This is a genomic window from Spirillospora sp. NPDC047418 (assembly GCF_040643275.1).
GTDB lineage: Bacteria > Actinomycetota > Actinomycetes > Streptosporangiales > Streptosporangiaceae > Spirillospora.
Map to the genome: position 1 here is coordinate 1 of NZ_JBEYTW010000029.1, position 57027 is coordinate 57027.

General features: G+C 71.0%; 50 protein-coding genes, 5 tRNA genes and 1 riboswitch (1 of these 56 only partly in view). Of the genes, 40 read left to right on the plus strand and 15 right to left on the minus strand.

Annotated features, from left to right (window positions below):
• Positions 1 to 103 precede the first annotated feature (103 nt).
• The 3 genes from ABZ806_RS19650 to ABZ806_RS19660 form a co-directional block, all read right to left on the minus strand.
• A tRNA-Val gene (locus tag ABZ806_RS19650) sits at positions 104 to 175 on the minus strand.
• Between the two features lie 33 nt (positions 176 to 208).
• Positions 209 to 279: transfer RNA gene (locus ABZ806_RS19655), tRNA-Cys, on the minus strand.
• A gap of 41 nt (positions 280 to 320) precedes the next feature.
• Positions 321 to 392: transfer RNA gene (locus ABZ806_RS19660), tRNA-Gly, on the minus strand.
• A gap of 125 nt (positions 393 to 517) precedes the next feature.
• Between ABZ806_RS19660 and ABZ806_RS19665 the strand changes: the two genes are divergently transcribed.
• From ABZ806_RS19665 to ABZ806_RS19680, 4 genes are all read left to right on the plus strand, one after another.
• On the plus strand, positions 518 to 1222 hold the full coding sequence (locus ABZ806_RS19665; protein WP_500218750.1) for an ArsR/SmtB family transcription factor: 705 nt from the start codon (positions 518 to 520) through the stop codon (positions 1220 to 1222).
• A 187-nt stretch (positions 1223 to 1409) separates the two neighbouring features.
• Positions 1410 to 2246, plus strand: a complete 837-nt coding sequence (locus ABZ806_RS19670) for an aminotransferase class IV (protein WP_500218751.1) — start codon at positions 1410 to 1412, stop codon at positions 2244 to 2246.
• Between the two features lie 128 nt (positions 2247 to 2374).
• The gene (locus ABZ806_RS19675; protein ID WP_500218752.1) at positions 2375 to 3571 is read left to right on the plus strand and encodes a CehA/McbA family metallohydrolase; all 1197 of its coding nucleotides are present in this window, start codon (positions 2375 to 2377) and stop codon (positions 3569 to 3571) included.
• The gene (locus ABZ806_RS19680) at positions 3562 to 6291 is read left to right on the plus strand and encodes a glycoside hydrolase family 38 N-terminal domain-containing protein (RefSeq protein ID WP_500218753.1); all 2730 of its coding nucleotides are present in this window, start codon (positions 3562 to 3564) and stop codon (positions 6289 to 6291) included. The genes ABZ806_RS19675 and ABZ806_RS19680 overlap by 10 nt, the downstream gene beginning before the upstream one ends.
• Positions 6292 to 6357: 66 nt before the next feature.
• On the opposite strand, the gene ppgK is transcribed toward ABZ806_RS19680, so the two are convergent.
• The 3 genes from ppgK to ABZ806_RS19695 are packed head-to-tail and all read right to left on the minus strand — an operon-like array spanning position 6358 to position 8293.
• Complete coding sequence (ppgK, locus tag ABZ806_RS19685) at positions 6358 to 7200, minus strand: polyphosphate--glucose phosphotransferase (protein ID WP_500218754.1); 843 nt, start codon at positions 7198 to 7200, stop codon at positions 6358 to 6360.
• A gap of 29 nt (positions 7201 to 7229) precedes the next feature.
• Positions 7230 to 7550, minus strand: coding sequence for a DMT family transporter (locus ABZ806_RS19690; protein WP_500218755.1), 321 nt, complete (start codon positions 7548 to 7550; stop codon positions 7230 to 7232).
• A complete protein-coding gene (locus ABZ806_RS19695) occupies positions 7550 to 8293 on the minus strand; it encodes an SDR family oxidoreductase (RefSeq protein WP_500218756.1) in 744 nt (247 codons plus the stop codon). Before ABZ806_RS19695 ends, ABZ806_RS19690 begins: the two co-directional genes overlap by 1 nt.
• A 90-nt stretch (positions 8294 to 8383) precedes the next feature.
• Here ABZ806_RS19695 and ABZ806_RS19700 point away from each other — a divergent pair, with 90 nt between their 5' ends.
• Positions 8384 to 9037, plus strand: coding sequence for a TetR/AcrR family transcriptional regulator (locus ABZ806_RS19700; protein WP_500218757.1), 654 nt, complete (start codon positions 8384 to 8386; stop codon positions 9035 to 9037).
• 31 nt (positions 9038 to 9068) lie between these two features.
• Complete coding sequence (sthA, locus tag ABZ806_RS19705; RefSeq protein WP_500218758.1) at positions 9069 to 10472, plus strand: Si-specific NAD(P)(+) transhydrogenase; 1404 nt, start codon at positions 9069 to 9071, stop codon at positions 10470 to 10472.
• Here the strand turns inward: sthA and ABZ806_RS19710 are convergent.
• Positions 10469 to 10882 (minus strand): SsgA family sporulation/cell division regulator, encoded by a 414-nt coding sequence (locus ABZ806_RS19710; protein ID WP_500218759.1) that lies wholly within the window; start codon positions 10880 to 10882, stop codon positions 10469 to 10471. The genes sthA and ABZ806_RS19710 overlap by 4 nt on opposite strands.
• Before the next feature lie 267 nt (positions 10883 to 11149).
• Here ABZ806_RS19710 and ABZ806_RS19715 point away from each other — a divergent pair, with 267 nt between their 5' ends.
• The 3 genes from ABZ806_RS19715 (at position 11150) to ABZ806_RS19725 (ending at position 12701) form a co-directional block, all read left to right on the plus strand.
• Complete coding sequence (locus tag ABZ806_RS19715; protein ID WP_500218760.1) at positions 11150 to 11578, plus strand: TIGR02611 family protein; 429 nt, start codon at positions 11150 to 11152, stop codon at positions 11576 to 11578.
• A 26-nt stretch (positions 11579 to 11604) separates the two neighbouring features.
• Positions 11605 to 12639: an ABC-2 transporter permease gene (locus tag ABZ806_RS19720; protein WP_500218761.1), complete on the plus strand. Its 1035-nt coding sequence runs from the start codon at positions 11605 to 11607 to the stop codon at positions 12637 to 12639.
• A tRNA-Val gene (locus ABZ806_RS19725) sits at positions 12630 to 12701 on the plus strand. Before ABZ806_RS19720 ends, ABZ806_RS19725 begins: the two co-directional genes overlap by 10 nt.
• Positions 12702 to 12889: 188 nt before the next feature.
• Here ABZ806_RS19725 and ABZ806_RS19730 read toward each other — a convergent pair.
• Positions 12890 to 14161 carry a tyrosine-type recombinase/integrase gene (locus tag ABZ806_RS19730; protein ID WP_500218762.1) on the minus strand — a complete coding sequence of 424 codons (1272 nt, stop codon included), beginning with the start codon at positions 14159 to 14161 and terminating at the stop codon, positions 12890 to 12892.
• A 185-nt stretch (positions 14162 to 14346) separates the two neighbouring features.
• Positions 14347 to 14562, minus strand: a complete 216-nt coding sequence (locus ABZ806_RS19735) for a helix-turn-helix domain-containing protein (protein ID WP_500218763.1) — start codon at positions 14560 to 14562, stop codon at positions 14347 to 14349.
• Positions 14563 to 15309: 747 nt separating this feature from the next.
• On the opposite strand from ABZ806_RS19735, the gene ABZ806_RS19740 reads away from it, so the two are divergent.
• Positions 15310 to 15552: a hypothetical protein gene (locus ABZ806_RS19740; RefSeq protein ID WP_500218764.1), complete on the plus strand. Its 243-nt coding sequence runs from the start codon at positions 15310 to 15312 to the stop codon at positions 15550 to 15552.
• A 407-nt stretch (positions 15553 to 15959) separates the two neighbouring features.
• Here the strand turns inward: ABZ806_RS19740 and ABZ806_RS19745 are convergent, their stop codons facing one another.
• Entirely contained in the window at positions 15960 to 17132 is a 1173-nt protein-coding gene (locus tag ABZ806_RS19745; RefSeq protein ID WP_500218765.1) for a CaiB/BaiF CoA transferase family protein, read from the minus strand.
• Between the two features lie 200 nt (positions 17133 to 17332).
• Here ABZ806_RS19745 and ABZ806_RS19750 point away from each other — a divergent pair, with 200 nt between their 5' ends.
• From ABZ806_RS19750 to ABZ806_RS19810, 13 genes are all read left to right on the plus strand, one after another.
• A complete protein-coding gene (locus ABZ806_RS19750) occupies positions 17333 to 18256 on the plus strand; it encodes a fumarylacetoacetate hydrolase family protein (RefSeq protein WP_500218766.1) in 924 nt (307 codons plus the stop codon).
• Positions 18253 to 19005, plus strand: a complete 753-nt coding sequence (locus tag ABZ806_RS19755; RefSeq protein WP_500218767.1) for a GntR family transcriptional regulator — start codon at positions 18253 to 18255, stop codon at positions 19003 to 19005. The genes ABZ806_RS19750 and ABZ806_RS19755 overlap by 4 nt, the downstream gene beginning before the upstream one ends.
• Before the next feature lie 33 nt (positions 19006 to 19038).
• The gene (locus ABZ806_RS19760; RefSeq protein WP_500218768.1) at positions 19039 to 20037 is read left to right on the plus strand and encodes a VOC family protein; all 999 of its coding nucleotides are present in this window, start codon (positions 19039 to 19041) and stop codon (positions 20035 to 20037) included.
• 81 nt (positions 20038 to 20118) lie between these two features.
• A complete protein-coding gene (locus tag ABZ806_RS19765; protein ID WP_500218769.1) occupies positions 20119 to 21327 on the plus strand; it encodes an ABC transporter substrate-binding protein in 1209 nt (402 codons plus the stop codon).
• Positions 21324 to 22190, plus strand: coding sequence for a branched-chain amino acid ABC transporter permease (locus tag ABZ806_RS19770; protein WP_500218770.1), 867 nt, complete (start codon positions 21324 to 21326; stop codon positions 22188 to 22190). The genes ABZ806_RS19765 and ABZ806_RS19770 overlap by 4 nt, the downstream gene beginning before the upstream one ends.
• Positions 22183 to 24033, plus strand: a complete 1851-nt coding sequence (locus ABZ806_RS19775) for a branched-chain amino acid ABC transporter ATP-binding protein/permease (RefSeq protein ID WP_500218771.1) — start codon at positions 22183 to 22185, stop codon at positions 24031 to 24033. The genes ABZ806_RS19770 and ABZ806_RS19775 overlap by 8 nt, the downstream gene beginning before the upstream one ends.
• On the plus strand, positions 24026 to 24751 hold the full coding sequence (locus ABZ806_RS19780; protein ID WP_500218772.1) for an ABC transporter ATP-binding protein: 726 nt from the start codon (positions 24026 to 24028) through the stop codon (positions 24749 to 24751). Before ABZ806_RS19775 ends, ABZ806_RS19780 begins: the two co-directional genes overlap by 8 nt.
• A gap of 6 nt (positions 24752 to 24757) precedes the next feature.
• Positions 24758 to 25654, plus strand: coding sequence for an alpha/beta fold hydrolase (locus ABZ806_RS19785; protein ID WP_500218773.1), 897 nt, complete (start codon positions 24758 to 24760; stop codon positions 25652 to 25654).
• Positions 25651 to 26061 (plus strand): RidA family protein, encoded by a 411-nt coding sequence (locus tag ABZ806_RS19790; protein ID WP_500218774.1) that lies wholly within the window; start codon positions 25651 to 25653, stop codon positions 26059 to 26061. The genes ABZ806_RS19785 and ABZ806_RS19790 overlap by 4 nt, the downstream gene beginning before the upstream one ends.
• 49 nt (positions 26062 to 26110) lie before the next feature.
• Entirely contained in the window at positions 26111 to 26680 is a 570-nt protein-coding gene (locus tag ABZ806_RS19795) for a flavin reductase family protein (protein WP_500218775.1), read from the plus strand.
• A 26-nt stretch (positions 26681 to 26706) separates the two neighbouring features.
• Positions 26707 to 28263: a 4-hydroxyphenylacetate 3-hydroxylase family protein gene (locus ABZ806_RS19800; protein ID WP_500218776.1), complete on the plus strand. Its 1557-nt coding sequence runs from the start codon at positions 26707 to 26709 to the stop codon at positions 28261 to 28263.
• A 40-nt stretch (positions 28264 to 28303) separates the two neighbouring features.
• Entirely contained in the window at positions 28304 to 29851 is a 1548-nt protein-coding gene (locus tag ABZ806_RS19805; RefSeq protein ID WP_500218777.1) for a long-chain-fatty-acid--CoA ligase, read from the plus strand.
• Positions 29852 to 30036: 185 nt separating this feature from the next.
• Entirely contained in the window at positions 30037 to 31209 is a 1173-nt protein-coding gene (locus tag ABZ806_RS19810) for an acyl-CoA dehydrogenase family protein (RefSeq protein WP_500218778.1), read from the plus strand.
• Positions 31210 to 31761: 552 nt separating this feature from the next.
• Here ABZ806_RS19810 and ABZ806_RS19815 read toward each other — a convergent pair.
• Positions 31762 to 31835, minus strand: a tRNA-Pro gene (locus ABZ806_RS19815).
• 171 nt (positions 31836 to 32006) lie between these two features.
• Between ABZ806_RS19815 and ABZ806_RS19820 the strand changes: the two genes are divergently transcribed.
• The 14 genes from ABZ806_RS19820 (at position 32007) to ABZ806_RS19885 (ending at position 49858) form a co-directional block, all read left to right on the plus strand.
• Positions 32007 to 32813: a hypothetical protein gene (locus ABZ806_RS19820; protein ID WP_500218779.1), complete on the plus strand. Its 807-nt coding sequence runs from the start codon at positions 32007 to 32009 to the stop codon at positions 32811 to 32813.
• Between the two features lie 214 nt (positions 32814 to 33027).
• A complete protein-coding gene (locus ABZ806_RS19825; protein ID WP_500218780.1) occupies positions 33028 to 34887 on the plus strand; it encodes a PP2C family protein-serine/threonine phosphatase in 1860 nt (619 codons plus the stop codon).
• Between the two features lie 454 nt (positions 34888 to 35341).
• A riboswitch (cyclic di-AMP (ydaO/yuaA leader) is annotated at positions 35342 to 35497 on the plus strand.
• 11 nt (positions 35498 to 35508) lie between these two features.
• On the plus strand, positions 35509 to 36261 hold the full coding sequence (locus tag ABZ806_RS19830) for a CHAP domain-containing protein (protein ID WP_500218781.1): 753 nt from the start codon (positions 35509 to 35511) through the stop codon (positions 36259 to 36261).
• A gap of 256 nt (positions 36262 to 36517) precedes the next feature.
• Positions 36518 to 39421, plus strand: a complete 2904-nt coding sequence (locus ABZ806_RS19835; protein ID WP_500218782.1) for a bifunctional glycosyltransferase/CDP-glycerol:glycerophosphate glycerophosphotransferase — start codon at positions 36518 to 36520, stop codon at positions 39419 to 39421.
• Positions 39405 to 40637 (plus strand): glycosyltransferase, encoded by a 1233-nt coding sequence (locus tag ABZ806_RS19840; protein ID WP_500218783.1) that lies wholly within the window; start codon positions 39405 to 39407, stop codon positions 40635 to 40637. Before ABZ806_RS19835 ends, ABZ806_RS19840 begins: the two co-directional genes overlap by 17 nt.
• 24 nt (positions 40638 to 40661) lie before the next feature.
• The gene (locus ABZ806_RS19845; protein ID WP_500218784.1) at positions 40662 to 41918 is read left to right on the plus strand and encodes an acyl-CoA dehydrogenase family protein; all 1257 of its coding nucleotides are present in this window, start codon (positions 40662 to 40664) and stop codon (positions 41916 to 41918) included.
• Entirely contained in the window at positions 41915 to 42694 is a 780-nt protein-coding gene (locus ABZ806_RS19850; RefSeq protein WP_500218785.1) for an SDR family oxidoreductase, read from the plus strand. Before ABZ806_RS19845 ends, ABZ806_RS19850 begins: the two co-directional genes overlap by 4 nt.
• A gap of 7 nt (positions 42695 to 42701) precedes the next feature.
• Positions 42702 to 43319, plus strand: coding sequence for a TetR-type transcription factor C-terminal domain-containing protein (locus tag ABZ806_RS19855; protein ID WP_500218786.1), 618 nt, complete (start codon positions 42702 to 42704; stop codon positions 43317 to 43319).
• Positions 43320 to 43356: 37 nt separating this feature from the next.
• Positions 43357 to 44511, plus strand: coding sequence for an acetyl-CoA C-acetyltransferase (locus tag ABZ806_RS19860; RefSeq protein ID WP_500218787.1), 1155 nt, complete (start codon positions 43357 to 43359; stop codon positions 44509 to 44511).
• A gap of 52 nt (positions 44512 to 44563) precedes the next feature.
• Positions 44564 to 45724: an NADH:flavin oxidoreductase gene (locus ABZ806_RS19865; protein ID WP_500218788.1), complete on the plus strand. Its 1161-nt coding sequence runs from the start codon at positions 44564 to 44566 to the stop codon at positions 45722 to 45724.
• 119 nt (positions 45725 to 45843) lie between these two features.
• Positions 45844 to 46620 (plus strand): enoyl-CoA hydratase/isomerase family protein, encoded by a 777-nt coding sequence (locus tag ABZ806_RS19870; RefSeq protein WP_500218789.1) that lies wholly within the window; start codon positions 45844 to 45846, stop codon positions 46618 to 46620.
• Positions 46621 to 46631: 11 nt separating this feature from the next.
• Positions 46632 to 47807, plus strand: coding sequence for an acyl-CoA dehydrogenase family protein (locus tag ABZ806_RS19875; RefSeq protein ID WP_500218790.1), 1176 nt, complete (start codon positions 46632 to 46634; stop codon positions 47805 to 47807).
• Between the two features lie 86 nt (positions 47808 to 47893).
• On the plus strand, positions 47894 to 48745 hold the full coding sequence (locus tag ABZ806_RS19880) for a helix-turn-helix transcriptional regulator (protein WP_500218791.1): 852 nt from the start codon (positions 47894 to 47896) through the stop codon (positions 48743 to 48745).
• A 105-nt stretch (positions 48746 to 48850) separates the two neighbouring features.
• Positions 48851 to 49858, plus strand: a complete 1008-nt coding sequence (locus ABZ806_RS19885; protein ID WP_500218792.1) for an aldo/keto reductase — start codon at positions 48851 to 48853, stop codon at positions 49856 to 49858.
• A 94-nt stretch (positions 49859 to 49952) separates the two neighbouring features.
• Here the strand turns inward: ABZ806_RS19885 and ABZ806_RS19890 are convergent, their stop codons facing one another.
• Genes ABZ806_RS19890 through ABZ806_RS19905 form a run of 4 tightly spaced genes read right to left on the minus strand, consistent with a single transcriptional unit; the run spans position 49953 to position 53375 of the window.
• Entirely contained in the window at positions 49953 to 51044 is a 1092-nt protein-coding gene (locus tag ABZ806_RS19890) for an NAD(P)H-dependent flavin oxidoreductase (protein ID WP_500218793.1), read from the minus strand.
• Positions 51041 to 51772: a CoA-transferase subunit beta gene (locus ABZ806_RS19895; protein WP_500218794.1), complete on the minus strand. Its 732-nt coding sequence runs from the start codon at positions 51770 to 51772 to the stop codon at positions 51041 to 51043. The genes ABZ806_RS19890 and ABZ806_RS19895 overlap by 4 nt, the downstream gene beginning before the upstream one ends.
• The gene (locus tag ABZ806_RS19900; RefSeq protein WP_500218795.1) at positions 51769 to 52632 is read right to left on the minus strand and encodes a CoA transferase subunit A; all 864 of its coding nucleotides are present in this window, start codon (positions 52630 to 52632) and stop codon (positions 51769 to 51771) included. Before ABZ806_RS19900 ends, ABZ806_RS19895 begins: the two co-directional genes overlap by 4 nt.
• Positions 52629 to 53375, minus strand: coding sequence for an enoyl-CoA hydratase family protein (locus ABZ806_RS19905; protein ID WP_500218796.1), 747 nt, complete (start codon positions 53373 to 53375; stop codon positions 52629 to 52631). The genes ABZ806_RS19900 and ABZ806_RS19905 overlap by 4 nt, the downstream gene beginning before the upstream one ends.
• A 54-nt stretch (positions 53376 to 53429) precedes the next feature.
• Here ABZ806_RS19905 and ABZ806_RS19910 point away from each other — a divergent pair, with 54 nt between their 5' ends.
• From ABZ806_RS19910 to hrpA, 3 genes are all read left to right on the plus strand, one after another.
• On the plus strand, positions 53430 to 54203 hold the full coding sequence (locus ABZ806_RS19910; protein WP_500218797.1) for an SDR family oxidoreductase: 774 nt from the start codon (positions 53430 to 53432) through the stop codon (positions 54201 to 54203).
• Entirely contained in the window at positions 54200 to 55108 is a 909-nt protein-coding gene (locus tag ABZ806_RS19915; RefSeq protein WP_500218798.1) for an SDR family oxidoreductase, read from the plus strand. Before ABZ806_RS19910 ends, ABZ806_RS19915 begins: the two co-directional genes overlap by 4 nt.
• Before the next feature lie 186 nt (positions 55109 to 55294).
• Positions 55295 to 57027, plus strand: the beginning of a protein-coding gene (hrpA, locus tag ABZ806_RS19920; RefSeq protein WP_500218799.1) for an ATP-dependent RNA helicase HrpA. 2200 nt of this gene lie beyond the right edge of the window; only the first 1733 of its 3933 coding nucleotides appear in the window; it begins with the start codon at positions 55295 to 55297; its stop codon lies beyond the right edge, outside the window.

The following is a 57027-nucleotide window of genomic DNA, read 5'->3' on the forward strand; positions in this document are numbered from 1 at the left end:
GGGCGGAGCCCCCCACATCGGGGGTCCGGGGGTCGCCCCCGGGTCAACATGACGAGGAGTCCCGGTCCGCGCTCTCCGCGGACACAGGACCCCCAACTCCGAGTGGGCGATACTGGGATTGAACCAGTGGCCTCTACCGTGTCAAGGTAGCGCTCTCCCACTGAGCTAATCGCCCGTTTCCGTTGCCTCCGGGGGAGGTACGGCGTTGAGGTGGAGACGGGATTTGAACCCGTGTACACGGCTTTGCAGGCCGTTGCCTCGCCTCTCGGCCACTCCACCAGAATGAGACCTTCTGGTTCACAGCCTGAAAGGCCCCTCAGAGCGGAAGACGGGATTTGAACCCGCGACCCTCACCTTGGCAAGGTGATGCTCTACCCCTGAGCCACTTCCGCGTGCGCCTTGCGGCGATGAGGAAGACTTTAGCGTGTCGGGGGCCGTTCCCCAAACCGGGTTTCGGGGCGGGTCGGGCCGGGATGGTTCGGCGGGCGTCGAAGGGTCGGGCGCCTAGGGTCGTCCCATGGGCTCGGAACATGGCGTGAGCGCGGACTTCGCGCCGGTGGCGGCGCTGCTGGCGGATCGGGCGCGGGCGGCGATGCTGACGGCGCTGCTGGACGGGCGGCCGCTCGCGGCGGGGGAGCTGGCGCGGGCGGCGGGGGTGAGCGCGCAGACGGCGAGCGCGCATCTAGGGCGGCTGCTGGACGGCGGGTTCGTGACGGTGGTGCAGCAGGGCCGGCACCGGTACTACCGGCTGCGGGGCCGGGAGGTCGCGCACGTCATCGAGGCGCTGTCGCGGATCAGCCCGGCGGCGCAGGTGCGGAGCCTGCGGCAGTCGCGGGACGCGCGGCGGCTGCACGAGGCGCGGACGTGCTACGACCATCTGGCGGGGGCGGCGGGCGTGGCGCTGTTCGCGGCGCTGGTGGACGGCGGCCTGATCGAGCCGGCCGGCGATGCCGCGTTCGAGGTGACGGAGAAGGGCGGGGAGCGGCTGGCCGCGCTGGGCCTGGACGTCGCGGCGCTGCGCCGGGCGCGGCGGAGGTTCGCCTGGCAGTGCCTGGACTGGACGGAGCGGCGCCCGCATCTGAACGGGGCGCTGGGGGCGGCGCTGACCGCCCGGATGATCGAGCTGGGCTGGTTCGAGCGGGGGACGACCCGGCGGGCGCTGGTGGTGACGGAGGCGGGGCTGGCGGGGCTCGCGGATTCGTTCGGCTGCGTCCTGGCCTGACCGTCGCGGCGTTTCGCCCCGGTTCGGCGGGGGTGAGCGCGCGGGGATGCCAGAAGAACTCGAACACCGCGCCCGGTGCGCCGTACTGTGGAGGACCGGGCGGGGGTGGACGCGGGACTCCCGCCGCCCCGCGAACGGCGCGGGACCGGGCCGACGCCGGCTCGGGCTGAGGGGAAGGTGGCTTCCGGTGACGGCGCAGGCCAGGATCTGGCTGAACGGGCAACTGGTGGACCCGGACCGGGCGACGGTGTCGGTCTTCGACCACGGCATGCTGGTCGGGGACGGGATCTTCGAGACGGTGAAGGCGACGAACGGGGTGCCGTTCGCGCTGACCCGCCATCTGCGCCGGCTGGCCCGTTCGGCGGCCGGGCTCGGCCTGCCCGAGCCCGACCACGACGTCCTCGCGCAGGGCGCCCTGGAGGTGCTGGCGGCGGCGCCGAAGTGGCCGCTGGCCCGCATCCGCATCACCTACACGAGCGGCCCGGGCCCGCTGGGGTCGGCGCGCGGCGACGCGGGGCCGACCGTGTCGATCATCGTCGGGCCGCAGGACCCGTTCCCGCCGGCCGCGGACGTGACGGTGGTGCCGTGGCCGCGCAACGAGCGCGGCGCCCTGTCGGGCCTCAAGACGACGTCCTACGCGGAGAACGCCCTGGCCCTCGCCTACGCCAAGGAGCGCGGCGGCGGCGAGGCGATCTTCGCCAACACCGCCGGGAACCTGTGCGAGGGGACGGGCAGCAACGTCTTCGTCGTGCTCGGCGGCCGGCTCGTCACGCCGCCGCTGTCGTCCGGCTGCCTGGCGGGGGTGACGCGCGCGCTGGCGCTGGAGTGGTTCGGCGGCGAGGAGGAGGACCTCGCGCTGGACGACCTGTACCGCGCGGACGAGGCGTTCCTGACGTCCACGACGCGGGACGTCCAGCCGATCCGGGCCGTCGACGGGACGGTCCTGCCGGCCGCCCCCGGCCCCGTCACGGCGAAGGCCATGGAGGCGTTCGCGGCCCGCGCCGCCGAACTCATGGACCCCTGACCGGGGGACGGTTCCCCGAGGCCTTCCGGCCCCGCAGGGCGAGGCATCCCCGGGCGCTCGGCGGGCAGGTCTCCGTGGGCGGAGGGCGGCCGGCCGCCGGCTCGGCCGGTCGAGGACGGGAGGCACGGATGACGGTGCACCGGGGCCGCTGGAGCCTGGAGGACCGGCTCGAACAGGGGCTCCGCGAACTCCCGTTCGACGTGCCGCCGGGCACGGCATCGATCACGGTCGGGCTGTCCCATGAGGGAGGCGTCATCGACCTGGGCTGCCATGGCCCGGGCGGGTTCCGCGGCTGGTCCGGCGGAGCGCGCAGCCGGTACACGGTGAGCGCGGACTGGGCGACCCCCGGGTACCTGCCGGGGGAACTGGAGCCCGGTACCTGGCACGTCTGGCTCGGACTCCACCGCATACCGCCCGATGGTGTTCCGTACGAGGTCACGGTGACCACGTCGACATCGATCCCACCGCGACCGGAGGAGACCCCGCCGCCACGGCCGGAACGTCCTCCTCGTCGTGAACTCCCCGCCCCGGACGGCATGCGCTGGCTCGCCGGTGACCTGCACTCCCACACGGTCCACAGCGACGGAACGCTCACCGTCCACGAACTGGCGTGCCTGGCCGCGTCGCAAGGGCTGGACTACCTCGCGGTGACCGACCACAACACCGTCAGCCACCACCGCGAGCTGCCCGCCGCCGGTGCGCACGCCGGCGTCCTGCTGCTGCCCGGCCAGGAGGTCACCACCGACCTCGGGCACGCGAACGTGTTCGGCGCCACCGGCTGGGTCGACTTCCGCGGGCCGAGCGCCGACTGGGCCTCGTTCGCCGTCGCCCGCGGCGGGCTGATGTCGATCAACCATCCGCTGAGCGGCGACGGCGCCTGGCGCCGCCCGCTGCCGCCGCAGTGGCGGCCGCGGTTCGCCGAGCTCTGGCATGCGTCCTGGTGGGACCGGCGCTGGGGCGCCCCGCTGGCCTGGGCGGAGCTGTGGCGGCCCGGCGGGATCGTCCCGCTCGGCGGCAGCGACTTCCACGACCCGGCCCAGGCCAAGACGCTCGGCGAGCCCTGCACCTGGGTGCTCGCGGAGGGCGGCGACGTGCTCGGCGGCCTGGTCGCCGGGCGGACGGCCGTGTCCGCCGGGCGGGACGCGCCCGTCCTGCTGCGCGTCGAGGACGACCTGGTCGCCGTCGGCGGCGACGGGACCGTGCTCGTCCGGCCGGACGGGCGGCGCGCCGCCGTCCGCGGCGACCGGGTCCGGATACCGGCGGAGCACCGGGGCATGCATCGCCTGGAGAGCCACGAGAACGAGGTGATCGCACTGTGCGGGTAGACAACGCCGAGCGGGCGGCGAGCGCCGAGATCGTCGTCGTGCCGCACACCCACTGGGACCGCGAGTGGTACCTGCCGTTCCAGCGCTTCCGGCTGCGGCTGGTGTCGCTGCTCGACGCCGTCATCGACCGGATGGAGGCCGATCCGCGCTGGCACTTCACGCTGGACGGGCAGATGGCGGCGGTCGACGACTACCTGGAGGTCCGCCCGGAACGGCGCGACCGGGTGGCCGCCCTCGTCCGGGAGGGGCGGCTCGCCGTCGGGCCCTGGCAGATCCTGCACGACGAGTTCCTGTGCTCGGGGGAGAACATCGTCCGGAACCTGGAGCTCGGGATGCGCAGCGCCCAGGAGCTCGGCGCCGCGATGATGGTCGGCTACCTGCCCGACCAGTTCGGGCACTGCGCGCAGATGCCGCAGATCCTGCGGCTCGCCGGCATCGAGCACGCGTGCGTGTGGCGGGGCGTCCCGGACCGGGTCCGGTCCTGCGCGTTCGCGTGGGAGGCGCCGGACGGGACGGCGATCCGCACCCGGTACCTGCCCGAGGGCGGCTACGGCAACGCCGCGTCGATGTTCGAGGAGGCCGGCGGCGCGCCGCCGCCGGCAGCCGGCCGCGTCGCGGGGTTCGCCGAGGCGATGGGCCGCTGGTCCCCGCACGGCGGCCCGCTGCTGGCCATGTACGGCGCCGACCACACCGCGCCCGCGGCCGACCTCGCCGACCGGATCGCCGCCGCCGGGCCCGGCATGCGGCTGGACACCCTCGCCGGCTTCTTCGCGGGGGAGAAGACCGCCATCGACGGGCTGCCGCGCGTCCGCGGCGAGCTGCGCTCGCACGCCCGCGCCAACATCCTGCCCGGCGTGATCTCCGCCCGCGTCCGGCTCAAGCAGCTGATGGGGCGCGCCGAGCGGCGCGTCGAGCGGTACGCCGAGCCGCTCACCGCGCTCTGGTACGCGGGCGACGCGCAGACGTTCCTCGACCTGGCGTGGCGGCGGCTCATCGAGGCGGGCTGCCACGACTCGGTCACCGGCTGCGGCTGCGACGAGACCGCCGAGCAGGTCGCGGCGCACATGGCCGAGGCGGACCAGCTCGGCCGCGCCGTCTGCGACCTCGTCACCGCCGAGCGGGCCGCGTCCGTCCCGCTCGGCTCGCACCTGGTGTTCAACCCGACCCCGGCCCGCCGCACCGGCCTGGTCACCCTGGACGTCCCGTGCGAGGGGGAGCCGGGGCTGGTGACGGGGGACGGGCGGCCGGTGCCCGTGCAGACGATCGACATCGCACCGACGGTGCTGGACGACGCCGTCCACCCGGCCTCCCAGCTGCCGGTCCTGCTGGAGCGGGTGTACGGGCGGGTGCTGTACGGGCAGGAGATCCGCGCCTGGTCGGTGTCGCGGGACGACCGCACGCTGACCTTCCACGTGACCTACCGCGCGGACGTCCCGTTCGACCTCGGCGAGGTGCGGGAGGAACTGCGCGACGCGGAGGGGGAGTGGCGCGTCCGGATCCTGGCGGACCCGCGCCGCACCGTCGCCGCGCTCGTCGATGTGCCGCCGCTCGGGCTGACCACCGTGCGGCCGGTGCCGGCCTCGCGGCCCGAGGAGGGCCCGGTGGCGCTGGAGGGCGGCGTCCTCGACAACGGGCTGCTGCGCGCCGAGGTGCACGCCGACGGCACGCTCGGCCTGCGCACCCCGTCCGGCCACGTCATCGAGGGCGTCGGGCGGATCGTGGACGGCGGTGACCTGGGCGACTCCTACAACTACGCGCCGCCCGCCGACGACCGGATCGTCGGCGATCCGCTCACGGTGCATGTGGAACGCGTGTCGGACGGGCCGCTCGTCGCCGCTTTCGACATCGTCCGGACCTACCGGTGGCCCCGCGGCGGCGACCTGGAGCGCGACGCCCGCTCCGAGGCCGAGGAGGACGTGGCGGTCACCGTCCGCGCCGAGCTGCGCGCCGGCGAGCCGTTCCTGCGGCTGCGCGTCGCGTTCGACAACCGCTGCGACGACCACCGCGTCCGGCTGCACCTGTCGCTGCCGCGCCGGGCGGACTCGTCGTTCGCCGAGGGCCAGTTCGCGATCACCGAGCGGGGGCTGACGGCCGAGGGCGGCTTCGGGGAGCGCCCCGTGCCGACGTACCCGGCGTCCGGGTTCGCCGCCGCGGGCGGCATCGCCGTCCTGCTGGAGCACGCGACCGAGTACGAGATCACCGGCGCCGGCCGGGAGATGGCCCTCACCCTGCTGCGCGCCGTCGGCCACCTGTCCCGGGACCGCAACGCCTACCGGGACCAGCCCGCCGGGCCGCAGCTCCGCACCCCGGGCGCGCAGTGCCGCGGCGAGCGGGCGACCGGGATGGCGGTCCTGCCCTACGACGGCGAACGGCCCGGCGGCGACGTCCTCAAGGCGGCCGAGGCGTACCGGCACGACCTTCTCACCGCCGCCGGTTACGGGCACGCCTCCGCGGCCCCGCCGGCGTCCCGGGAGGGCATCGCGATCTCGGGGGACGGCGTGGTCATGACGTCGCTGCGGGCCCGCGACGGCTGGACCGAGACCCGGATGGCCGCCCAGTGCGCCGAGCCGACCACGGCCGTCCTGCGCGGGGACTTCACCGAGGCCGTCCGCGCCGACCTGCGCGGACGCCCCGGCATCCCGCTCGACGTCCACGCCGGGACGGCCGCGCTGGCGCTGCGCCCCTGGGAGATCGCGACCGTGCGGCTCAGAACGTCCTGACGGCGCCGGGCGTCGTCCCGGGCGTCGTCTCCGGCGTCGTCCGGGGCGGCGTTCCGGCGGTGCGCCTCAGCGGGCGGCCTCGGCGGTGCCGCGCTCGCCCTGCGCCCCGCCGGTCGCCCCGGACGTCCGGACCCGGTGCGGCGCGGGCCCGGCGGTCTCCGCCGGATGCGCGGCGGCCGCCGCCATCGCCGCCCCGACGATCCCCGCGTTGTTCACCAGCCGCGCCGGGACGATCTCCGCGCGCACCCCCTCGATCAGCGGCAGGAAGTGCGCGGACTTGCGGCTCACCCCGCCGCCCACGATGATCAGCGACGGGGAGATCAGCGCCTCCAGGTGCGCCATGTACGCGCCGAGCCGCCGCGCCCACGCGTGCCAGCCGAGGTCCTCCTCGGTGCGCGCCTTCGCGGAAGCGCGCAGCTCGGCGTCCCGCCCGTCGATCTGGAGGTGCCCGAACTCGGTGTTCGGGACGAGCACGCCGTCGGTGAACAGCGCGCTCCCGATGCCGGTGCCGAGCGTGAGCACGACGACGGTGCCGCGCCGGTCGCGTCCCGCGCCGAGGCGCATCTCCGCGACCCCGGCCGCGTCCGCGTCGTTGAGCAGCGTGACCTCCCGGCCGGTGGCGTCCGCGAACAGCGACGCCGCGTCCACCCCGAGCCAGCGCTTGGACACGTTCGCCGCCGACATCGCCACACCGCCGATCACCACGCCGGGGTAGGTGACGCCCACCGGGCCGTCCCAGCCGAAGTGGTCGACGATCCGGGCGATGACCTTCGCGACCGGCTTCGGCCGGGCCGGATGCGGCGTGTCGATCCGGAACCGCTCCCGCGCGAACGCGCCGTCGGACAGATCGACCGGCGCCCCCTTGATCCCCGACCCGCCCATGTCGATCCCGAGCATCTCCCTCGCCATGCCCCCACTCTGCCCGATCTCCGCCCGGACTAAGAGTTCTCGGCGAACTGCAGGCCCACCACACCGATGATGATCAGCCCCAGGAACCCGACGCGGGTCGGGGACGCGCTCTCGCCGAACGCGACCATGCCGACCGCGGCCACGCCGAGCGCCCCGAGGCCGGTGAAGACCGCGTAGGCGGTGCCGACCGGCAGCGTGCGCAGCGACAGCGACAGCACGACCACGCTGAGCAGCGCGACCGCGAGGCCGATGGCGGTCGGCCACGGCTTGGTCAGGCCGTCCGACTCCTTCAGCGCCGTCGCCCACACCAGCTCCATCAGCGACGCGATCAGCAGGAAGACCCACGCCATCAGGCCGCGTACCCCCCGTCGACCGCGATCGCCGTGCCCGTGATGAAGTCGCCTCCCGGGCCCGCCAGATGCGCGACCATCGCCGCGATCTCCTCGGCCCGCGCGTACCGGCCGAGCGCGGTGAAACCCCGCTCGAACTCGGCGTCCGGGGAGTCGGCCGGGTTCATCTCGGTGTCGGTCGAGCCGGGCTGCACGACGTTCGCGGTGATCCCGCGCGGCCCGAGGTCGCGGGCCAGGCCCCGGGTGAGGCCGGTCAGCGCGGACTTGCTCATCGCGTACAGCGTCCACCCCGGGTACGGGACGCGCTCGGCCAGGCTGCTGCCGATGTTGACGATCCGCCCGCCGGGCCCGAGGTGGCGGGCGGCGGCCTGCGCCGTCACGAACGCCGCCCGGACGTGCACGCCGATCGTCAGGTCCAGCTCCTCGGCCGAGACGTCCTCCAGCGGGCCGTTCGGCGCGATCCCGGCGTTGTTGACCAGGATGTCGAGCCGTCCGAACTCGGCGGCGACCCGGTCCACGGCGGCCGCCGCGGCGGCGGGGTCGGCCGCGTCCGCGGCGATCGCCAGCCCGCGCCGGCCCGCCGCCTCGATCTCGCGGACGACCTCGGCGGCCCGCTCCGGGGCCCGCAGGTAGGTCACGGCGACATCCGCGCCGTCCCGCGCGAGGCGCAGCGCGATCGCGGCGCCGATGCCGCGCCCGCCGCCCGTGACCAGGGCCGTCCGTCCCTCAAGCTGTGCGGTCATCCCGTCCTCCAGGTCTAATCGGAAAAGTTTCCGTTTAGGAGAGCATAACTGGAGTATTCTCCGGATACAACGACCGATACGCTGCCGTCTGTGCCGAGAGGGGATCTCATGCGGGAGTTGCGCGTCGTCGGAGGCCCGCCTCCCGAGCGCGCCGACGCCGCGCAGAACCGGCGCCGGATCGTGCGCGCCGCCGCCGAACTGATCGCCCGGCACGGCCCCGAGGCCGTCTCCATGGACGAGGTCGCCCGCGCCGCGGGCGTCGGCGTCGGCACCGTCTACCGGCGCTTCGGCGACCGCGCCCGGCTCGTCTACGCGGTGATCGACGACCGCGAGCGCGGCTTCCAGGACGCGTTCATCCACGGCCCGCCGCCCCTCGGGCCCGGCGCGCCCGCGGCCGAGCGCCTGCGCGCCTTCCTGCACGCGCTCGCCGACCGCACCGAGGCGCAGGCCGACCTGCTGGTCATGGCCGAATCCGGGCCGCCGGACGCCCGCTTCCGGGACGGCTCGTACGCGCTGTACCACCGGCACCTGGCCATGCTCCTCGGCCGGATCCGCCCCGGCGCCGACGCCGCCTACCTCGCCGACGCGCTCCTCGCGCCGCTCGCCGCGAACCTGTTCCTGTACCAGCGGCGGACGCGGGGCATGCCGCTCGGCCGCGTCAAGGCCGGCCTGGACGCCCTGATCGCGGGCCTGATCCCCGGCCTGAACCGGACGGATCATGATCCATCCGGCGAAGGCCTTTAACGGGACCGGGGCCTACCGCCAGACTGGAGGCGTGAACGACTTCGATCTCCTCGTGCTCGGATCCGGCCCCGGCGGGCAGCGCGCGGCCATCGCCGCCGCCAAGCTCGGCCGCAAGGTCGCCATCGTCGACCGTCGCGACATGATCGGCGGCGTCTGCATCAACACCGGGACGATCCCGTCCAAGACCATGCGCGAGGCCGTCCTGTACCTGACCGGCCTCAACCAGCGCGAGCTCTACGGGCAGAGCTACCGGGTCAAGGACGACATCACCGTCGCCGACCTCGGGATGCGGACCCAGCACGTCATCGGCCGGGAGACCGACGTCATCCGCAGCCAGCTCGCCCGCAACCGCGTCACCCTGTTGGCGGGCACCGGGCGGTTCCTGGAGCCCAACACGGTCGGGATCACCGGCACCGGCGACCGGGAGCGGAAGGTCACCGCCGACCGCGTCGTGATCGCCACCGGCACCCGTCCGGCCCGGCCCGACACCGTCGCCTTCGACGACCGGACGATCATCGACTCCGACGGCATCATCAACATGGACCGCATCCCGGAGACCATGGTCGTCGTCGGCGCGGGCGTCATCGGCATCGAGTACGCCTCGATGTTCGCCGCGCTCGGCACCAAGGTCACCGTCGTCGAGCGCCGCGAGCGCATGCTGGACTTCTGCGACCTGGAGATCGTCGAGGCGCTCAAGTACCACCTGCGCGACCTCGCCGTCACGTTCCGGTTCCGGGAGGCGGTCGCGTCCGTCGAGCGGATGCCGAACGGCGCGATCACCGTCCTGGAGAGCGGCAAGCGCATCCCCGCCGACACCGTCATGTACTCGGCCGGGCGGCAGGGCATGACCGACGACCTGTGCCTGGACGCCGCCGGACTCGCCGCCGACCACCGCGGCCGGATCAAGGTCGACGCCGACTACCGCACCGAGGTCCCGCACATCTACGCGGTCGGGGACGTGATCGGCTTCCCGTCCCTCGCCGCCACCTCGATGGAGCAGGGGCGCCTCGCCGCGCACCACGCCTGCGGCGAGCCCGTCTCGGAGATCAACGAGACCCAGCCCATCGGCATCTACACGATCCCCGAGATCAGCTTCGTCGGCCGCACCGAGGACGCCCTCACCGAGGCCAAGGTCCCCTTCGAGGTGGGCGTCTCCCGCTACCGCGAACTGGCCCGCGGCCAGATCATCGGCGACTCCTACGGGATGCTGAAGCTCCTGGTCTCCTCAGAGGACCGGCGGCTCCTGGGCGTCCACGTCTTCGGCACCGGGGCCACCGAGCTCGTCCACATCGGGCAGACGGTCATGGGCTGCGGCGGCACCGTCGACTACCTGGTCAACGCGGTGTTCAACTACCCGACGCTCGCCGAGTCCTACAAGGTCGCCGCCCTGGACGCGATGAACAAGATGCGCCACATCGCCCGCCTGTCCGGCTAGGACGGCCAGAGCAGGTTCTCCAGCTCGGCGTCGATGTCGATGAACTCGGTCTCCTCACCCGCCGGCACCGCCTGGTACGTCCGGTGCAGGAAGTCCGCGAGCGGTGACAGCGGCACCTCGAACAACGCGTCCCCGAACGGGGACGACAGCGCGATGTTGAGCGAGCCGTCGTCGTCGGCGGGCCAGACCTCGACGTCCCCGTCCCCGACCCTGCGCACGATGCCGACCGTGAGGAGCTCCCTGGCGAAGATCCACTCCACCGGCTCGTCGTCGCCCACATAGAAGGCCATCCGGATCGCGTACGGGTCGTCGGCCGCGTACTCGAGCCCGGCGAGCAGGGGGACGGTCGTGCGGTCGGGGACGACGAGACGAAGGCCCAGCTGCGCTGAGACGGTGGAACTGCTGTTCATGGCCATTCCCTCTTACGTCGGTCCCGCTGGCTCGCGGGGTGCTCCGGTCGGGCGGTTACTCCCTCTCACGGACATCCCCGCGATCTATGACGCCTAACTGCCTTATCCCGGCCGAACATTCCGCCGCCCCCGGCACCTGTGACCCATCTCACGGTAGCAAAACCTATGTCTGACCTGCGCAAAGGCCGATCTTGTGGGGGTCTGTCCGGGGTGCCGGGCGCCCTCCCGGCGTCGCCGTAACCATGACATCTGGCTTAAGGTAAATCCGTGGCAATCAATGATGAAAAGGTCGCCCCGCCTCCGGAGGAACCCGGCCTGTTCCACCGCTTCCGCGACCGGGTACGGCGCAACCCGCTGCTGAACACCGCCTGGCGCGCGGGCGTCTTCGCCGTCGGCGCGACCGTCCTCATCGGCGGCCTCGTCATGATGATCACCCCCGGGCCTGGCCTGCTCGGCATCGTCATCGGCCTCGCGATCCTCGCCACGGAGTTCGCCTGGGCCCAGCGCGCCCTGCACCGCGCCAAGACCGCCGCGGACCGCGCCAAGGAGAAGGCCCTCGACCCCCGCAAGCGCCGCCGCAACACCATCCTCGGCGGGGCCACAGCCGTCCTCCTGGCCGCCGCCCTGGCCGGCTACCTGGCCGTCTACGGCCTGACCTTCCCCTGGAAGATCGAAGACCCCACGTTCTGGACCTGACCCCCACGGTCACCTAGCGTAACTATGTGAACAGCATCCGTGACCGGTGGGCGGCCTTCCGCGCGTCCCCGTTCCTCCCGGCCACCATCCTGCTGTTCATCCTCAGCATCGCCGCGAGCCTGTTCGCCGGCTCCTACAGCTACAGCATGGCCAACCCGGAGCCCCGCCACCTGCCCCTGGCCGTGACCGGCCAGGGCAACTCGGCCGCCTTCGTGGACGCCCTCGACCAGCGCCTGAAATCGTCCCTGGTCGTCCACCAGTACCGGACCTACGCCAAGGCCGGTGAAGCCGTCGAAGAACAGCGGGCCTTCGCGATCATCACCCTCACCGGCCCGAACGTCACCCTCGACATCGCCGCCGCGTCCGGCGCCTCCGTCGCCCGCCTCCTGGCCCAGGCGGCCCCCGCCGCGGGCGCCGCCGCCGGCGTCTCCGTCCAGGTCCGCGACATCAAGCCCCTGCAGCCCACCGACCCGCAGGGCCTCGCCATCTTCTACATCTCCCTCGCCGCCGTCATCGTCGGCTTCGTCGGCGCCATCCAGCTCAACGTCCACGCCGCGGCCCTGACCCCCGCCGCCCGCGTCGCCTTCACCGCCGCCTATGCCGTCCTGGGCGGCCTCGCCATCTGCGCCGCCGTAGACACGCTGCTAGGCGTCCTGCACCTCCCCTTCCGGGAGTCCTGGGCCATCTCCTCGCTCACCATGTTCACCAGCGGCATGGTCTTCACGATGTTCAACACCCTCATCGGCCGTTGGGCCATCGCCCCCACCTGGGGCCTCATGGTCCTGCTCGGCAACCCGTCCTCGGGCGGCGCCGTCTCCTGGCCCCTCCTTCCGTCCCTGCTCGGCGCCATCGGCCGCTGGCTCCCGCCCGGCGCCTCCGTGAACGCCCAGCACACCGCCATCTACTTCTACGACCACCAGCGGGCCGAGCCCTTCATCACCCTGGCGGCCTGGGCCCTGGCCTGCACCACCGTCTACCTCATCTGGGAGCACCGCACTCGACGCGCGACCACCTCCCAAGATGCGCTAGAGTTTCCGAAGTCGGAACACCGGGGCGATTAGCTCAGTGGGAGAGCGCTTCGTTCACACCGAAGAGGTCACTGGTTCGAACCCAGTATCGCCCACCCCTTACCCCACAGGCCCTCCCGCACGTAAGCGGCAGGGCCTTCGTGCTTCACTGGGGCAGATCTGGGGCATGATCTTGCCCCACTCCGAATGTGTTCACGAGACCCCCCGCCCCGTCGGTCACTCTCCGTAACAGAAGGCGCGGTGGCCCACCGGTCGGACCACCGCGCGTGTTGTGCCTCCCGAATCAGGCACTTCTCAGGGAGACGACCGATCCGCGTTTCTCCCGCCTTGCGGAGAGCAGGCCCTCCAGCACCGGCAGAGACGAGCCCGGAGCCATATCGGCGCGCTCATCGAGAGCGTCTTCCCAGCGACGCTGAAGTTTCGTCTTCAGTTCGTCGCGCATCGCGTCCGAGACGTGCGTGTACACACCGCGGATGCCCGGCACGATATGCCCTAGCCGGTCGGCCTGGAGAACCTCTGGAACCCCGTCCTCTGCCATCCAGGTTTTGTGGCCATGCCGCAGGCCGTGCGGTGTGAGGTTCTCCAGCAGCGGAAGCCAGCACGCCAACGGTGTTCCGGGCGGAATCGGCTTGCGCCCGCGCCCTTGCGGTGGCTGGAATGGGTGATCCGGCCGGGCGGCCGGCCAGGGTGGCAGCGGCGTTCCCGGCCACTCCGTAGCGTCCACCAGAACCGGACGTCCGTCGCTTTGCCGCTGCCCGGGAAAACGCCCCTGAGCCGCAGGCTGGAACACCCGCCGTGCGTAGTTGCTGCGCCGGTGATGGCCGGTGTCGGATCCGAGGAACAAGAATTCGCCTTTGCTTCCGCACACAGGCCGCCGTCCCGCGCAGGCACATCGACTGGCGCGCTGTACCTGCCGGGAGACGAGACCCGCGAGGAACGGAGGCAGATCGACGGCTCGGTAGGAGTCGTCCTTGGGCGGCGCCATCTCAAGCCGCCCGGAGTACTCCCGCAGTTGCCAGTCGACCTGGACGTGGTCGAGTCGGCAGAACGGCCGCTGCAGCCCCATCACCTCACCCCACCGCATCCCGGTGTAAGCGGTGAGCACGATCAGGACGAAGTCGTCCTCGCGCCCCGACAGCAGCCCGCACCGCTCCGCCAGAAGCAGAACCTGCAGTGGCGTCGCCCATGCCTTCTCCGGACCCCGAGCGCCGTGTGCCCGCCTGGCACGCTTGCGCCCACGCCCCTTGCGCTTCTCGGCGATGTTGACCGGCAGCAGCCCCCCGTCCTTCGCGTCACCCAGGATCGTGCCCAGCATGGATCGCGCATCAGAGGCCGTCCGATGCGAGAACCCTCGCCCGCGAGTCCGCTTCTCCCAAGCCACGATCTCCTCCGGGCTGGTGAAGGTGTTCACGGGCCGACTGCCGAACGCGGGCAGGATGTGGTGGTCGATCAGATACCGGTACTTGAGCTCAGTTGTGGGCTCGATGTCCTGACCGGCCCACCAGAGCTCGATCCAGTCGGCCAGTAACGCGGCCCCCTCGCGGGGTCGTGCCACCTATCTCGTCTTATCTGGGCTTCCTGGTCGTTACCCCAGTTGAGCGCAGCTTGCTTGGTCTCGAAACCTCCCTCCGAGGCCCGTGTCCCATCCGGCCGCTGGTACCTCACCCGCCAGGCCTTGCCGCGCTTCTCTGCGTTCGCCATGGTTCCTCCTTCGTTTTGAGCCCTGGGAGTTGGCGGAACCTAATGCCGGCCCCGCCGGTTTTGATTGACCGGCTGCTTCGCGCCGGCCGTGATGATCGCGGTGATGTCCTGATCGCTGAATCGCAGATGCTTGCCGATGAAGGTGCACGGGATGGCCCGCGCACTGGCCTTCTTGCGCAGCCATGACTCCCGCACCTGCAACAGCGCCGCCGCCTCGGCGGGCGTGTACAACCGGGGATTGACGACCTTGGTCACAACTTTACACGGACTGTAGTCAGCCATGTACAGTCTGGGTAGGCGTGTGTCGCGAGTCGAGGGGTGACGCACCCTGCTTCGGCCTGCGTTCTCGAACCCAATAGCCCAACAAGCCCATGCGTGGGCCAGGTGCGTCCATCTGAATTCGTTTTCCCAAGCTGACAGCGCGGGTTCGATTCCCGTCACCCGCTCCACCGTTTCCCCAGGTCAGAGGCTTGACGACCTCTTAGTGATCTTGTTTCAAGATCACGTGTCAACCAGATGTCAATGAGACCCGATGTGATCATGTGGCATGCGATGCCATGTACGCGGCCTCGGCGGACCACCTGAACCCACCAAAGTGGACATCCGCGTCGCACGGCTCCCCGCTGCTGGGTTTCAGACTCCGAGGCCTGTCGGCTTCGGCGCGCTTGATGCTGGATGGCGTGCGGCTCAGGCGATCAGGAGGCCTGCGCGTCTGGCCAGGCGCCACACGGCACGCCCGCAACCGGCACCACGCGCCAACAGCGTCGGCCTGCCAAGAGCCGGTCGAGCAGACTCCTTCTTCTCGGCTTCGAACTCTTCGCTGGTGACGACACCGGCGTTCACGGAGCTCACTGAGCCGCTTGAGCAATGCCATGACCTTCTCAGACATGGCGCGGCCTGAACCGAGGGTGTCGCCTGCGGGGTGTTTGACTCGGGCACCGCCGGTGGAAAGGAGTATCCGTCGGTGTCGAAGCCGGCGGCCGATTGCGGTAGAGGCCTGGTGTGCTCGAACCGGTGCGTACCGAGATCCCGCTGCTCGTCGAGCCGCCGCTGATGCAAAGCCGCCCGCAGATGGCGCACTACCTGGTTGATCAGCCCGCAGACCTGCACACAATGGAGTCGAACACCGCGGTCTCGCGTGGGCCACCCGCTAAACAAAATCAGTTCCCCTGCAAAGTAATCCGCATCGGCATCTGCTATCGCGTCCCCACAGCCGCACTCCTGGCCGTGCTTGACATCGAGTAGCTATGAAGTAGCGCTACGCCGCCGCTCGGAAATATATGAAGAGGTATGCGTACAGGAGGAGCAGCACGGTCTGACTCGCCCAGGGAACTGGCTGCCGCCCGCGGGCCTCCCGCCGCGTCCTCCGGCTCACTGGCCCGTGCCAGCGTCAGCCGCAGCAGGTCCGGCTCAGCGGCGCCGCCATCCAGCGTCGGGGCGGCCTCGGCGATCGCGTCCTGCAAGAAGCCATCGGGGCGCGCTGCCGCCCCTCCGGTCGAGTTTCTCGATGGTCGGTGGCGGCCAGGCCCTCAGGGCCGTCGGTCCGCATGTCGCGGACCGTCCGTGGAGCGCCGGAACGCGGCAACCGGCCGGGCCTGTTGGCACCATGAATCGCCCTCCAATGACCGGGCGCGGGTAAACGTCCGCAGCCGTCAGTGGTGACCGTTGACCTGGGGCCGAGCGCAATCGGACGAACAAGAACCGGCCGGGGGAGTGGGCCGCCGGCCAGCCATGAAAGCGGGTGGAGGTGAGACGTACCGGGGTGGCGTTCGGCTCAGGCCGATCGGGTTGGCGACTTGCCGCGATCTCGTTTCCCCGCTGATCAAGTCGAGAACAGGTGCGAGCCCGAGACATTCGGCGAGTTCGAATGCCTCGGCAATGCTGTTGACCTGGCCGGCGGGGACACCGGCATTGCTCAGCTTGGTGATCCAGACGGCCTTCGGGGCGGTCGTCAGCAGCCTGTTGAGGAGCTTCACCAAGTCTTGCCGGTTTTCCACGCGCTTCGCATTGGTCGCGTAGCGAGGGTCTTCAGCGAGGTCGGGACGTCCCAGGATTTGCATGAGCGAACTGAACTGTCGGTCGTTTCCCACTGCCAGGACCATGGCGCCGTCACTGGTCTCGAAGACACCGTAGGGGACGATCGACGGATGATCATTGCCGGTGGCAGTCGGTGTTATGCCGCCTTCCACGTAGGCGCTTGCCTGATTCGTCAGCGCCGAGAGGGCGGATGAGAGCAGATTCGCCTCCACACGCTGTCCCTCTCCAGTGCGGCTGCGGTGGCGGAGGGCTGCGAGGATTCCGATGGTGGCGTGCAGACCGGTCACGACATCGATGAGTGCGACGCCGACCTTTGTTGGTGCGGCAGCTTCGCCGGTTATCGACATGAGACCGCTTGTCGCCTGGATCAGCAGGTCGTAGCCGGGCAGCTGGCGACCTCCCTTGGTGCCGAACCCCGTGATGGAGCAGTACACGATCCCGGGGTTCAACTTCCGTGCCGCGTCGTAGCCGAGGCCATGGCGATCCATCGTGCCTGGTCGGAAGTTTTCCACCAGAACGTCACTGGTTCTGACGAGGTCCCGCGCGCGGGCGGCGTCGTCGGCGTCGCGCAGATCGAGTACCACGGACACCTTGTTGCGATTCACGGCTCGAAAGTACGTCGACTCGCCGTCTCGCCACGGCGGGCCCCAGTGCCTGGTGTCATCACCCTGCGGGCTCTCGATCTTGAGCACCTCGGCCCCGAGGTCGGCGAGCAACATGGTCGCGTACGGGGCGGCGAGCACCCTTCCGAAGTCGAGTACGCGGACTCCCTCGAGCGCGGACGTCATCTGTCTTCCTCCCGAGTACGTGGACGGGCCGATCTGTGCACAGGTAGCGAGCAGAGTGTATGCATGTAGGACGTCGCTGCGCGAGAACGGTTTTCGTTGGGCGCGCACAACCGTGAACTTCCTCGGACGTCTTGACGGCCTCCATGCAGGTCTGAGACTGTCCTCACACAAACCTGTATACAGACTGGAGCGTCAAAGCGATGAGGTTGGTCACGTACGAGCGAGATGCCGCGTGGCGCGCGGGGCTTCTGGTCGAGGGGAACGTGGTCGACCTTGCCGATGCCGCGACAGAGTCTGGGCTGGCGGAGGGGCTGGCGAACCCGTGGGTCTCCGTGCGAAGTGTCCTTGAGTCGGTGTCCGCCGCCGACTTGAACGTGGTGCAAGCGCAGGCCATGCGACAAGGGGTCGACGGCAGGGTGGTTCCGGCGGAGGCCGTCCGGTGGGGCCCGCCGATTCCGGACCCCGACAAGATCATCTGCATTGGCCTGAACTACCCGCGGCACGTCGCCGAGGTGGGCCTCAAGGCGCCCGGCTTCCCGGAGATCTTCCCCAAGTACCGCAACGCACTGATCGGCTCGAACGAGCGGATCGTGCCACCCGCAAGGACGACACAGCTCGACTACGAGGGAGAGTTGGCCGTCGTTATCGGGCGGCGATGCAAGGACGTCCCGCAGGAAGAGGCATTGGAGCGGGTCGCCGGCTACATGGTCTTCAATGACGTGAGCGCCCGGGACCTCCAGTTGCGAGGAAGCCAGTGGCTGCCGGGCAAGAGCTGTGACTCATTCGCGCCGTGCGGCCCCGCTCTGGTGACCGTTGACGAAGTTCAGGACCTCGCCCAGTCGCACATCGTGACACGGGTCAACGGGGACACCGTGCAGAAGGCGCGGATCGGGGACATGACGTTCTCCATCGCGGAGATCATCGCCGAGGTCAGCACGCTGATGACCCTCGAGGTCGGGGACATCATCGCGACCGGGACCCCGCACGGTGTCGGCATGTCGTTCGACCCGCCCAGATGGCTGCAGGCAGGGGATGAAGTGGCCGTCGAGATCGACGGAGTCGGCCGGCTGGTGAACACGGTGGCCGCCGTGGGCGGCCCTCAGGGTGAGGACGAGCGCCGATGAGCAGTCCATTCGACCTGGCAGGTTCCAGTCTGGCCGTTGACGGGCTTGAAGGTCCCGAACAGATCCGGGCGATCCTCCGCGAACTGATCTTCTCCGGGCAGCTCGCCGCCGGTACACCGCTGTCGCAAGTCCAGCTCGCCGAGCAGTTGCAGGTGAGCCGCACCCCGCTCCGGGAAGCGCTGCGGATGCTCGAGGCAGAGGGGCTGGTCGAGTCCGAGCGTAATCGCCGGATGCGCGTCGCGTCGCTTTCGGTGACCGATCTCGAGCACTCCTATGCCGGCCGCATCGTGCTGGAGGCGTTCGGTGTGCGCCTGACCGTGCCCCATCTCGACGCGGAGCGGATCGCCGCGCTGCGAGTGTGCCTTGTGGAGATGGACGAGTGCGCGGAGCGCGGTGACTTCGATGGATGGGAGATTCCCCATCAGCGATTCCATGACGGACTGATCGAGGAGGCGGGCGCGCAACTCGTGCGCCACATCGATCAGCTGCAGTCTCATGGACGGCGGTTCAGGAGCCTGTACGTCACTCGCCGCCCTGGCGAGGCCTGGACCCGGTCGGCTGTGGAGCACGAAGAGATCCTGAACGCGTGCCAGAGCGGGAACGCCCAGGCCGCCAGCGAGCGCATGGCCAGGCACCTGGCGCAGACCGCGCTCACCATGGTCGCCGCGACCGATCCCGGACACGACCCCGTGGCGATCAGGACGGCGCTGAAGACCGTCTGCCCGCCCGACCTGTCCGCAAGCCGCTAGTCCACGCTTCGACTCTCAGATGGGAGCCCGCTCATGAACGTGTCCACGAGGGTGCAGGACGTCAAGTTCAAGCCCCGCCGGATCGGGCACGGAAACTTCTTCGTCAGCGACCTGGAACGCTCCATGGACTACTACGAGCGCGTCTTCGGCCTCCAGGTCGTCTTCCGTGAGCCCGGCATCGGCGCGGGTTTCCTGAGCAATGGCAACAGCCATCACGACGTCGGCCTCATCGAAATTCCGAAGAAGACGCTGATCGGCCGTGACGGCCAAGTGCAGGTTCCCGTGAAGGAAGAGCGTAAGCCGGGGCTCAACCATATCGGCCTGGAGATGGAGAGTGAGGCGCACCTCGTCGCTGCGTACGAGCGGGCCATGGCCGCCGGTGCGCCCGTTCACCGGACGGTGGACCACACGATCGCCTACAGCGTCTACATGTTCGATCCCGACGGCTACTACCTCGAGTTCTATGCCGATTCGCAGGACGACTGGCGCGCCATCATGGAAGAGAAGAGCGAGCAGTTGCTGACGGGCGACTGGACGCCCGATCCCGCGGTCGCCTCGGACGTTCCCAAATACGTCGTCGAGACCGACCGCCGGACCGTTGAAGGCGCACCATTGCAACCCCATCGGGCTGCGCGTGCCTCCCTTTTCGTCAAGGACCTGGCCACGTCCATCGACTTCTACACCGGCATCGTCGGGTTGACGCTCGTCGCCGGCTCGGCCGAGGACGGCTACGCGGTCTTCGCCGGGACGGTCGGTTCCTGGGACCTGGGGCTCTTCCAGATCGAGGAAGGTGCGGCCACTCCCCGGATGCACCATTTCGGCTTCGAGTTGAGCGGTCCCATCGAGCTGGAGACCGCCATGGAAAGACTGCGCGAGGCCGGCGCCCGGGTCGAGGGCCAGATCGTCCACGCCACCAAGCAGAGCGTGTGCGTCAGGGACCCCGACGGAATCCTGTTCGAATTTTACTTCCAGCAGTCGCGAGACGCCGCGGGACTGCAGAACCCGCCGAATGATCCGGCCTTTCTGGTCTGAGGACCGGCGACGCGTACTTCCTCAGGGGTGTGCACCCATATGGACGTCGTACGCGGCGGACACAAGCAAGAGGAGAACGGCATGAAGCTGCGTCCAACGAGAAGAGCAACGATCGCCGTGGCCGCTGCCACGACAATCGCCCTGGGGATGACGGGCTGCGGCGAGGGCGCCTCGAGCGACGGTGCGGAGAGCATCAAGGTGGGGCTCGTCGCCGCCCTGAGCGGCCCCGCGGCGGCTTTCGGGGGACCGCAGAACGCGTCCATGGCGGCGGCCGTCGAGCGCATCAACGCCTCCGGCGGAGTCAAGGTCGACGGAAAGACGTACAAGTTCGAATTCAAGAGCTACGACCACGCCTATGACCCCACCAAGGCGGTGACGGCCGCCAACCAGGCGATCACCAAGGACGGCGTCTCCTTCCTCCAAGTGGACGGCGGCTCGATCGTTCCCGCCGTGCAACCGGTCGCGGAGAAGCGCGACGTCATGGTGATGGCGCTGGCCGGCGGTGACCAGTACCTCGGCAAGGACCACCCGACCACATTCCGGCTCTACTACGACATCTCCCGGTCCTTCGGAGCCTCGCTCTCCTACCTGAAGTCGAAGGATGCGAAGGTGCAGAAGGTGCTCGGGATCTTCACCGACGATGAGGTCGGACGGATCATCGCCAAGCAGAGCGACGGGATCACGAAGTCACTGGGCGCCACGCCTTCGAGCGTCTTCATCTCCCGCGACGCAACGGACTTCGCGCCGGTGCTGAACCAGGTGCTGCCAAAGAGCCCCGACGTCATCCAGTTCGGTGGCACGCCTCCGTCCCAGTACGCCGGGATCGTAAAGACGGCGCGCCAGCTCGGGTACAAGGGGGACTTCGTCTTCCCCGACACCGTCTACCTGCCGGCCGTCGTCGAGGCCGCCGGGAAGGAGGGCGTCGAGGGGAGCGTGTCGTCGCCGTTCTTCGGAGCCTTCACCAGCGAGGAAGGCAAGTACTGGACCGACAACATCTCGAAGCACAAGGGCGGTGACCCCTCGCAGGGGTGGAGCGCTCTGGCCTACGACAACCTCTTCCTGCTGAAGGCGGCCATCGAGAAGGCGGGCACCCTCGACACCAAGAAGGTCAGTGCGGCCATGCAAGAGGTCAGCTTCGACGGCGCGGTGGGCGAGGTCCGGTACGGGGGCAAGGACAAGTACGGCCTGAACCAGGTCATCGAGATGGACTTCCCGGTGGCCGAGATCCAGAAGGACGGCACCCTCAAGCAGGTCACGGTGGTGCCGGCGGCGGAGGCGAACCGCTGGTGAACCCCTCCATCGCCTCGTTCCTCCAGATGCTCTTCAACGGGCTGTCTCTCGGAGCGACGCTGGCTCTCATCGCGGTGGGCCTGACGATGGTCTTCGGGGTCCTCCACGTGGTGAACTTCGCGCACGGCGTGCTGTTCATGTTCGGTGCCTACACCACCTACTTCGTGGTCGAGGTCCTGGAGCAGAGCTACTTCGCGGCGCTGGTGGCGGCGACGGTGACCGTCGCGGCCATCAGCGCGGCGCTGGCCGCCACCGTCTTCCGGAGGTTCCAGGGCCTGCTGCTCGAGGGCGCGATCGCCGGCATCCTGCTGGCGCTGCTGCTGGAGAACCTGGCGCTGGTCTGGTTCGGGGCTTCGCCGAAGAATGTCGCGGGCCCGTTCACCACCGTGGTGGCGCTCGGCGGCGTTTACCTCGAAGCCCAGCGCATTCTGATCATCGCGATCGCGGTCGTGCTGGTGACGGCACTGCACCTGTTCGTGACCCGGACCCGGCACGGACGGGCCCTGCGGGCGACGCAGCAGGATCCCTTCGCGGCGCGACTGCAGGGGATCGCCGTCCGCCGGGTGATGATCATGACGTTCGCGATCGGCGGTGCGCTCGCCGGAGCCGCCGGCGCCCTGGTGGCGCCGCAGCAGGTGCTCCTGCCCTCGATGGGGCAGCCGCCCCTGCTGCTGGCCTTCGTGATCGTCATCGTCGCCGGCATGGGCAGTGTCAAGGGAAGCCTCATCGTCGCCGTGGCGATCGGACTGCTGCAGAGCGCGATCTCGACGTACTGGGTCCCTGAAGCGGCCGTGTGGAGCAGCTTCGCCGTCGCGCTCTGCTTCCTGGCCCTGCGACCCCGGGGGGTGTTCGGAAATGCCTGACAGCGTTCGGGCCGGCCGGCCCGCAGGCCTGCGGCAATGGGGCAGGATCAGCGCCGCCCTGGGCCTTCTCGCGGGTGCCGCCTTCGGCCTGGCGGCGGGTGAGTACTACCTCAACGTCGCCGTCCTCGCGTTCCTGTCGTTGATCATGGCCGTCAGTCTCAGGCTTCTCATGCTGGCCGGCGAGGCAGCCCTGTGCCATGGCGCGTTCTACGCCTTCGGCGCCTACACCACCGGCATCCTGACCACGCAGCACGGCATGCCGTTCTGGTTCACCGTTCCTCTCGGCGGCCTCGTGGCGGCGGTCGGCGCCCTGATCATCGGGGTGTCGAGCTTCCGGACCAGCGGCTCCTACTTCCTGCTCATGACGTTCGGTTTCCTGATCGTCGCGTCGTCGATCATCGAGTCCTGGACGGGGCTCACCGGCGGCTTCTCGGGCATCGTCGGCATCTCGTCCCCAGCTGGAGTCGACTCGCTCGCCAGCTGGTACTGGGTCACGTTCGCGCTCGCCGCCCTCGTCTTCGCGGTCTTCCTCTTCATCGAGTCGTCCCGCTGGGGGCTCGGGCTCAAGGCGCTCGGCCAGTCACGGGAACTCGCCCAGTCGATCGGCATCTCGCCCTTCCCGAACATGCTGGTCGCCTTCGCGGTCGGCGCCCTCTTCGCGGGTGTCGCGGGCTCCTTCTACGCCGGCTACGTGTCCTTCATCGCGCCGTCCAGCTTCTCGTTCTGGCTGTCGGTCTACGTGCTGATGTACGTGATCATCGGAGGATCCCGGTACCTCGTCGGCACGCTGGTCGGAACGTTCGTGCTCGCCGTGATCCCGGTATTGGCGAACTGGTCCGAGGAATATGTCGCCATCTTCACGGCCGCCGCGACGCTGGCCATTCTCATGGCGGTCCCGACCGGGATCGTCACCACGCTCGGGCGCCGATTCGGCGTCCGGACGGCGGCGGTGACGCTCCACGACCGTGTCCAGCCGGACGTCCGCCCGCGTCCCGAGGACATTCCAACGGGCGTTCACAAGGCGGCTCACAAGCTCGCGCAGGAGGCGCCTGCCCGTGGCGGGGAGCCTCCGGAAGGCCAGGTCCTGCGGCTGTCTGGCGTGTCGAAGAGCTTCGGTGGCCTGCAGGCCCTTGATGACGTCTCGTTCAGTGTCCTGCCGGGTGAGACGCTGGGCATCATCGGCCCGAACGGCGCCGGTAAGACCACCCTGTTCAACCTGATCAGTGGCTTCGACGCCCCGTCGGAAGGCACGATCGCGCTCGGTGAACGCCGTCTCAATGGGCTCGGGCCCGCGAAGATCGTCCGCCACGGACTGACCCGCACCTTCCAGCACTCGAGCGTGTTCGGCGAACTCTCCGTGTTCGAGAACCTGGTGGTCGCCTGCCGGAGCCGGCGCAGCGGGCCGCTGCACCGCCTCCAGCCGGTCAGGCGGGACGGGACGGCCCTGGCCGAAGCCCAGTCGCTGCTCGACCGCTTCGACATGGCGAACTGGGCCGGGACCGCCGCCGATGACCTGCCGTACGGTGCGCGGAAGCGGCTGGGCGTCGCCATCGGCATGGCTACCAGGCCGCGGATGCTGTTCCTGGACGAGCCCATGGCCGGCCTCACCGACCCGGAAGTCCAGGAGATGACCGAACTGCTCCGTGCCCTGGCGCAGTCGGGCGAGACGACGATCGTCCTCATCGAGCACCGGATGAGCGCCGTGACGGACCTCTGCGACCGGCTCGTCGTGCTCGACTTCGGCCGCGTCATCGCGGACGGGACACCGGAGGACGTCACCAGCGATCCACGCGTCGTCGAGGCGTACCTGGGCGGGTCCTTGGAGGGATTCGAACATGTCTGAGGCGATCTCCTTGGAGATGCGGTCGGTATCGGCGGCCTACGGGCCGGTGCAGGCGCTCTCGGGCGTCACGATGGCGCTGCCGTCCGGGTCCACGACGGCGATCATCGGCGCGAACGGCGCGGGGAAGACCACGACGCTGAACGTCATGGCCGGCCTGCACCGGGTCTCGGAGGGAACCGTCGTCATGGACGGGACCGAACAGTCCAGGCGGCGTACCGCCGTGATTCGTCCCGGCGTCGGCTACTCGCCGGAAGGACGCCGCGTGTTCCCGCAGATGAGCGTCGAGGAGAACCTCCTCATCGGTGCCCAGCACGACCGCCGGCGCCGCGACGTCGCCACCCGGCTGCAAGGCGTCTTCGACCGGCTTCCGCTGCTCCACGAGCGCCGGTCCCAGGCCGCCGGGACGCTCAGCGGCGGCCAGCAGCAGATGCTGGCCATCGGACGCGCGCTCATGCGCGACCCGCGGGTGCTGCTCCTCGACGAGCCGACGCTCGGTCTGTCCCCCAAGATGGTCCTGGAGATCGCCGGGCTGATCCGCGGTATCGGAGCCGAAGGCATCACCATCGCGCTGGTAGAGCAGAATGCGCGCGTCGCGCTGGCACTGGCCCAGCACGCCTACATCCTGGAATCCGGCAGGGTCGCGCTGAGCGGGCCGTCCGCGGAGGTGCGGAGCGACCCGCGGATCCAGGAGAGCTACCTGTCGAAGAGCGGCGGGTGAGGGGCTGTGCCCGAACGTACGGACCATTTCTGGTCCTCCACCGCGAACGTGCCCTCACGCACGTACTGGAAGCACATTGACGGTGTCTCGACCCGCATCCTCGAGTTCGGGGAGGCCGGCGCGCCCCCGCTGATCATGGTGCACGGCACCGGCGGGCATGCCGAGGCCTTCGTCCACAACGCGGCCGCGCTGGCCGAGCGCCACCGGGTGATCCTCTACGACCTGCCTGCACACGGCTGGTCCAGCGCCCCCGAACGGGCGTACGAGATCGCCGACTACCTCACCCACCTGGAGGGGATCACCGAGGAACTGGGCATCTCCGACCTGCTGCTCTGCGGCCAGTCCCTCGGCGGCTGGATCGCCGGCCGGTTCGCCGCGCGGAACGGTGCGCGGGTCCGGCGGCTGGTGCTCGTCGGCGCCGGCGGCCTCGACAGCGATGTGTCGAGGATGTGGGCCGTCCGCAAGCAGAGCCTGGACGCGGTCCAGCATGCGACGGAGGCTTCGGTGCGGCGCCGGCTGGAAGCCATCATGGGCCGCCCCGAGCACGCCACCGACGAACTGGTCCACTGCCGCATGGCCATCTACTCGCAGGCCGACGCGGGACAGCGAATGGACTACGCGCTGCGGTTGCAGGACCCCGCCGTGCGGTCCCGGAATCTTCTCAGGCCCGAAGAACTGGGCCGTATCTCCTGCCCGACCCTGGTGTTGAGCGGCGACGCCGACCGGATCGTCCCACCGCGGACCTCGCTCCGGTTGAGCCGGTACATCCCGGATGCGTCGTACGCAGAAATCAGCATGGCGGGGCACTGGCCGCAATTCGAGCAACCGGACGTGTTCAACGAACTCGTGCTGGCGTTCCTGGACACCGACGAACGAACCGAAGAGAAAGAAGCCGAACAATGAGTGAGCTGACCACGTTCTCGCAGGCCGACGGTGTGAGCGCGCCGATCGCTCCCTACTCCCTCCTGGTCCGCAGCGACAATGCGCGCTCCACCTACCACATCGCGGGCCAGTGCGCCGTGAACGCGTCCGGCGAGGTGGTGGGAACGACCATCGAGGAGCAGACCGTCGCGGTCTTCGACAACCTCACCAGGGTCCTGGCCGTGGACGGGCTGAAGTGGTCGAACGTCGTCAAGCTGACCTGTTTCGTCGTGAACCGCGAGGACATTCCGGGATTCAACGCGACCCGGTCGAAGGTGTTCGAGGAGTTCCTGCCGGACGGCCCGTACCCGGCCAACAGCCTCCTCATCGTCTCCGGCCTCGTCTGGCCCGAACTGCTGCTCGAGATCGAAGGGGTGGCGGTTGCCTAACGAACGCCGGGTCCACGTCGTGGACGGACAGCGAGAGGAGGTGGCCCTCATGACCCGGATCGATCCACGGGAACTACGCCAGGTGTTCGGCAAGTTCGCCACCGGCGTGACGGTCGTGACCTACCAGGCCGACGGTGTGCCGCGCGGTGCGACCGTGAACTCCTTCACGTCGGTGTCCCTGCAACCGCCCCTGGCACTGGTCAGCCTGGACCGGCGCTCCAAAGCGTGCGCCAACCTGCACGACCGTCCGTTCGCGATCAACATCCTGAGCGCCGGGCAACGGGACCTGGCGCTGCACTTCGCCGGCGCCCCGCAGTCCTCGGTCAGGGACTCCTTCACCGGAACCGGCGGCCGGGACGAACCTGGGCGAGACGGGCCGCCCGTCCTCCGGGACTGCCTGGCCTACATCGTCTGCGTCCCCTGGGCCGTGCACGAGGCCGGAGACCACCGGCTGTTCATCGGCGAGGTCGTCGACGCGTCCGAGGGCCGGGCGGCCGAGCCGCGGCCCCTCGGCTTCTTCGGCGGCGGATTCTGCCGCGTCGAGAGCGGTGAACGCAGCTGGGCCGCGAGCAACGAACTGATCGCGGCGATGCAACAGAACCTTTCTTTTTCCTGGTAGAAGCACCACAAAGGGGGAGTTCCACAATGACGGAAGAGCAGCGCGACTGGGACGTCACGTCCGAAATCCTGGAGAACCCGGGATCCAAGCCGCCGACCGGAGCGGAATACCTGGAGAGCCTGCGCGACGGACGCGAGGTGTGGTTCCAGGGCGAGAAGGTCGCCGACGTCACCTCCCACATCGCCTTCCGGAACAGCGGCAGGATGATCGCACGGCTCTACGACGCCCTGCACGACACCGAGCGCAACAAGAACCTGATCGTCGCCACCGACACGGGAAGCAACGGCTACACGCACGGATTCTTCCGGGCGCCCTACACGGTCGAGGACCTGCAGCGGGGCGCGGACGCCTGCGAGACCTGGGCGCGGATGACCTACGGCTGGATGGGCCGGACGCCCGACTTCAAAGCCGCCTTCCTCACAACGCTCGGCTCGAACGAGGAGTACTACTCGCCATACCAGGAGAACGCGAAGCGCTGGTACCGGAAGGCGCAGGAACAGGTCACCTTCTTCAACCACGCCATCGTCAACCCCCCGATCGACCGGAACCGCCCGATGGAGGAGGTCCGGGACGCCTACATGCACGTGGAGGAGGAGACCGACGCCGGACTCATCGTCTCGGGCGCGAAGGTCGTCGCGACAGGCTCGGTCCACTCGCAGATGAACTTCATCAGCAACGCGGGACCGCTGCCGGTGCGCGACAAGGCGTTCTCCGGCACTTTCGCGGTTCCGATGAACGCCCGGGGAGTGAAGCTGATCTGCCGCCCTTCCTACGAGTACAACGCCGCCGTCAGCGGCAGCCCGTTCGACAACCCGCTGTCGAGCCGCCTGGACGAGAACGACGCGATCCTCGTGTTCGACAAGGTGCTCGTCCCGTGGGAGGACGTGTTCTGCTACGACGACATCGAGAAGGCGAACTCCTTCTTCATCGGCTCGGGATTCGCGCTGCGCGGCAGGCTGCAGGGATGCGTCCGGCTGGCGGTCAAGCTCGACTTCATCTGCGGGCTGTTCCTCAAGGGCCTGGAGATGACCGGTGCCAAGGACTTCTACGGGGTCCAGGTTCGCATCGGCGAGATGATCACCTACCGCCACCTGTTCTGGACGCTGGCCAGGGCCATGGTCAAGGGCGCCGAGCGCTGGCCCGACGGTTCGGTCGTGCCGAACGCCGAGGCCGGTGAGGTCTTCCGCGTCATGCTCGGCGTGCTGTACCCGCGCGTGCGTGAGATCTTCCAGCAGGACCTAGCCAGCGCACTGATCTACACCAACTCCCACAGCAGCGACTTCGGCTCCGACGAGCTGGCGGGCTACCTCGACAAGTACGCCCGCGGCAGCAACGGAGCGACCGGGGACGAGCGGATGAAGGTCATCAAGCTCATCTGGGACGCCATGGGTTCGGAGTTCGGCAGCCGGCACGAACTGTACGAGCGCAACTACGGCGGGAGCCACGAGATGGTCAAGATGCTGAGCTACAAGGGCGCCCAGGCGACCGGCCAGCTCGACGGCTTCATGTCGATGGTGGACGAGTGCATGTCGGAGTACGACGTCAACGGCTGGACCGCCCCCGACCTCATCGACCCCCGCTGACCACAGAAGCCGTCCGCCGGGGAAATGAAGGAGTTTGAGCATGTCGAACCTGGCGCAAGTCCTCGAAGGCACCGCACAGGAGTTCGGTGACCGCACCGCCATCGTCCACGCCGGTGGCCGGATGACGTACCGGGAGCTGGACGCGGCTGCGAGCCGGGTGGCCGGCCTGCTCGCCGACCGCGGGACGAGGCCGGGTGACAAGATCGCCCTGTCGTGTCCCAACACGCCGTACTTCTCGATCGTGTACTACGGGATCCTGAAGGCCGGTGCGACGGTGGTGCCGCTGAACATCCTGTTGAAACCGGACGAGATCGCCTACCACCTGGCCGATTCGGACTCGCGGGCCTACTTCGCCTTCCGCGGGGACACGGCGCTGCCCCTCGCCGACCACGCGCGGGCGGCCTTCGAGAAGGTGGACGGATGCGCCGAGCTGTTCCTCATGGGAGGAGCCGGCGATGACGGCGTCGGCGGGGGCGAGGATCTCGACACGCTCCTCGCCACCGCAGCACCGCGATTCCCGTCGCTGGAACGCTCCGACGAGGACACCGCCGTGATCCTCTACACCTCCGGCACGACGGGACAACCCAAGGGCGCCGAGCTGAGACACCGGAACATGCGCGACAACGCGCTGGTCAGCAAGGCGCTCTTCCGGGCGGACGCGCAGCGACCGGACGTCTACCTGTGCACCCTGCCGCTGTTCCACTCCTTCGGCCAGACCGTGATCCAGAACGCCGGGTTCGCGTTCGGCGGCACGCTGGTCATGCTGCCGCGGTTCGACGCGCGCGAGGCGCTGACGCTCATGAAACAGCACAGGGTCACCTTCTTCGCCGGTGTGCCCACCATGTACTGGGGCCTACTCGACAAGGCCGCCGATGCACCGGACGCCGACTCCCTGGCCGAACACCTCCGCGTGGCGGCGTCCGGCGGCGCCTCGCTGCCGACCGAGATCCACCGCCGGTTCGAACAGCGCTTCGGGGTGAAGATCCTGGAAGGTTACGGGCTCTCGGAGACCTCTCCGGTGGCCAGCTTCTCCCCTTACGGCGAGGAGCCGCGCGTCGGCTCGATCGGGGTGCCCATCCCCGGAGTCGAGATGAAGCTCATCCGCGACGACTGGACGGAAGTCCCCGGTGGCGAGGACGAGATCGGCGAGATCGCGATCAAGGGCCACAACATCATGAAGGGTTACTACAAGCGCCCAGAGGCCACCACCGAGGTCATGCGCGATGGCTGGTTCCGGAGCGGTGACCTGGCGACCAGGGACGCGGACGGGTTCTACCGGATCGTCGACAGATCCAAGGACATGATCATTCGCGGCGGGTTCAACGTCTACCCGCGCGAGGTCGAGGAAGTCCTCCTGACCCACCCCGCGGTCTCGATGACCGCCGTGATCGGCATCGAGCACCCGTCCCACGGCGAGGAGATCAAGGCGGTGATCGTCAAGAACGGCGGCGATCCCACCACTGAGGCGGAACTCGTCGAGTGGGCCAAGGACATGATGGCCGCCTACAAATACCCCCGGATCGTCGAGTTCGTCGATGCGCTGCCGATGACGTCGACGGGAAAGATCCTCAAGCGCGTGCTCAGCTGACACGCCATCCGAAGCCGCTCGCGCGGCGGCGTCGGAACACCCCGGCCCTGGCCCGAAATGATCAGCGGCAACGCGCCACCTCGGAGGGCCAGGGCTCTATGCAGGATGCCGCCGCATGCACGAGTATCCCGGCGCCGGCCTGCCCGAAACCGTTCAACAGCGTTCCAGAAGGAGCCTCCCCTCCCATGGCCGACACCCGCACCCCCCTGGGCCTGTTCGAGGCCGACTCCCTGATCGGCGAAGAAGACCGTGCGATACGCGACACGGTCCGTCGCTTCGTCGATGAGCGGATCCGGCCCGAGTTGGGGGAGTGGTACGAGTCCGGATCGATCCCCGCCCGTGAATTGGCCCGCGAGTTGGGCGGGCTGGGGGTGCTCGGCATGCACCTGGACGGTTACGGGTGCGCCGGCACTTCCGCCACGGCGTACGGGCTGGCATGCCTGGAGTTGGAGGCCGGCGACTCCGGGCTGCGATCGCTGGTCAGCGTCCAGGGCTCGCTGGCGATGTTCGCCGTTCACCAGTGGGGCTCAGAGGAGCAGAAGCAAGAGTGGCTGCCGCGGATGGCCGCGGGTGAGGCTGTCGGCTGCTTCGGTCTGACGGAGCCGGACTTCGGTTCCAACCCCGCCGGGATGCTCACCCGCGCCACCCGCGCCGGCGGCGACTGGGTGCTGAACGGAAGTAAGATGTGGATCACGAACGGCTCCGTCGCCGATGTAGCCGTCGTGTGGGCCCAGACGGACGACAAGGTGCGCGGCTTCCTGGTCCCAGCGGACACCCCCGGCTTCTCGGCCCCGGAGATCAAGAGGAAGCTGTCCCTGCGCGCCTCGGTGACCAGTGAACTAGTGCTGGACCAGGTCCGGCTTCCCGACTCGGCGATGCTGCCCGAAGCCCGCGGCCTGTCCGGCCCCCTGTCATGCCTGAACGAAGCCCGCTACGGCATCGTGTTCGGCTCGCTCGGTGCCGCCCGCGACTGTCTGGAGACAGCGATCGCCTACGCGCAGGAGCGGGACATCTTCGACCGGAAACTCGCGGCCTACCAGCTGACCCAGGCCAAACTGGCGGACATGGCCCTGGAACTCGGGAAGGGAATGCTGCTCGCTCTGCACCTAGGCCGGCTCAAGGATGCCGGGCGCCTCCAGCCCGAGCAGGTCAGCCTCGGCAAGCTGAACAACGTTCGCGAGGCCATCAAGATCGCCCGGGAGTGCCGCACGATCCTCGCGGCCGCCGGGATCACCCTGGACTACCCGGTGATGCGACACGCGAACAACCTTGAGTCGGTGCTCACCTACGAGGGCACCTCGGAAATCCACCAATTGGTCATCGGCAAGGCTCTGACCGGCCACGCCGCCTTCAAATGAGGGCGGCATGCACGCCGACCCGGACGAAGATGCAAGCGCTTTGAAACCCGCGGTATACCAGCGCCCTTGAGCCCTGTCCCTGCCGAAAACTACATCCGTGCAGGTTGAGAGCTGTGACGGCCGGTGGCGGCACCGCGAACGCCCGACCATGCACCCCGCTGCCTCCGCCGATCACCGACCCCGACCAGATTGCCCCTCTGGACGTGCAAGACGCCAACGCCTCGGCGGAGTCCTCAACGAGTACGAGCATGTGGCGTGACCTGCGCGGATGTAGTTTTCGGCAGGGACAGGGTTCTACGAAGGGGGCCAGCCGCCGTGAGAGGCCCTCGCGGCGCCGATCGGGATGCATCGCAGGTCGCCGGGGCGGACAGCCGGGCGCCGGGACGTGTGAACATCTGGTGGGCCGCCTTGGGCGGATGCCGGTCTTCCTGGTCCCGTGTGAACCGGGCGAGTGCCGCGAGGGGCGGCCGAGTTCGCTAACGAACGGCTAACAAACGATCAAGAGGCCGGTCCTCCGTGTGGAGGAAACGGCCTCTGAGCTGGTCTTTCCTGTCGGGACGGCGGGATTTGAACCCACGACCCCTTGACCCCCAGTCAAGTGCGCTACCAAACTGCGCCACGTCCCGGTGCCCGGGTGAGCGGGCGTGATTACTGTAGCGCAGTCCGCGGGGTCGTGCGTACCGGGTTGTGGGGGCGGTGATCTCTGGTAGGGAGGGCGGATGGTGTCTTCGCGGGCCGTGGTGGTCGGGGTCGTTTGCCTCGGGTTGGTGTGCGGATGTGGGGGAGGGGAACGGTCGGTGGGCGGGAGTCCTGAGTCCGGGGCGGCGGAGGTGCCGGGGGCGGACGCGTCCGCGCCGGAGGCGCCCGTGGTGCGGGTGCCCGAGGGGGTTCGGGCCTCTTATGCGGTCTTCGATCGGAAGGCGGGGCGGGTCGTGCTGGAGCGGGAGCCGCGGCGGACGTTCCGGTCGGCCTCGGTGGTGAAGATCCTCATCGCGCTGGACTTCCTGGAGCGGCATCGGGCGTCGGCGGCGGATCGGGCGCTGCTGGTGCCGATGCTCAGGTCGAGTGACGATCACGCGGCGACGGAGTTCTGGCGGCGGGGCGGGCAGGGGAAGATCATCGAGCGGATGGTGCGGAGGGTGGGGCTGGCGGAGACGGCGCCGCCGCCCGCGGACAAGCCCGGGTTCTGGGGGTATACGGCGCTCAGCGCCGGGGACGTGGTGAGGACCTACCGGTATCTGCTGGACGAGGCGCCGAAGGCGCACCGGGAGTTCGTGCTCGGGCAGTTGCGGAGGTCGACGCCCTGCGGGAAGGACGGGTTCGACCAGACGTTCGGGATCCCGCGGGTGGTGAAGGGGCCGCGGGCGGTGAAGCAGGGGTGGTCCGGGTTCGGGGACGTGCCGGCCGAGCCGTGCGAGGGTGCCGGGGCGCGGCCCGCGGCCTGGCGGCCCGATCTGGGGCTCGGACGGCCCGTGCTGCATACGACCGGGGTGGTGGGCGACAGGATCATCGTGGTGCTGACGCTGCAGCCGGAGGGGTCGTCGTTCCGGGCGGCGGCGGCGCGGATCACGACGCTGACCAGGGACGTCTACCGGGCGGCGTGACGGGGGTCACAGGGCGGGGAAGGGTTCCGTCCCGACTGGGTCATCGGAAGCGGTGCGGCCGGACGGGAACGGAAATCCATGGCAAAGATCTGGGCTGTTTACCAGGTTGTGGGCGAATAGTCCCTCGCTGGCGTATGTAGCTTTTTTCTCCCAGGGGCAGTGACGCCGAACGGGGGACACGGGGTTGGCGGAAGCGGAGGGCACCCAGCCCGGGATGCACGTTGCGGACCTGGAGGACCTCCGGGGCGCCGCGCACGACCGCGCGGTGCTGGCGGAGGCGCGGGTCGTGCTGGGGCGGCGGCTCGGCGTTCCGCCGGGGGAGGCCCTGCAGCATCTCATCTGGCTCGCGCGGGATCTGGACATCGACCTCACCGAGGCGGCGGCCCTGCTGGTCAAGGACCGGGGCGAGGGCCCGGTGGGCGCGGTGCTCGCCGGGCGGCGGGCGCCGCGGGCCGAGGGCGGCACGGAGGAGCGCGAGGCCGTGCTGACCGAGGCGGAGGACGTCCTGCGCCGGGTGACGGCCGAGGACACCGGCGGCGACGCCGAGATCCTCGCCGAGACGGGCGACGACCCGGTGGCGCGGGCGGTGCTGGACGGGACGCTCGACTCCTGCGCGCATCTGGTGCCGGTCCGGGGGGCCGACGGGGCCGTGGCCGACTTCCTCTATGCCGAGCTGAACGGTGCCACCCGGGACATGTTCGGGCGCGGCGGGGCGGAGCTGACCGGGCTCCGGCTGCTGCGGACGGATCCGGGCGCCGTGCTCAGCGGGCTCTTCGACGAGTACGTGGAGGTCCTGGAGACCGGCAGGCCGGCGGAGCGCGGCTCGATCATGTACTCCACCGCCCAGCGCGGCCTGTCCCGGTCGTCCCGGATGAGCGTCCGGTGCGTGCGGGTGCCGACCGGGGTGTGCGTCACGTGGCGGTACCACGCCGCCGAGGACCGCGTCGCGCGGAGGCTGGAGCGGGTCGAGCGGCTGGCGCTGATCGGCTTCGGCGAGTGGGACCTCGCGACCGGCGAGTCGGACTGGACGCCGCAGATGCGGGCCAACTACGGCCTCGCCCCCGACGAGGTGCCGCCGATGCCGCACGACCTGCCGAAGGCCGTGGCGGACGACGACCTGCCGCTGGTGGAGGAGGCCGTCCAGACGATGTTCTCGCGCCGGGAGCCGGTGGAGGCCGAGCACCGCGTCATCGGGCAGGACGGGACGCCGCGGCACCTGTGGCTGTTCGCCGAGCCGGTGCTCGGCGACTCCGGGCTGCCGGTCTCGATCAACGTCGTCTCGCAGGACATCACCCGGCGCCGCGGCGTCGAGCGGGCGCTCGCCGAGACCCGCCGGCAGATGCTGAAGCAGCAGGCGCGGACGGCGCAGGAGCGGAAGGTGGCGGTGACGCTGCGCCGCGCGATCCTGCCGGACGAGGACGAGGTGGAGCAGCTGCCGGGCCTCACCATCGCGGTCCGCAGCCTCGCGGCCGAGAGCACCGCGCGCATCGGCGGGGACTGGTTCGCCACCCGCGCGCTGGCGGACGGCCGGTCGCTGTTCGCCATCGGGGACGCGGCCGGGCACGGGCTGCCGGCGGCGGCCGCGATGGCGCGGACCCGCAACGGGCTGCTCGGCCTCACCTGCACGGGCGAGCCGGCGGGGCGGCTGGTGGGCTGGTTGAACGAGCTGGTCGGCAATATGGACCCGCCCGCGACGGGCACCGCGATCGTCGCCCACTTCGACGCGTCCCGCCGGGCGCTGGAGTGGACGTGCGCGGGCCATCCGCCGCCGATCCTGGTCCGGGAGGGGCGGGCGACGCTGCTGGAGGTCGTCCGGGACCCGATGCTCGGCGCGATGCCCTGGCGGTACACGACGATCACCACCGACCTGCGTCCCGGGGACCTGCTGTTCCTCTACACCGACGGCCTGGTGGAGCGCAGGGACGCCGACCTGGACGAGCGCATCGGCCGCCTCTCCGAGATCCTGCAGGACTCCTCGATGCGCCCGGACCTGGCCCTGGACGAGGTGATGGCGCGGATGGAGTTCGACCGGGCGGCGGACGACACCACGCTGTTCGCCCTGCACGTCGAGTGACCGGGCACACGGTGGGGCCCGCGGGGCCGAGCCGTGTGATGTAGGACTCAGCCGGGGCGGCGACCGGGGCCGGGAGGCGGCGGACGCCCGCGCGCCGGCCGCCGCGTCCCAGGAGTTCTTTACCTTTCGGTCATCAGCCGGTAAGCCCTGCGGGCAAAGGGCTGAGGGCCACTCGGGGAAAGATCGGGAACACTCGGCGCCGTGACGCTGTTGGTGAATCCTTGGAAGGGCATGAGACGGGCATAAACGAGGTTTGTGCTTGGTTTGCTTTTCTTGAGAAGGTTGCTTACCTTCTATCCGAATCCCGCAGCGCGCCCCATGCGTTGCCGCCGGCCGTGCGATGTGCGGCCGAGGATCGCGGAGCGGTATCCGCACGCGATGCGCGCCACCTGACGCGCGCACCCTCACCGAGATCAGTCGCTGAGATACATCCGTAAAAGTCTGCGCCGCGCCATGCGGTGCGAGGCCGAGTCCGTCCCGGTCGATGCGGCCGGACGGAGCCGGGGACCCAATGTTCCAGGGGTGAATCGGCGCGCCGAGAGACGCGCCGTAGGGCTGCTTCCATGCCCGAATCCGTCAGCTAACCCGGTAGGCGTCATGGAAGACAAGGAGATTCCCTGCATGACCGGTCGTTTCGATCGACTTTCGCTCACCCGGTTCTCCTCCGAGGACAAGGCCGTCGGCGTCGCCGCCGGCGCGGTCCTGGCCGGAGCCGTCGGACTCGCCGTCCTCAACCCCCTGGCCGGCGGCAGCGCCGCGGCCGAGACCCCCGCCCAGGCGGCGGGCGCCGTCGCCGAGCAGAGCACGGTGTCGAAGGGCTCGGCGGCGATGACCACCGCCGAGGCCAAGGAGGCCGGCTACAAGGTCGCGCCGCGCGCCGTCCAGGCCTCCGAGGTCATCAAGCTGGCCGAGAAGCAGGTCGGCATCAGCGAGGGCAAGGCCGGCCAGACCAAGTTCCACGACTGGTACGTCTCGACCCCGCACGCCAAGGCCACCGCCCAGCGCGACGGCGGGTTCTCGGTCAAGGCCTACAACGGCGCCCAGTGGTGCGACATGTTCGTGTCCTGGCTCGGCGCCCAGACCGGCGTGAAGAACATGGGCTGGGACGCCTACACCGTCCAGCACGCCACCTGGTTCAAAAAGACCGACCGCTGGGGCGACAAGCCCAAGCCCGGCGCCGTGGTCTTCTTCGACTGGAAGAACGGCTCCAACGGCTCCATCGGCGGCATCGACCACGTCGGCCTCGTGGTGAAGGACAACGGCGACGGCACCGTCAAGACCATCGAGGGCAACAGCAACAACGAGGTGGAGAAGAAGACCCGCGACAAGTCGCAGATCGTGGGCTTCGGCTACCCCGACTACGCCAAGAGCTGACCTCCAGCTCCTCCAGCTCTCCAGACCCTCCAGACCCTCCAGACCCGAAGGCGCCCGGCCCCCCGCCGGGCGCCTTCGGGCGTTCAGGGCGATCTGCGCTATGTCTCCGCTGAAGTCGGGTAATGCGAAGCATTGGCAGCCTTTGATCCTGCTTGGACCTCAGTGCGGAGTTCCGGGATAGGAATCAGGAGCGACGCGTCCGACCGGCCGCGACCCGGCTCAGTCCCCGGCGGAACCGGGGGAAGGGGGATGCCCGATGCGGGTGCGCCCGGATGTGAGCGTGGTGGTGATCGCGTACAACGACGCCCGGCGGCTGCCGCGGGCGGTCGCCTCGTCGCTGGCGCAGTCGCTGGGCGGCGTCGAGACCGTGATCGTGGACGACGCCAGCACCGACGGCACCGGGGAGGTCGCCGACGGGCTCGCCGCCGCGCACCCGGGGCGGGTCCGGGCCGTCCACCTGCCGTCCAACTCCGGTGGCTGCGGGCGGCCCCGCAACACCGGGATCGATGCATCGGCCGGCCGCTACGTGATGTTCCTCGACAGCGACGACCTGCTGGACCGGCACGCCTGCCTCAACCTGGTCGCCGCCGCCGAGGACAGCGGCGCCGACCTGGTCTCCGGCCTCTGCGACCGGGTCTTCCTGGACGTCCCGGAGGGCGCGAAGGGCCGCATCCGCCCCTGGTACCCCTGGCTCTACCGCAGCACCGCCGTGTACGGGTCGCTGGCCGAGAACCCCGACCTCCTGTACGACACCCTGTCGACCAACAAGGCGTACCGGCGCGGCTTCCTGGAGGAGCACGGGCTCCGGTTCGTCGAGCGGCTGCACTACGAGGACCTGCTGTTCACCGCCGAGGCGTACCTGGCGGCGGGCCGCACCGCCGTGATCCCGCACCGCGTCTACCACTGGCTCGTCCGGCAGGGCACGGCGGCGCCGTCGATCTCCAACCGGCGCGCCGAGCTGGCCAACTTCGCCGACCGGCTGGAGATCCACCGGCGCATCGACATGCTGTTCACGCTGCGCGGCGCGCACGACCTGCGGCGCGCCAAGGACGTGAAGTTCGTCAACCACGACCTGGTCCTCTACCTGCGGGAGCTGCGCGACCGCGACGCGGGCTACCGGGAGCGCTTCCTGGACCTCGCGGCCGGCTATCTCGCCGAGCTGGACCCGCGCGTCTTCGCGTCGGCCAACCCGATGCCCGCGATCGCCGCGTACCTGATCCGCGAGGGCGACCACGACGGGGCGCTCGCCGCCGCCGAGTACCGGCCCGCCGAGCGGCCCGAGCTGCGCGCGCGGCTGGTGGAGCGGGACGGGCGGGTCTTCTGGGGCGCGGGACGGCCGCGCGGGACGCTCGGCCGCGCGGTCCTGGACGTCACGGGCTTCGGCTTCCACGTCCGGCCGCTGAAGGAGCTGCGACCGGCCAACACGGTGACGCGGCTGGAGATGCGCGGCGACCGCGTGCTGATGGCCGGGCACGTCCTGAACCCCCTGGACCGCGTCCCCCCGGACGCCGAGCTGGCCGGGACGCTGGAGTTCTGCGACCGGCGCCGCCGAACCCGCAGGGCGCGGGCCCGCGCGACCGTGCGCCACGAGGGGGAGCGGCTGGCGTGGCGGTCGGAGTTCGCCCCGGCCGGGCGGATCAGGCCGGTCGGGTTCGTCGATCCCGTCTGGGACGTGCGGCTCCGCGTCCGGGTGGACGGCGAGGAGATGGTCACCCGCCCCGGCGAGGGCCGCGGATCCCCGTCGCTGACGGGCGTCGCGCTGCCCGTCCGGCCCCGGCTGACCCGGATCGCCGCGGACCGGCTCCGCTCCTACGTCACCGAGGGCGGGCACCTGGCCTTCGCGCTGGAGACGGCGAACCCGTGGGCGCGGCTCGCCGGGGCCGCCGCGCTGCGCGCCGCCCGGTCACCGGCGGGACGGCTCGCCTGGCGCCGGGCGCGGGGCCTGGAGAGGGCCGTCCGGCGCGGGCTGACCTCCCGCGACACCAAGATCGCGGTGTTCAACCGGGTGCTCAGCCGGCTGCCGGTCCGGCCCGGCCTGGCCGTCTTCGAGAGCCACCTGGGCCGGCACTACTCCGACAATCCCAAGTACATCTACCGGGAATTGCGCAGGAGGGGCCGGCCGGTGCGGGCGGTGTGGGCGTACGCGTCGTCCCCTCGGGGGTTCCCGGACGACGCCGCACTGGTCCGGCGCGGCTCGTGGGCGTACTTCCTGGCGCTGGCCCAGGCCCAGTTCTGGATCGACAACCAGGGCTATCCGGAGGGCCTCCGCAAACGCCCCGAGACCACCTACATCCAGACCTGGCACGGTTCGGCGTTCAAGCTCATGGGCCTCGACCAGCCGCGGGTCAAGAGCGGCCCCGCCGCCGAGCGGGCCCGGCTGCGCCGGATGGTGGAGCGCTACGACTGCTTCCTGGTGCGCTCCGGGCACGACGCCGCGACGCTCTGCGCGGGCCTCGGGGTCCGCTCGGAGCTGCTGCCGGCCGGCTATCCCCGCAACGACCCCCTGGTCAACGGGGCGGACGGCGATGCCGAGCTGGCGGCCGAGGTGGCCTCGCTCCGCGCGTCGCTCGGCCTCGGCGACGGGCGCCGCGCCGTCCTGTACGCGCCGACGTTCGCGACCGGGCGGAAGGGGCGCCCCGTCAAGCTGCTGGAGCCGCCCGTCGACCCGGAGCTCTTCGCGCGCGAGCTGGGCGAGGAGTACGTGCTGCTGGTCCGGCCGCACTACCTGTGCCGCGCCAACGTCCCGCCCGGTGCCCGCGCGGTCATGCGGGACGTCGGCGCCGTGCCCGACGTCACCCCGCTGCTGCTGCTCGCGGACGCGCTGATCACCGACCACTCCTCAATCATGTTCGACTTCGCGCTGCTGGACCGGCCGATCATCCTGCACCTCCCGGACGGCCGCGACCTCACCACCGGCTACTTCGACCTGGACCGGCACGGTCCCGGGCCGATCACCCGCACGCAGGAGGAGCTCGTCGCCGCGCTCGCCGGCCTGGACGCGGCGGCGGCCGCCCACGCGGCCCGGCGCCGTGCGTTCGCCGCGCGCTTCGGGGAGCACGACCGGGGCACCGCGGCCCGGACGGTCGTGGACCGCTATTTCCCGGCCGCACCGCCGGACCACAGGGGGAACAGGGGGGAACGCGATGGCCGCACGGCGTGACGTCTTCATCGTGTGCAACAACGCCGACGAGATGGGCGGGCTCCAGCGCTGGGCGCACCACATGGCGCGGCTGCTGGCCGGACGCGGCGACCGCGTCACGCTCGTCGGGATCACCTCCGGTCCGGAGCCGTACCACCACGGCCGCGACGGCTCCTACGCCGTCGAGGTCCTGCACCGCGAATGGCGGGCGCCGGTGCTGGCGTGGCAGCCGAAGCGGCGGCGGGAGCGCCTGAACGCGGTGGCGCGCGGGCGGGAGCTGCGGCGGGCCGCGGCCCAGCGGCGCGGCGCCGCCCGGCTGTCGGAGCTGTTCGCCGCGGCCGGCCCGGGGTCGGTGGTCATCGTGGCGCAGGTGTGGGCGATGGAGTGGGTGCGGCTCGCCGACACCGCAGGGCTGCGGGTCGTGGCGATGAGCCACGAGTCCTACCGGGCGACCCGCAGGTCGACGCGGTACCGGCGGGTCAAGGAGCACTACGCGGACGCCGACCGGATGCTGGTCCTGACCGCCGAGGACGCCGACGCCTGGGCCAGGGACGGCATGACCAACGCCGACCACATACCGAACGCGCTGCACGTCACGCCGACCGTCCGCCCCACACTGGACCTCCCCGTGGTCGCCTGCGTCGGCCGGCTCTCCTACGAGAAGGGCATGGACCTGATGCTGGAGGCGTGGGGGCGGATCTCCGCGCGCCACCCGGAGTGGCGGCTCCACATCTACGGCGGCGGTCCGGACGAGGAGGACCTGCGCGCCCAGGCGGCCGGGATGTCCGGCTCGGTGGAGTTCCGCGGCGTGGTCGCCGACGTCGAGGAGGCGCTGGTCGAGGCGTCGGTCTTCGCGCTGCCCTCGCGGGCGGAGGGCTTCCCGATGTCGGTGCTGGAGGCCATGGCGTACGGGCTGCCGACGGTGGCGTTCGACTGCGCGCCGGGCGTCCGGACGCTGATCGAGGACGAGCGGGACGGGATCCTGGTCGGACCGGGCGACACGGTCGCGTTCGCGGCGGCCCTGGAGCGGCTCATCGGCGACCCCGGCCTGCGCCGCGCGCTCGGCGCCGGGGCCCGCGCCTCGGTGCTCCGGTTCCATCCGGACGCCGTCCTGGCCCGCTGGGACCGGCTGTTCGACCTGCTGCACCGGGACCCGCCGTCGGCCGTGCCGGGGCGCCCGCCCGCACCGGTCCGGGAACGGGCGGCCGAACCCGTGCTGGGGAGTGATTCTTTCTAACAACTGTTTGGTAGAGTCCGTGGCGTGAACCAGAACGAGTCGCCGGCGGACCGCGCGTTCCGCGCCGAGGTCCGCGACTGGCTCCAGGCGAACCTGTCGGGGGAGTTCGCGCACGCCCGCGGGCTCGGCGGCCCCGGCCGCGAGCACGAGGCGTTCGAGGAGCGGCTGGCCTGGGAGCGGCACATGGCCGCGGCCGGCTGGACGTGCGTCGGCTGGCCGGCCGAGTACGGCGGGCGCGGCGCCAGCCTCGAGCAGCAGGTCATCTTCCACGAGGAGTACGCGCTCGCCGACGGCCCCGCCCGGGTCAACCACATCGGCGAGAACCTGCTCGGCCCCACGATCATCGCGTTCGGCACCGACGAGCAGCGCGCCCGCTTCCTCCCGCCGATCGTGGCGGTCGAGGAGCTGTGGTGCCAGGGCTACTCCGAGCCGAACGCCGGCTCCGACCTCGCCAACGTCCAGACCCGCGCCGAGTTGTCCGGCGACCACTGGACGGTCAACGGCCAGAAGGTGTGGACGTCCCTCGCCCTCGAATCGGACTGGTGCTTCGTCGTCTGCCGCACCGAGCCGGGCTCGTCCCGGCACAAGGGCCTGTCGTACCTGCTCGTCCCGATGAGGCAGGACGGCGTCGACATCCGGCCGATCATCCAGCTCACCGGCACCTCCGAGTTCAACGAGGTGTTCTTCGACGGCGCCCGCACCGGCGCCGGCAACATCGTCGGCGCGCCCGGCGAGGGCTGGAAGATCGCCATGGCGACGCTCGGGTTCGAGCGCGGCGTCGCGACCCTCGGCCAGCAGGTCGGGTTCGCCCGCGAGTTCGAGGGCGTCGCCGACCTCGCCCGGCGCACCGGCGCCATCGACGACCCGCTGCTGCGCGACCGGCTGACCAGGTCGTACCTGGGCCTGGAGATCATGCGGCTGAACGCCGTGCGGACCATGGCGGGCGTCGCGGCCGGCGCGCCAGGCCCCGAGTCGTCGATCTCCAAGCTCGTCTGGGGCACCTGGCACCGGGAACTGGGCGAGCTGGCGATGGACGTCCTCGGCGCCGCCGGCCTCGTCGCGGACGGGGGGAACTACGACCGCACTTCGGGCGAAGCCCAGGGGGTCCGGGGGTCCACCCCCGGGGGGAACTACGACCTGAACGACTGGCAGCGGCTGTTCCTGTTCTCCCGCTCCGACACGATCTACGCCGGGTCGAACGAGATCCAGCGCAACATCATCGCCGAGCGCGTGCTCGGTCTGCCCCGTGAACCGACCGCAAGCAGAGAGGCACGCGGATGACGCCCCCGCCCTACGTCCCCGGCCACGGACTCCTCAAGGACCGCGCCGTCGTGATCACCGCGGCGGCCGGGGCCGGGATCGGCGGCGCCACCGCCCGCCGCTGCCTGGAGGAGGGCGCCCGCGTCCTGATCTCCGACACGCACGAGCGGCGGCTCACCGCGTCCGCGCAGGAGCTGGAGAAGGAGTTCGGCGCCGACCGCGTCGCCTCCCTGCCCTGCGACGTCACATCCGAGGAGCAGGTGCGGGCCCTCTACGACCTCGCCGCCGAGCGCTTCGGGCGCATCGACGTCGCCGTCAACAACGCCGGCCTCGGCGGGACCGCCGACCTCGTCGACATGGCCGACGAGCAGTGGGACCGCGTGATCGACATCACCCTCAACGGCACCATGCGCTGCACCCGCGCCGCCCTGCGGATCATGCGCGGCCAGGGCGCGGGCGTCATCGTCAACAACGCCTCGGTGATCGGCTGGCGGGCGCAGAAGGGCCAGTCGCACTACGCCGCCGCGAAGGCCGGCGTCATGGCGCTCACCCGCTGCTCCGCGCTGGAGGCCGCCGACTACGGCGTCCGGATCAACGCCGTCTCGCCGTCCCTCGCCATGCACCCCCACCTGGTCAAGGTGACCTCGGAGGAACTGCTGGACGAGCTGACGCGCCGGGAGGCGTTCGGGCGCTACGCCGAGCCCTGGGAGGTGGCCAACGTTATCGTCTTCCTGGCCAGCGACTACTCCTCGTACATGACGGGCGAGGTCGTCTCCGTCTCCTCCCAGCACGCATAGGAAGCACATGAGTCCACGACGGCGCGACGCCGAGGGCACCGCCGCCGCCCGCGCGGAACGGCGGGCGGAACTGCTCGCCACGGCCGCCGAGGTGTTCGCCTCCCAGGGCTACTCCGCCACCACCGTCCGGAAGGTCGCCGACGCCGCCGGCATCCTCGGCGGCAGCCTGTACTACCACTTCGACTCCAAGGAGTCGATGGCCGACGAGATCCTCCGGACGTTCCTGGACGAGATGTGGGCCGGGTACGAGCAGGTCCTCTCGGCCGGGCTGAGCGCCCGCGACACCCTGGAGGCCGTCGTCGCCCAGTCGTTCCGCTCGATAGACCGGCACCGGCCCGCCGTCGTCCTCTACCAGAACGAGTCCAAGCACCTCGCGACCAGCGAGCGCTTCCACTACCTGCTCGACTCGCAGCGCCGGTTCGAGGAGATGTGGCTGTCGCTGCTCGACCGCGGCGTCAAGGAGGGCGCGTTCCGCGCCGACCTCGACCGGACCCTCGTGTACCGCTTCATCCGCGACACCGTCTGGGTCGCGGCGAACTGGTACCAGCACGGCGGGCGGCTGTCCGCCGACGACATCGCCAAGCAGTACCTCGCCATGGTCCTCGAAGGCATCCAGGCGAGCTAGGCCCCCTGTACGACGGACCTGTACGAAGGAGAAGACCATGGCCGAGGCCTACATCGTCGACGCCGTCCGCGCCCCCGTGGGGCGGCGCAACGGCGGGCTCGCCGGCGTGCACCCCGCCGACCTCGGCGCGCACGTCCTCACCGCGCTGATGGACCGGACGAAGATCGACCCGTCCGCCGTCGAGGACGTCGTGTTCGGCTGCGTCGACACCATCGGCCCGCAGGCCGGCGACATCGCCCGCACCTGCTGGCTCGCCGCCGGGCTGCCCGAGGAGGTCCCCGGCGTCACCGTCGACCGGCAGTGCGGCTCCTCCCAGCAGGCCGTGCACTTCGCCGCGCAGGCCGTCCTGTCCGGGACGTCCGACCTGGTCGTGGCGGGCGGCGTGCAGAACATGTCGCAGATCCCGATCGCGTCCGCGATGACCGCCGCCGCGCCGCTCGGCTTCACCGAGGGCCCCTTCGCCGGCTCCAAGGGCTGGACGCGCCGCTACGGCGGCACCGAGGTCTCCCAGTTCAACGGCGCCGAGATGATCGCCCGCGACTGGGACCTGTCCCGCGAGGACATGGAGAGGTTCGCCTACGAGTCGCACCAGCGCGCCATCCGCGCCATCGACGAGGGCCGCTTCGAGCGCGAGATCGCCCCCTACGAGGACGTCGCCGCCGACGAGGGCCCGCGCCGCGACACCACCCTGGAGAAGATGGCGGGCCTGAAGACCCTCGTGGAGGGCGGGCGCCTCACCGCCGCCGTCTCGTCCCAGATCTCCGACAGCTCCGCCGCGCTGCTCATCGCCTCCGAGCAGGCCGTCAAGGACCACGGCCTCACCCCGCGCGCCCGCATCCACCACATCTCCGCGCGCGGCGAGGACCCGATCCGGATGCTGTCCGCGCCGATCCCCGCCACCGCGTACGCGCTGAAGAAGACCGGGATGACGATCGGCGACATCGACGCCGTCGAGATCAACGAGGCGTTCGCGTCCGTCGTCCTCGCCTGGCTCAAGGAGACCGGCGCCGACCCGGCGAAGGTCAACCCGAACGGCGGCGCCATCGCCCTCGGCCACCCCCTCGGCGCCACCGGCGCCCGCCTCATGACCACCCTCCTCCACGAACTGGAGCGCACCGGCGGCCGCTACGGCCTCCAGACCATGTGCGAGGGCGGCGGCCAGGCCAACGTGACCATCCTCGAACGCCTCTGACCCGCCGGCCCGCGGCGGCGCCGCGGGCCCCCACCCCCCTCCGGAGCCGACCGTGGACGTGTTCGACAAGGCGCAGCTCGGGCCGCTGACGCTGCGCAATCGGGTGATCAAGGCCGCGACGTTCGAGGGGATGACCCCGGACGCCGTGGTGAGCGACGACCTGATCGAGTACCACCGGCGGCCGGCCGCCGGGGGAGTGGCGATGACGACCGTCGCGTACTGCGCGGTCTCGCCCGAGGGGCGGACGGAGCGCGGGCAGATCTGGATGCGGCCCGACGCCGTCCCGGGTCTGCGCCGCCTCACCGACGCCGTGCACGCCGAGGGCGCCGCCGCGTCAGCCCAGATCGGGCATGCCGGGCCCGTGGCCGACGCCAGCTCCAACAAGCTGCCCGCGATCTCCGCCGGGCGGTTCTTCAACCCGCTCGGCATGGCCTTCACGAAGGTCGCCACGGCCGAGGACATCGAGCGCATCACCCGCGCGCACGCCGACGCCGCGCGCCTCGCGATCGAGTCCGGCTTCGACGCCGTGGAGATGCACTTCGGGCACAACTACCTGGCCAGCTCCTTCCTCAGCCCGCGCCTGAACCGGCGCAAGGACGCCTACGGCGGCCCGATCGAGAACCGCGCCAAGGTCGCGCTCGGCATCGCCCGCGCGGTCCGCGACGAGGTCGGCGACCGCATCGCGATCACCGGCAAGCTCAACATGCGCGACGGCGTCCGCGGCGGCCTGGACATCGACGACAGCCTGTACGTCGCCCGCAGACTCCAGGAGGAGGGCACGGTCGACGCGCTGGAGCTGACCGCCGGCAGCTCCCTGCTCAACCCGATGTACCTGTTCCGCGGCCCGATGCCGATCCCCGAGTTCGCGGCGAGCTACAAGCTGCCCATGCGCATCGGCCTGCGGATGTTCGGCAAGCAGTTCCTGCGCGTCTACCCCTACCAGGACGCCTACCTCCTGGAGCACGCCCGCAGGTTCCGGGCGGAGCTCGACCTTCCGCTGATCCTGCTGGGCGGCATCACCGATCGCGCGACCATGGACACGGCGATGGAGGAGGGCTTCCAGTTCGTCGCCATGGCCCGCGCGCTGCTCCGCGAACCCGACCTGGTGAACCGGATCGCCGCCGACCCGTCCACGCCCTCCCTGTGCACGCACTGCAATTACTGCGTTCCCACGATCTACAAGGGCACCCACTGTCCGCTGATCCCGACCTGAGGCGATTCGGCACGCGGGCACCCTGCTCGCCGTCCATCCGGGAACGCGGTCCGGGGCCCAGCCGGAGTGAGGGCCCTTTCCCGGCCGCCGTATCGTAGGAAAAATTTCCGGGAGGGCTGATGGACGACCGGGTGGTCACGGTCACCGGGCACGGCGCGGCGCGCCTGCTCACGCTGAACCGGCCGGAGGCGCGCAACGCGATCGACATCCCGATGCGCGAGCGGCTCCTGGCGGAACTGCGGCGCGCCGCCGCCGACCCGCAGGTCCGGGCGATCGTGCTGACCGGTGCGGGCGGGACGTTCTCGGCGGGCGGCGACGTCCGGTCGATGGAGGGCGCCGGCCCGGACGCCGTGCGGGCCCGGCTCGCGCCCGTGCACGAGGCCGTCCGGCTCATCGCGACCTGCGGGACGCCCGTGATCGCGGCGGTCGAGGGCGCCGCGGCCGGGCTCGGCGTGTCCCTCGCCGCGGTCTGCGACCACGTGGTCGCCGCCGAGGACGCCCGGTTCGTCGCGGCGTTCGGCAGGGTCGGCCTCGTCGCGGACGGCGGCCTGCTCTGGACGCTCCCGCGGCGCGTCGGCATGGGGCGCGCCAAGGAGATGCTCGTCTTCGGGCGGACCGTCACCGCGCCCCGCGCCCACGAGATCGGCCTCGCCGACTCCCTGGCCCCGTCCGGCGGGGCGCTGGACGCCGCACTCGGACTCGCCGCGGAGGCCGCCGCGCTCGCCCCGCTGTCGGTCGCCGCCGCCAAACGGCTGCTGGCCCGCGCCGGCCAGAGCCTGGACGGGCTGCTGGAGTCCGAGCGCGAGGAGCAGGCGGCCCTGTTCGGCACCGCCGACTTCGCCGAGGGGCGCGCCGCGTTCGCCGGGCGCCGGGCGCCGCGCTTCGAAGGCCGCTAGGGAGGAGCGAGATGAGCAGGCTGCAGCAGACCCACGGGCTGTCGGACGAGCAGCGGGAGATCATCGCGACCGTCCGGGCGTTCACCGACCGGGAGATCCTCCCGGTCGCCACCGCCCTGGAGCACGCGGACGAGTACCCGCAGGCCATCGTGGACGGCATGAAGGACCTCGGGCTCTTCGGCCTGATGATCGACGAGGAGTACGGCGGGCTCGGCGAGCCGCTGCTGACGTACGCGCTGGCCGTGGAGGAGCTGTCGCGCGGCTGGATGAGCGTGTCCGGCATCGTCAACACCCACTTCATCGTCGCCTGGATGATCACCCAGCACGGGACGCCGGAGCAGAAGGCGCACTACCTGCCGAAGATGGCGGCGGGGGAGATCCGGGGCGCGTTCTCGATGTCGGAGCCGGGCTGCGGCTCGGACGTCTCCGCCATCACGACCCGCGCCGTCCCGGACGGCGGCGACTACGTGATCAACGGCCAGAAGATGTGGCTGACCAACGGCGGCTCGGCCAACCTGGTCGCCACGCTCGTCAAGACCGACCCGGACGCCGGCCACCGCGGCATGACCACGTTCCTCATCGACAAGACCCCCGGCTTCGGCGAGGTCGCGCCCGGCCTGACCGTCCCCGGCAAGATCGAGAAGATGGGCTACAAGGGCGTCGACACCACCGAGCTGATCTTCGACGGCCACCGCGTCCCCGCGGCCCAGATCCTCGGCGGGACGCCCGGCCGGGGCTTCTACCAGATGATGGACGGCGTCGAGGTCGGCCGCGTCAACGTCGCGGCGCGCGGCTGCGGCGTCGCCATGCGCGCCTACGAGCTGGCCCTGGACTACGCGCGCCGGCGCGAGACGTTCGGCAGGCCCATCGCCGAGCACCAGGCCGTCCTGTTCCGCCTCGCCGAGATGGCGACCAAGGTCGAGGCCGCGCACCAGATGATGGTGATGGCGGCACGCCGCAAGGACTCCGGCGAGCGCAACGACCTGGAGGCGGGCATGGCGAAGTACCTCGCCAGCGAGTACTGCAAGGAGGTCGTGGAGGACGCGTTCCGCATCCACGGCGGCTACGCCTACTCCAAGGAGTACGAGATCGAGCGCCTCTACCGCGAGGCCCCCATGCTGCTGATCGGCGAGGGCACCGCCGACATCCAGAAGATGATCATCGGCCGCCGGCTCCTCGAGGACTGACCGGCGGCCGCGGCGGAGCGCCGGCGGCTGCCGGGGCGCGGGCGGCCGATCCCGTGCTGGGCGGCCGCGGCGGATATCGTGGCGGCATGGCAAGCCCGACTCCCGCCCCCGGCCGGCGCGACGAACTCCGCGACTTCCTGCGGACCCGCCGCGCCCGGCTCACCCCCGCCGACGTCGGCATGCCGGACGGCGGGCGGCGCCGCACGCCGGGCCTGCGCCGCGAGGAGGTCGCCGTCCTCGCCGGGGTCGGCGTCTCCTGGTACACGTGGCTGGAGCAGGGCCGCGACATCACGGTGTCCGGCGAGGTGCTGGACGCGATCGGCCGCGCCCTGCGCCTGGACGCCGCCGAGCGCGAGCACCTGTACCTGCTCGCCGGGCTGAACCCGCCGCGGGCCGGCGCGGCCCCGGCCGTCCCGATCACGCCGGAGCTGCAGCGGGTGCTGGACGCCTGGTCGCCCCGGCCCGCCTACGTCCGCGACCGGTACTGGAACTTCATCGCGATCAACGACGCGGCCCGCGAGGTCTTCGGCTACGGCGACACCGACCACAACAGCCTGGTCACGTTCTTCACCAACGTCCGGTACCGGTCGATGAACACGCACTGGGCCGCGACGGCGCCCGACGTCGTCGCCCGGTTCCGCGCCGACGTCGCCCGCTGCCCCGACGACCCGGAGTTCGGCCGGCTCATCGCGGACATGCTGGCCGTCAGCCCCGAGTTCGCCGAGCTGTGGCCCCGCCACGACGTCAGCGCGAACACGCAGGCCGTGAAGGGGATCCGGCATCCGGACGCGGGCGAGCTGATCTTCGAGGGGACGCTGCTGCCGCTGGCCGACCGCCCGGGCAGCAACCTGGTGCTGTACAACCCGCGGCCCGGAACCGGCACGCGGGAGCGGCTCGAAGGGCTGATGGCGCGCCGCGGCATGGCCGCCGCGAGCTGAACCGCCCCAGGGTGGTGGTGCCACACCCATGATGAGCGGAGTCTGGTGGGCCGGCGGCCCGTCCCGCATGATCGTCCTCGTAACGAGAACCACTGAGGAGGACTCATGAGGACGCGTGATTTCGCGGGCACGCCGGTCGGCGCGGTCGGGCTCGGCTGCATGGGGATGAGCTGGGCCTACAGCGCGTCGGAGCGGGACGACGACGCGTCGGCCGCGCTGATCCGCGAGGCCCTCGACCTCGGCGTCACGTTCCTGGACACCGCGCAGCCCTACGGCGACGGCCACAACGAGACGCTCGTCGGCCGCGCGCTGCGGGGACGCCGCGGCGAGGCGGTCGTGGCGACGAAGACCGGTCTGGTCGTCGGGGACAGGTCGTCCTGGAACCTCGTCCGGAACGGGACGCCCGAGCACATCAAGGCGTCCGCCGAGGACAGCCTGCGCAGGCTCGGCACCGACGTCATCGACCTGTACTACCTGCACCGGGTCGACGCGGACGTGCCGCTGGCCGAGACCTGGGGCGCGATGGCCGAATTGGTCGCCGAGGGGAAGGTCCGCACGCTCGGCCTGTCGGAGGTCAGCGTGCGGCAGGCGGCGGAGGCGCACGCGATCCACCCGGTCGCCGCGATCCAGTCGGAGCTGTCGCTGTGGACGCGCGACGCGATGGGCGCGCCCGGCGCGGTGGCCGGCATGGCGCCGGGCCACACCGGCGCGGGCGAGGAAGTGGGCGACGTGGTCGGCTGGTGCGCCGCCAACGGCGCCGCGTTCGTCCCGTTCTCGCCGCTCGGCCGCGGCTTCCTCACCGGGACGGTCACGTCCGCCGACTTCGAGGACACCGACTTCCGCGGCGGCAACCCGCGCTTCCAGGAGGACGCGCTGAAGGCCAACCTGCGCATCGTCGACGTCGTCAAGGCGGTCGCCGGACGGCACGGCGCCACCCCGGCGCAGGTCGCGATCGCCTGGACGCTCGCGCAGGGCGAGCACGTCATCCCGATCCCCGGCACGAAGAAGCAGCGCTACCTGCACGACAACGCGGGCGCCGCCGGCCTGGACCTCACCGAGACCGACCTGGCCGAGCTGGACGACGTCCCCGCCGCCGTCGGAGGACGGTACTGACGCGCGCCGGCGCGGCACGCCCGCCGTATCGGCCCCGGCGAGGAGTTCCGCGGGGGCCGGCGGACGTGCCGCGCGGTCGCGGCGCCGAAGGCGCCTAGCGCACCAGGAGGGACTGCTGCGCGGTGATCGCCTCGACGGCCTGCCGCACGATGCCGTCGATCAGCTCACCGCACGTCGGCAGGTCGTCGATGACGCCGACGACCTGGCCGGACGCCATCACGCCCAGGTCGGGACGGCCGTCCACCATGGCCGCCTTCAGCAGCATCGGCGTGTTCGCGGCCATCAGCACCTGCGACCACGACAGGTCCTTGCCGTGCTTCATCGCCTTCCCGTCGGCGATCATCGCGCGCCACGACATCCCGGACAGCTTCCTGAACCGGGCGCCGTTGCGCACCGCCCGCACCAGGCCGCCGACCCGCCCGGACTTCTCCAGCGTGTCGACCAGCTCGCTGCGCAGCACGCGGTGCGGCATGCCGTCCACCTGCCGGGTCACCACGGTCTCGCCGGTCTTCAGGTAGACCTGCTTGACCGCGTCCGGCACCGAGCTGTCGGAGGTGAGCAGGAACCGGGTGCCCATCGCGACGCCCGCCGCCCCGTAGGACAGCGCGGCGGCGAGGCCGCGCCCGTCGAAGAAGCCGCCCGCCGCGATGACCGGGATGTCGACCGCGTCCACGACCTGCGGCAGCAGCAGCGTCGTCGCGACGGCGCCGGTGTGGCCGCCGCCCTCGCCGCCCTGGACGAGCACGGCGTCCGCGCCCCAGCCCGCGACCTTCTCCGCGTGCCGCCGCGCGCCGACCGACGGGATCACCACGAGCCCGGCGTCCTTCAGCTTGGCGATCAGCTCCTTCTTCGGGGCGAGCGCGAACGAGGCGACCTTCACGCCCTCCTTGATCAGGAGGTCGATGCGGTCGCCCGCGTCCCCGGCATCGGCCCGCAGGTTGACGCCGAACGGCGCGTCCGTGCGGTCCTTGACCTCGCGGATCGCCTCCGCGAGCTGGCCCAGCGTCATCGTCGCCGACGCGAGGATCCCGAGGCCGCCCGCGTTCGCCGTCGCCGTGACGAGCTTCGGCCCGGCGACCCAGCCCATGCCGGTCTGGACGACCGGGTGCCGCACGCCGGTCAGCCGGGTCAGCGGAGTGTCGAGCAGCTGCTCGCCCTCCCGCGCCCCCGGGTCCGCCTCGCTCATGCCGGGACCTCCCGCTCGCGCAGCCCCTTCGGATCGAGGACCTCGCGCATGATCCGCAGTTCGCCGCCGTCCGGCAGCCGCGTGTCGGGCACCTCGTCGGGGACGGCCAGTTCGAAGCCGGTGGCGGCCACGACGTCCTCGACGCTCACGCCCGGGTGGACGGACCGCAGCCGCATCCGCCGGTCCGGGGTGTCGAAGTCGAGCACCGCGAGGTTGGTCACGACGGCGCGGATCTCGTGCGCGCCCCGGTCCCAGCCGACGCCGCTGACCATGTCGACCTTCTCGGTGAACACGCGCGTCGAGTGCTTCGGCACCCAGTAGCTCGTCGGGTTCAGCAGCGTGTTGCCGGGCCCGCCGCGCACCCCGAGGAGCTGCCGCGCCGGACGCTCCCAGTCGCCGATGCAGGAGATGTTGGTGTTGCCGTGCGCGTCGATCTGGCTCGGGCCCATCACCACGTGCCGCCGCCCGTTCAGGACGAGCCACAGGTGGTCGCGGAACGGCAGCCAGCCCTCGACCGTCTCCGCCGACCCGCCGAGCGGGACGGGCTCGGCGCTCAGCGACGGCCCGCCGTCCGTCGTCAGCAGGTCGGGTGCGAACGTGGCCCGCGCCAGCCGCGACCCCAGCATCGGCACGAAGCCGGCCACCGCCGCCGCGACGATCTCCCCGTCGCCCCGGAACAGGTCGGCGCACGCCGCCGCGCACACCTCCGCGCGCGTGATGTCGCTCATCGGTTCTCCTCCCGCCAGACCCGGACGGCGTCCTGGTAGGCGGCCTCGTCGCCGGACAGGAACCGCTCGGTGAACTCCGCCCACTTCTCCGGGTCGGCCGCCGACTGCGCGTAGAGCTTCTGGAACTTCTCGTCCCGCCCGAAGTCGGGCGCGCAGTCGGTGAAGTGCGCCCCGTTCGGGGTCTCGACCACGCCCGCCACGTGCGCCCGGCTGATCAGCAGCGACTGCACCGGGCCCTCCTTGGCGAAGTCGGCCGTGTCGACGAGCCGCTCGCACGACACGTAGGCGCGGCCGGCCGCCTTGGCGAACAGGTCGTCCATGTACGGGTCGGGGCCGAGGTACTGGGCGTTGCCGCGCGCGTCGGCACGGTTCATGTGGACGAGCGCCACGTCCAGCTTCAGGGCGGGGACGGCGACGAGCTCGGTCGCGTCCTCGTACGGCGACCGGATCGTCTTCAGCTCCGGGTTGACCTTCAGGACGTCCGAGCCGAGCCCGACCGGGGTGGGCAGGAACGGCAGCCCGTGCGCCGCCGCGTACAGCCCGAACAGGAACATGCCCTCGTCGTACTCGGTCAGCGCGATGGCCCCGGTCTGCCGCGCCTGCCGGAAGTGCGGCTCCAGCGGGATCGAGTCCATCGTGACGAACGCGGTGACGAGGCGCCGGACCTTGCCGGCCGCGCACAGCAGGCCGACGTCCGGCCCGCCGTAGGCCACCACCGTGAGGTCGGTGACGGGGGAGCGCAGGATCGCCCGGACGAGCGCCATCGGCTTGCGCCGCGACCCCCAGCCGCCGATCCCGACCGTCATGCCGCTCTCCAGCGACGCGGCGACCTCATCGGCCGACATCACCTTGCTGCTCATTTCGCCCCCTTCGCGACGAACGCGTCGCGGTGCTCGTCGCCCGCGCCGACGAGGTTGAGCTCGAACGTGAAGCCCTGCTCGTAGCGGTAGCTGCGCTTGACGTCGACCGGGTCGATGCCGTTCAGCGACTCCTTGGCCCGCCGGATGACGTACTTGTCCTTCGCGGCGATGTTCGCGGCGACCTCCATGGCCTTGGCGCGCAGCTCGTCCGCCGGGACGACCTCCAGCACCGAGCCGTGGTGGTGCAGCTCGTCCGCCGTGACGTTGCGGCACGTGTAGACCATCGCCCGCATCAGGTGCTGCGGGACGAGCCGGGCCAGGTGCGTCGCGGCGCCGAGCGCGCCCCGGTCGACCTCGGGGAGCCCGAAGTAGGCGTCCTGCGAGGCGACCACGATGTCGGCGTTGCCGGCCAGTCCGATCCCGCCGCCCAGGCAGAAGCCGTGGACGGCCGCGACGACCGGGACCTCGCAGTCGTAGACCGCCGCGAACGCCGCGTAGCAGCCGCGGTTCGCGCCGACCAGCGCGCCGTGGCCCTCGGTGCTCTGCATCTCCTTGATGTCGACGCCCGCGTTGAAGCCCCGGCCGGCGGCCCGGAGCACGACGGCGCCGACGTCCGGGTCGCGGCCGGCCGCGGTGACCGCGTCGGCCAGCTCGTACCAGCCCGCGACGGTCAGGGCGTTGACCGGAGGCGCGTCCACGACGATCTCGGCGACCCCGTCCAGGGTCGTGGTGGAGACTCCCATGCGCTACCTTTCCACCAAACATTTGTTAGAACAGAAGGTAGCAGAGGAGGCGGAATGTCACTGACGCTCGACCTGGGCGGCCGGACCGCCGTGGTCACGGGCGGCGTGCGCGGGGTCGGCGCCGGGATCAGCCGCGCCCTCCTGGAGGCGGGGGCCGACGTCGTCGCGGTGGCCCGGCGCGAGCCCGAGGCACTGCCGCAGGCGGGCGGCCGCACGGCCCGCTTCGTCTCGCTGGACGTGCGCGACCCGGACGCCGTGCAGGCGTTCGCCGACGGCCTGGACCGCGTCGACGTGCTCGTCAACAACGCGGGCGGCGCCCCGTTCCTGCCCGTCGCGGACGGGAGCCTGCGCACCCACGTCAAGATCATCGAGCTGAACCTGACCTCCGCGCTGATCATGGCGCGGGCGCTGCACCCCAAGATCATGGAGCAGGGCGGCGGCTCGGTCGTCAACATCGGCAGCGTCAGCGGGGTGCGTCCGTCGCCCGGCACCGCCGCCTACGGCGCCGCCAAGGCCGGCCTGCACAGCCTCACCACGTCGCTGGCCGTCGAGTGGGCGCCGCACATCCGCGTCAACACGCTCATCCTCGGGATGGTCCGCACCGAACTGTCCCACCTGCACTACGGCGACGAGGACGGCATCGCGGCGGTCGCGGACACCGTCCCGATGGGCCGCCTCGCCGACCCCTACGACATCGGCGCCGCCTGCGCCTTCCTGGCGTCCGACCTGGCGTCCTACGTCACCGGCGCCTCGATGCAGGTCCACGGCGGGGGAGAGCGCCCCGCCTTCCTGGACGCCGCCACCGTGAACAAGGAGGAAACGCGATGATCTGCAAGGACCGGGTGGTCGCCGTCACCGGCGCCGGCCGCGGCCTCGGCCGCGCGCACGCGCTGGAGTTCGCCCGGCAGGGCGCCCTCGTCGTCGTGAACGACCTGGGCGTCGCGCGGGACGGCACCGGCGACGCCTCCGGGGGGCCCGCGCACGACGTCGTCCGCGAGATCGAGGCGCTCGGCGGGAAGGCCGTCGCCGACACCGGCGACATCGCCACCGACGAGGGCGCCGCCGCGCTGATCGCGACGGCGACCGACACCTTCGGCCGGCTGGACACCCTCGTCAACAACGCCGGGTTCCTGCGCGACCGGATGCTGGTCAACCTGGGCGAGGACGAGTGGGACGCCGTCATGCGCGTCCACCTCAAGGGCCACTTCCTGCCGCTCAAGCACGCCGGCCGGTACTGGCGGGCCGAGAGCAAGGCGGGCCGCCCCGTGGACGCCCGGGTGATCAACACCTCGTCCGGCGCCGGGCTGCTCGGCAGCGTCGGCCAGGGCAACTACTCCGCCGCCAAGGCCGGCATCGTCGGGCTGACCCTCGTCGCGTCCGCCGAGATGGGCCGCTACGGCGTGGCCGTCAACGCGATCGCGCCCGCCGCCCGCACCCGGATGACCGAGGAGGTCTTCGCGCAGACGATGGCCGCCCCCGCCGAGGGCGAGTTCGACGCGATGGCCCCCGAGAACGTCTCGCCGCTCGTCGTCTGGCTCGGCTCCGCCGAGTCCCGCGGCGTGACCGGCCGGGTCTTCGAGGCCGAGGGCGGCAAGATCTGCGTGATGGACGCCTTCCGCCACGGCCCGGCGGCCGACAAGGGCGCCAGGTGGGACCCGGCCGAGGTCGGCGCCGTCGTCACGGACCTCCTGGCCAAGGCCCCCGCCCCCGAGCCGGTCTACGGCGCGGGCTGAGCGGCACCGCCGGCGTTTCCGGGGCCGCCGTGCAGGCGCGGCCCCGGAATTCCGTCCGGTGGATCGGCGTTGTAGACCGTCGCCGCCCGAAAACGGATCGCCCCGCACGGGGTGTTCGGGCTACGGTGCGAAGGTTTGCGGGGTGAGCGGGGCCGCGTGCCCGGAACCCTATCCTTGGTGACGGATATGAGGACGAGTTTGAAATCGCCGCTCGCCGGCCTGCGCGCGCGCCTGCCGGAGCTGATGCTCCGTGATCAGCACCGGCTGCGCCGCCGGATCGACGGCGCCCAGAAGATGCGCGACGCCGCGCGCCGCGCGCGGGCCGCCGAGGAGATCGCCGCCGATGTCGAGTCCGCCGCGCGGCGGGTCGAGCGGCGGCGCCTCGCCGTGCCCGCGATCACCTATCCGGCCGAGCTGCCGGTGGCGCAGAAGAAGGACGACATCCTCGCCGCGGTCCGCGACCACCAGGTCGTGATCGTCGCGGGCGAGACGGGGTCCGGCAAGACCACCCAGATCCCCAAGATCTGCCTGGAGCTGGGCCGGGGCGTGCTCGGCTCGATCGGGCACACCCAGCCGCGCCGGCTCGCCGCCCGGACGGTCGCCGACCGCATCGCCGAGGAGCTCGGCACCGAGCTCGGCGACACCGTCGGCTACAAGGTCAGGTTCACCGACCGGTCCAGCGACGGGACGCTCGTCAAGCTGATGACGGACGGCATCCTGCTCGCCGAGATCCAGACCGACCGGCTGCTGCGGCAGTACGACACGCTGATCATCGACGAGGCGCACGAGCGCAGCCTGAACATCGACTTCCTGCTCGGGTACCTCAAGGAGATCCTGCCCCGGCGCCCCGACCTCAAGGTGATCATCACCTCGGCGACGATCGACCCGGAGCGGTTCTCCGAGCACTTCGGGAACGCGCCGATCGTGGAGGTGTCGGGCCGCACCTACCCGGTCGAGGTCCGGTACCGGCCCGTCGCCGACCCGGAGGACCCGTCCGCCGACCCCGACCGCGACCAGATCCAGGCGATCACCGACGCGGTCGACGAGCTGGGCCGCGAGGGCCCCGGCGACGTGCTGGTGTTCCTCAGCGGCGAGCGGGAGATCCGCGACACCGCCGACGCGCTGACCAAGCACTTCACCCGGCAGCGGGGAGCCACCGAGGTGGTGCCGCTGTACGCGCGGCTGTCGGCCGCCGAGCAGCACCGGGTGTTCCAGGCGCATCGCGGCCGGCGGATCGTCCTCGCGACCAACGTCGCCGAGACGTCGCTGACCGTCCCCGGCATCAAGTACGTCGTCGACCCCGGCACCGCCCGCATCTCCCGCTACAGCCACCGGCTGAAGGTGCAGCGGCTCCCGATCGAGCCGGTGTCGCAGGCGTCGGCGAACCAGCGCAAGGGACGCTGCGGGCGCGTGTCCGAGGGCGTCTGCGTCCGGCTGTACTCCGAGGAGGACTTCGAGTCCCGCCCCGAGTTCACCGACCCGGAGATCCTGCGCACCAACCTCGCGTCCGTCATCCTGCAGATGACCTCGCTCGGGCTCGGCGACATCGCCGCGTTCCCGTTCGTGGAGCCGCCGGACCGCCGCAACGTCAAGGCCGGCGTCGACCTGCTGCACGAGCTGGGCGCCGTCGACCCCGCCGAGAAGGACCCGCGCAAGCGCCTCACCCCGCTCGGCCGCCGCCTCGCCCAGCTGCCCGTCGACCCGCGGCTCGCCCGCATGGTGCTGGAGGCCGACAAGAACGGCTGCGTCCGGGAGGTCCTCGTCATCGCGTCGGCGCTGTCCATCCAGGACCCGCGCGAGCGTCCCGCCGACAACCAGCAGGCCGCCGACGAGAAGCACCGCCGGTTCGCCGACCCCACCTCCGACTTCCTGGCCTACCTGAACCTGTGGAAGTACCTGCGCGAGCAGCAGCAGGAGCT

Bases quoted from the DNA above. Each gene is read 5' to 3' on its own strand.
- ABZ806_RS19880 (WP_500218791.1), top strand. From the start codon at position 47,894: ATGGCAAGCCCGACTCCCGCCCCCGGCCGGCGCGACGAACTCCGCGAC.
- ABZ806_RS19760 (WP_500218768.1), top strand. From the start codon at position 19,039: ATGAACGTGTCCACGAGGGTGCAGGACGTCAAGTTCAAGCCCCGCCGG.
- ABZ806_RS19855 (WP_500218786.1), top strand. From the start codon at position 42,702: ATGAGTCCACGACGGCGCGACGCCGAGGGCACCGCCGCCGCCCGCGCG.
- ABZ806_RS19795 (WP_500218775.1), top strand. From the start codon at position 26,111: ATGACCCGGATCGATCCACGGGAACTACGCCAGGTGTTCGGCAAGTTC.
- ABZ806_RS19675 (WP_500218752.1), top strand. From the start codon at position 2,375: ATGACGGTGCACCGGGGCCGCTGGAGCCTGGAGGACCGGCTCGAACAG.
- ABZ806_RS19870 (WP_500218789.1), top strand. From the start codon at position 45,844: ATGGACGACCGGGTGGTCACGGTCACCGGGCACGGCGCGGCGCGCCTG.
- ABZ806_RS19800 (WP_500218776.1), top strand. From the start codon at position 26,707: ATGACGGAAGAGCAGCGCGACTGGGACGTCACGTCCGAAATCCTGGAG.
- ABZ806_RS19835 (WP_500218782.1), top strand. From the start codon at position 36,518: ATGCGGGTGCGCCCGGATGTGAGCGTGGTGGTGATCGCGTACAACGAC.
- ABZ806_RS19665 (WP_500218750.1), top strand. From the start codon at position 518: ATGGGCTCGGAACATGGCGTGAGCGCGGACTTCGCGCCGGTGGCGGCG.
- ABZ806_RS19860 (WP_500218787.1), top strand. From the start codon at position 43,357: ATGGCCGAGGCCTACATCGTCGACGCCGTCCGCGCCCCCGTGGGGCGG.
- ABZ806_RS19830 (WP_500218781.1), top strand. From the start codon at position 35,509: ATGACCGGTCGTTTCGATCGACTTTCGCTCACCCGGTTCTCCTCCGAG.
- ABZ806_RS19890 (WP_500218793.1), bottom strand. From the start codon at position 51,044: ATGAGCGAGGCGGACCCGGGGGCGCGGGAGGGCGAGCAGCTGCTCGAC.
- ABZ806_RS19910 (WP_500218797.1), top strand. From the start codon at position 53,430: ATGTCACTGACGCTCGACCTGGGCGGCCGGACCGCCGTGGTCACGGGC.
- ABZ806_RS19895 (WP_500218794.1), bottom strand. From the start codon at position 51,772: ATGAGCGACATCACGCGCGCGGAGGTGTGCGCGGCGGCGTGCGCCGAC.
- ABZ806_RS19805 (WP_500218777.1), top strand. From the start codon at position 28,304: ATGTCGAACCTGGCGCAAGTCCTCGAAGGCACCGCACAGGAGTTCGGT.
- ppgK (WP_500218754.1), bottom strand. From the start codon at position 7,200: ATGGCGAGGGAGATGCTCGGGATCGACATGGGCGGGTCGGGGATCAAG.
- ABZ806_RS19840 (WP_500218783.1), top strand. From the start codon at position 39,405: ATGGCCGCACGGCGTGACGTCTTCATCGTGTGCAACAACGCCGACGAG.
- ABZ806_RS19690 (WP_500218755.1), bottom strand. From the start codon at position 7,550: ATGGCGTGGGTCTTCCTGCTGATCGCGTCGCTGATGGAGCTGGTGTGG.
- ABZ806_RS19695 (WP_500218756.1), bottom strand. From the start codon at position 8,293: ATGACCGCACAGCTTGAGGGACGGACGGCCCTGGTCACGGGCGGCGGG.
- ABZ806_RS19875 (WP_500218790.1), top strand. From the start codon at position 46,632: ATGAGCAGGCTGCAGCAGACCCACGGGCTGTCGGACGAGCAGCGGGAG.
- ABZ806_RS19810 (WP_500218778.1), top strand. From the start codon at position 30,037: ATGGCCGACACCCGCACCCCCCTGGGCCTGTTCGAGGCCGACTCCCTG.
- ABZ806_RS19775 (WP_500218771.1), top strand. From the start codon at position 22,183: ATGCCTGACAGCGTTCGGGCCGGCCGGCCCGCAGGCCTGCGGCAATGG.
- ABZ806_RS19750 (WP_500218766.1), top strand. From the start codon at position 17,333: ATGAGGTTGGTCACGTACGAGCGAGATGCCGCGTGGCGCGCGGGGCTT.
- ABZ806_RS19900 (WP_500218795.1), bottom strand. From the start codon at position 52,632: ATGAGCAGCAAGGTGATGTCGGCCGATGAGGTCGCCGCGTCGCTGGAG.
- ABZ806_RS19755 (WP_500218767.1), top strand. From the start codon at position 18,253: ATGAGCAGTCCATTCGACCTGGCAGGTTCCAGTCTGGCCGTTGACGGG.
- ABZ806_RS19885 (WP_500218792.1), top strand. From the start codon at position 48,851: ATGAGGACGCGTGATTTCGCGGGCACGCCGGTCGGCGCGGTCGGGCTC.
- ABZ806_RS19915 (WP_500218798.1), top strand. From the start codon at position 54,200: ATGATCTGCAAGGACCGGGTGGTCGCCGTCACCGGCGCCGGCCGCGGC.
- ABZ806_RS19745 (WP_500218765.1), bottom strand. From the start codon at position 17,132: ATGACGTCCGCGCTCGAGGGAGTCCGCGTACTCGACTTCGGAAGGGTG.
- ABZ806_RS19905 (WP_500218796.1), bottom strand. From the start codon at position 53,375: ATGGGAGTCTCCACCACGACCCTGGACGGGGTCGCCGAGATCGTCGTG.
- ABZ806_RS19780 (WP_500218772.1), top strand. From the start codon at position 24,026: ATGTCTGAGGCGATCTCCTTGGAGATGCGGTCGGTATCGGCGGCCTAC.
- ABZ806_RS19710 (WP_500218759.1), bottom strand. From the start codon at position 10,882: ATGAACAGCAGTTCCACCGTCTCAGCGCAGCTGGGCCTTCGTCTCGTC.
- ABZ806_RS19825 (WP_500218780.1), top strand. From the start codon at position 33,028: ATGCACGTTGCGGACCTGGAGGACCTCCGGGGCGCCGCGCACGACCGC.
- ABZ806_RS19790 (WP_500218774.1), top strand. From the start codon at position 25,651: ATGAGTGAGCTGACCACGTTCTCGCAGGCCGACGGTGTGAGCGCGCCG.
- ABZ806_RS19765 (WP_500218769.1), top strand. From the start codon at position 20,119: ATGAAGCTGCGTCCAACGAGAAGAGCAACGATCGCCGTGGCCGCTGCC.
- ABZ806_RS19850 (WP_500218785.1), top strand. From the start codon at position 41,915: ATGACGCCCCCGCCCTACGTCCCCGGCCACGGACTCCTCAAGGACCGC.